The sequence below is a fragment of the Marilutibacter penaei genome, assembly GCF_014145395.1.
GTDB lineage: Bacteria > Pseudomonadota > Gammaproteobacteria > Xanthomonadales > Xanthomonadaceae > Marilutibacter > Marilutibacter penaei.
Genome location: NZ_JACHTE010000001.1, coordinates 285,324 through 340,830, shown reverse-complemented (window position 1 = coordinate 340,830; position 55,507 = coordinate 285,324). Strand labels below are relative to the sequence as shown.

The 55,507-nt window shown below is 69.5% G+C and carries 54 protein-coding genes and 1 pseudogene (2 of these 55 only partly in view); 37 read left to right on the top strand and 18 right to left on the bottom strand.

Annotation, left to right across the window (positions count from 1 at the left end):
- From H4F99_RS01500 to hslU, 11 genes are all read left to right on the top strand, one after another.
- A protein-coding gene (locus H4F99_RS01500; RefSeq protein WP_182667938.1) for a M23 family metallopeptidase crosses the window boundary here: on the top strand, window positions 1-603 show its 3' portion. Its footprint begins 9 nt before the window's first position; only the last 603 of its 612 coding nucleotides appear in the window; its start codon lies beyond the left edge, outside the window; it ends in the stop codon at window positions 601-603.
- A 539-nt stretch (window positions 604-1,142) separates the two neighbouring features.
- On the top strand, window positions 1,143-1,346 hold the full coding sequence (locus H4F99_RS01495) for a hypothetical protein (protein ID WP_182667937.1): 204 nt from the start codon (window positions 1,143-1,145) through the stop codon (window positions 1,344-1,346).
- A gap of 29 nt (window positions 1,347-1,375) precedes the next feature.
- Window positions 1,376-1,480 (top strand): type II toxin-antitoxin system RelE/ParE family toxin, encoded by a 105-nt coding sequence (locus H4F99_RS01490; RefSeq protein WP_246371180.1) that lies wholly within the window; start codon window positions 1,376-1,378, stop codon window positions 1,478-1,480.
- A gap of 94 nt (window positions 1,481-1,574) precedes the next feature.
- Window positions 1,575-3,758 carry a S9 family peptidase gene (locus H4F99_RS01485; protein ID WP_182667935.1) on the top strand — a complete coding sequence of 728 codons (2,184 nt, stop codon included), beginning with the start codon at window positions 1,575-1,577 and terminating at the stop codon, window positions 3,756-3,758.
- 68 nt (window positions 3,759-3,826) lie between these two features.
- On the top strand, window positions 3,827-4,243 hold the full coding sequence (locus H4F99_RS01480; protein ID WP_182667934.1) for a YbaN family protein: 417 nt from the start codon (window positions 3,827-3,829) through the stop codon (window positions 4,241-4,243).
- 37 nt (window positions 4,244-4,280) lie between these two features.
- Window positions 4,281-4,511, top strand: coding sequence for an LPS translocon maturation chaperone LptM (gene lptM, locus H4F99_RS14350; RefSeq protein WP_220480982.1), 231 nt, complete (start codon window positions 4,281-4,283; stop codon window positions 4,509-4,511).
- Entirely contained in the window at window positions 4,508-5,368 is an 861-nt protein-coding gene (gene dapF, locus H4F99_RS01470) for a diaminopimelate epimerase (protein ID WP_182667933.1), read from the top strand. The genes lptM and dapF overlap by 4 nt, the downstream gene beginning before the upstream one ends.
- Window positions 5,361-6,053, top strand: coding sequence for a DUF484 family protein (locus H4F99_RS01465; RefSeq protein ID WP_182667932.1), 693 nt, complete (start codon window positions 5,361-5,363; stop codon window positions 6,051-6,053). Before dapF ends, H4F99_RS01465 begins: the two co-directional genes overlap by 8 nt.
- Window positions 6,054-6,075: 22 nt before the next feature.
- On the top strand, window positions 6,076-6,951 hold the full coding sequence (gene xerC / locus H4F99_RS01460; RefSeq protein ID WP_182667931.1) for a tyrosine recombinase XerC: 876 nt from the start codon (window positions 6,076-6,078) through the stop codon (window positions 6,949-6,951).
- Window positions 6,952-7,391: 440 nt separating this feature from the next.
- Window positions 7,392-7,943 (top strand): ATP-dependent protease subunit HslV, encoded by a 552-nt coding sequence (gene hslV / locus H4F99_RS01455; RefSeq protein ID WP_182667930.1) that lies wholly within the window; start codon window positions 7,392-7,394, stop codon window positions 7,941-7,943.
- An 11-nt stretch (window positions 7,944-7,954) separates the two neighbouring features.
- Window positions 7,955-9,346, top strand: coding sequence for an ATP-dependent protease ATPase subunit HslU (gene hslU / locus H4F99_RS01450; protein WP_182667929.1), 1,392 nt, complete (start codon window positions 7,955-7,957; stop codon window positions 9,344-9,346).
- A 33-nt stretch (window positions 9,347-9,379) separates the two neighbouring features.
- On the opposite strand, the gene H4F99_RS01445 is transcribed toward hslU, so the two are convergent.
- Both H4F99_RS01445 and H4F99_RS01440 read right to left on the bottom strand, forming a co-directional pair.
- On the bottom strand, window positions 9,380-9,835 hold the full coding sequence (locus H4F99_RS01445; RefSeq protein ID WP_182667928.1) for a nucleoside deaminase: 456 nt from the start codon (window positions 9,833-9,835) through the stop codon (window positions 9,380-9,382).
- 10 nt (window positions 9,836-9,845) lie between these two features.
- Entirely contained in the window at window positions 9,846-10,337 is a 492-nt protein-coding gene (locus tag H4F99_RS01440) for a GNAT family N-acetyltransferase (protein ID WP_182667927.1), read from the bottom strand.
- A 225-nt stretch (window positions 10,338-10,562) separates the two neighbouring features.
- Here H4F99_RS01440 and ubiE point away from each other — a divergent pair, with 225 nt between their 5' ends.
- The 4 genes from ubiE to H4F99_RS01420 all read left to right on the top strand — a co-directional run bounded on the left by ubiE (window position 10,563) and on the right by H4F99_RS01420 (window position 14,888).
- Complete coding sequence (gene ubiE, locus H4F99_RS01435; protein WP_182667926.1) at window positions 10,563-11,336, top strand: bifunctional demethylmenaquinone methyltransferase/2-methoxy-6-polyprenyl-1,4-benzoquinol methylase UbiE; 774 nt, start codon at window positions 10,563-10,565, stop codon at window positions 11,334-11,336.
- A gap of 119 nt (window positions 11,337-11,455) precedes the next feature.
- Window positions 11,456-13,441: a M1 family metallopeptidase gene (locus H4F99_RS01430; protein ID WP_182667925.1), complete on the top strand. Its 1,986-nt coding sequence runs from the start codon at window positions 11,456-11,458 to the stop codon at window positions 13,439-13,441.
- A gap of 78 nt (window positions 13,442-13,519) precedes the next feature.
- Window positions 13,520-14,257, top strand: coding sequence for a hypothetical protein (locus tag H4F99_RS01425; protein WP_182667924.1), 738 nt, complete (start codon window positions 13,520-13,522; stop codon window positions 14,255-14,257).
- Window positions 14,258-14,420: 163 nt separating this feature from the next.
- The gene (locus H4F99_RS01420; protein ID WP_182667923.1) at window positions 14,421-14,888 is read left to right on the top strand and encodes an aminoacyl-tRNA deacylase; all 468 of its coding nucleotides are present in this window, start codon (window positions 14,421-14,423) and stop codon (window positions 14,886-14,888) included.
- Window positions 14,889-14,901: 13 nt separating this feature from the next.
- Here H4F99_RS01420 and H4F99_RS01415 read toward each other — a convergent pair whose 3' ends face one another.
- The gene (locus H4F99_RS01415; RefSeq protein ID WP_182667922.1) at window positions 14,902-15,834 is read right to left on the bottom strand and encodes a carbohydrate kinase family protein; all 933 of its coding nucleotides are present in this window, start codon (window positions 15,832-15,834) and stop codon (window positions 14,902-14,904) included.
- A 295-nt stretch (window positions 15,835-16,129) separates the two neighbouring features.
- On the opposite strand from H4F99_RS01415, the gene H4F99_RS01410 reads away from it, so the two are divergent.
- The 12 genes from H4F99_RS01410 (at window position 16,130) to H4F99_RS01355 (ending at window position 30,161) form a co-directional block, all read left to right on the top strand.
- Window positions 16,130-17,176, top strand: coding sequence for a rod shape-determining protein (locus tag H4F99_RS01410; protein ID WP_182667921.1), 1,047 nt, complete (start codon window positions 16,130-16,132; stop codon window positions 17,174-17,176).
- A gap of 152 nt (window positions 17,177-17,328) precedes the next feature.
- Window positions 17,329-18,327: a rod shape-determining protein MreC gene (gene mreC / locus H4F99_RS01405; protein WP_182667920.1), complete on the top strand. Its 999-nt coding sequence runs from the start codon at window positions 17,329-17,331 to the stop codon at window positions 18,325-18,327.
- Window positions 18,324-18,809, top strand: coding sequence for a rod shape-determining protein MreD (mreD, locus tag H4F99_RS01400; protein ID WP_182667919.1), 486 nt, complete (start codon window positions 18,324-18,326; stop codon window positions 18,807-18,809). The genes mreC and mreD overlap by 4 nt, the downstream gene beginning before the upstream one ends.
- The gene (gene mrdA, locus H4F99_RS01395; RefSeq protein ID WP_182667918.1) at window positions 18,809-20,752 is read left to right on the top strand and encodes a penicillin-binding protein 2; all 1,944 of its coding nucleotides are present in this window, start codon (window positions 18,809-18,811) and stop codon (window positions 20,750-20,752) included. The genes mreD and mrdA overlap by 1 nt, the downstream gene beginning before the upstream one ends.
- Window positions 20,752-21,864 (top strand): rod shape-determining protein RodA, encoded by a 1,113-nt coding sequence (rodA, locus tag H4F99_RS01390; RefSeq protein ID WP_182667917.1) that lies wholly within the window; start codon window positions 20,752-20,754, stop codon window positions 21,862-21,864. Before mrdA ends, rodA begins: the two co-directional genes overlap by 1 nt.
- Window positions 21,865-21,955: 91 nt before the next feature.
- The gene (mltB, locus tag H4F99_RS01385) at window positions 21,956-23,113 is read left to right on the top strand and encodes a lytic murein transglycosylase B (protein ID WP_182667916.1); all 1,158 of its coding nucleotides are present in this window, start codon (window positions 21,956-21,958) and stop codon (window positions 23,111-23,113) included.
- On the top strand, window positions 23,110-24,354 hold the full coding sequence (locus tag H4F99_RS01380) for a septal ring lytic transglycosylase RlpA family protein (protein ID WP_182667915.1): 1,245 nt from the start codon (window positions 23,110-23,112) through the stop codon (window positions 24,352-24,354). The genes mltB and H4F99_RS01380 overlap by 4 nt, the downstream gene beginning before the upstream one ends.
- Window positions 24,355-24,432: 78 nt before the next feature.
- Entirely contained in the window at window positions 24,433-25,662 is a 1,230-nt protein-coding gene (locus tag H4F99_RS01375) for a D-alanyl-D-alanine carboxypeptidase family protein (protein WP_182667914.1), read from the top strand.
- Window positions 25,663-25,941 (top strand): DUF493 family protein, encoded by a 279-nt coding sequence (locus tag H4F99_RS01370; RefSeq protein WP_182667913.1) that lies wholly within the window; start codon window positions 25,663-25,665, stop codon window positions 25,939-25,941.
- Complete coding sequence (gene lipB / locus H4F99_RS01365; RefSeq protein ID WP_425487980.1) at window positions 25,929-26,636, top strand: lipoyl(octanoyl) transferase LipB; 708 nt, start codon at window positions 25,929-25,931, stop codon at window positions 26,634-26,636. The genes H4F99_RS01370 and lipB overlap by 13 nt, the downstream gene beginning before the upstream one ends.
- Before the next feature lie 27 nt (window positions 26,637-26,663).
- Window positions 26,664-27,671, top strand: coding sequence for a lipoyl synthase (gene lipA / locus H4F99_RS01360; RefSeq protein WP_182667912.1), 1,008 nt, complete (start codon window positions 26,664-26,666; stop codon window positions 27,669-27,671).
- 291 nt (window positions 27,672-27,962) lie between these two features.
- The gene (locus H4F99_RS01355) at window positions 27,963-30,161 is read left to right on the top strand and encodes a carboxy terminal-processing peptidase (RefSeq protein ID WP_182667911.1); all 2,199 of its coding nucleotides are present in this window, start codon (window positions 27,963-27,965) and stop codon (window positions 30,159-30,161) included.
- A gap of 243 nt (window positions 30,162-30,404) precedes the next feature.
- Here the strand turns inward: H4F99_RS01355 and H4F99_RS01350 are convergent, their stop codons facing one another.
- From H4F99_RS01350 to H4F99_RS01325, 6 genes are all read right to left on the bottom strand, one after another.
- Window positions 30,405-31,421: an alpha/beta hydrolase family protein gene (locus tag H4F99_RS01350; RefSeq protein ID WP_182667910.1), complete on the bottom strand. Its 1,017-nt coding sequence runs from the start codon at window positions 31,419-31,421 to the stop codon at window positions 30,405-30,407.
- An 80-nt stretch (window positions 31,422-31,501) separates the two neighbouring features.
- Window positions 31,502-32,818, bottom strand: coding sequence for an ABC transporter permease (locus tag H4F99_RS01345; protein ID WP_425487979.1), 1,317 nt, complete (start codon window positions 32,816-32,818; stop codon window positions 31,502-31,504).
- 21 nt (window positions 32,819-32,839) lie between these two features.
- A complete protein-coding gene (locus tag H4F99_RS01340) occupies window positions 32,840-33,997 on the bottom strand; it encodes an ABC transporter permease (protein WP_182667908.1) in 1,158 nt (385 codons plus the stop codon).
- A 21-nt stretch (window positions 33,998-34,018) separates the two neighbouring features.
- The gene (locus tag H4F99_RS01335) at window positions 34,019-34,711 is read right to left on the bottom strand and encodes an ABC transporter ATP-binding protein (RefSeq protein WP_182667907.1); all 693 of its coding nucleotides are present in this window, start codon (window positions 34,709-34,711) and stop codon (window positions 34,019-34,021) included.
- Window positions 34,712-34,820: 109 nt separating this feature from the next.
- On the bottom strand, window positions 34,821-36,071 hold the full coding sequence (locus tag H4F99_RS01330; protein ID WP_182667906.1) for an efflux RND transporter periplasmic adaptor subunit: 1,251 nt from the start codon (window positions 36,069-36,071) through the stop codon (window positions 34,821-34,823).
- A gap of 120 nt (window positions 36,072-36,191) precedes the next feature.
- Complete coding sequence (locus H4F99_RS01325; RefSeq protein WP_182667905.1) at window positions 36,192-37,136, bottom strand: SMP-30/gluconolactonase/LRE family protein; 945 nt, start codon at window positions 37,134-37,136, stop codon at window positions 36,192-36,194.
- Between the two features lie 160 nt (window positions 37,137-37,296).
- Between H4F99_RS01325 and H4F99_RS01320 the strand changes: the two genes are divergently transcribed.
- Genes H4F99_RS01320 through H4F99_RS01305 form a run of 4 tightly spaced genes read left to right on the top strand, consistent with a single transcriptional unit; the run spans window position 37,297 to window position 40,883 of the window.
- Window positions 37,297-38,238: an ABC transporter ATP-binding protein gene (locus H4F99_RS01320; protein ID WP_182667904.1), complete on the top strand. Its 942-nt coding sequence runs from the start codon at window positions 37,297-37,299 to the stop codon at window positions 38,236-38,238.
- The gene (locus H4F99_RS01315) at window positions 38,238-39,008 is read left to right on the top strand and encodes an ABC transporter permease (RefSeq protein WP_182667903.1); all 771 of its coding nucleotides are present in this window, start codon (window positions 38,238-38,240) and stop codon (window positions 39,006-39,008) included. The genes H4F99_RS01320 and H4F99_RS01315 overlap by 1 nt, the downstream gene beginning before the upstream one ends.
- Before the next feature lie 20 nt (window positions 39,009-39,028).
- On the top strand, window positions 39,029-40,246 hold the full coding sequence (locus tag H4F99_RS01310; RefSeq protein WP_182667902.1) for a sensor histidine kinase: 1,218 nt from the start codon (window positions 39,029-39,031) through the stop codon (window positions 40,244-40,246).
- Window positions 40,247-40,280: 34 nt separating this feature from the next.
- Window positions 40,281-40,883: a response regulator transcription factor gene (locus H4F99_RS01305; RefSeq protein ID WP_182668124.1), complete on the top strand. Its 603-nt coding sequence runs from the start codon at window positions 40,281-40,283 to the stop codon at window positions 40,881-40,883.
- Between the two features lies 1 nt (window position 40,884).
- Here H4F99_RS01305 and H4F99_RS01300 read toward each other — a convergent pair whose 3' ends face one another.
- From H4F99_RS01300 to H4F99_RS01270, 7 genes and pseudogenes are all read right to left on the bottom strand, one after another.
- Entirely contained in the window at window positions 40,885-42,261 is a 1,377-nt protein-coding gene (locus H4F99_RS01300; protein WP_182667901.1) for a leucyl aminopeptidase family protein, read from the bottom strand.
- Window positions 42,258-42,974 carry an HAD family hydrolase gene (locus H4F99_RS01295; RefSeq protein ID WP_182667900.1) on the bottom strand — a complete coding sequence of 239 codons (717 nt, stop codon included), beginning with the start codon at window positions 42,972-42,974 and terminating at the stop codon, window positions 42,258-42,260. Before H4F99_RS01295 ends, H4F99_RS01300 begins: the two co-directional genes overlap by 4 nt.
- 48 nt (window positions 42,975-43,022) lie before the next feature.
- Window positions 43,023-44,123, bottom strand: coding sequence for an AI-2E family transporter (locus tag H4F99_RS01290; RefSeq protein WP_182667899.1), 1,101 nt, complete (start codon window positions 44,121-44,123; stop codon window positions 43,023-43,025).
- Window positions 44,120-44,497: a hypothetical protein gene (locus H4F99_RS01285; RefSeq protein ID WP_182667898.1), complete on the bottom strand. Its 378-nt coding sequence runs from the start codon at window positions 44,495-44,497 to the stop codon at window positions 44,120-44,122. The genes H4F99_RS01290 and H4F99_RS01285 overlap by 4 nt, the downstream gene beginning before the upstream one ends.
- A gap of 105 nt (window positions 44,498-44,602) precedes the next feature.
- Window positions 44,603-45,061 (bottom strand): annotated as a pseudogene (locus H4F99_RS01280) (phage holin family protein); the annotation flags it as partial.
- Between the two features lie 120 nt (window positions 45,062-45,181).
- On the bottom strand, window positions 45,182-45,541 hold the full coding sequence (locus H4F99_RS01275; protein ID WP_182667897.1) for a hypothetical protein: 360 nt from the start codon (window positions 45,539-45,541) through the stop codon (window positions 45,182-45,184).
- 21 nt (window positions 45,542-45,562) lie between these two features.
- Entirely contained in the window at window positions 45,563-46,999 is a 1,437-nt protein-coding gene (locus H4F99_RS01270) for a trypsin-like peptidase domain-containing protein (protein ID WP_182667896.1), read from the bottom strand.
- A 669-nt stretch (window positions 47,000-47,668) separates the two neighbouring features.
- On the opposite strand from H4F99_RS01270, the gene H4F99_RS01265 reads away from it, so the two are divergent.
- The 4 genes from H4F99_RS01265 to H4F99_RS01250 all read left to right on the top strand — a co-directional run bounded on the left by H4F99_RS01265 (window position 47,669) and on the right by H4F99_RS01250 (window position 52,520).
- The gene (locus H4F99_RS01265; RefSeq protein WP_182667895.1) at window positions 47,669-49,816 is read left to right on the top strand and encodes an adenosylcobalamin-dependent ribonucleoside-diphosphate reductase; all 2,148 of its coding nucleotides are present in this window, start codon (window positions 47,669-47,671) and stop codon (window positions 49,814-49,816) included.
- A gap of 264 nt (window positions 49,817-50,080) precedes the next feature.
- The gene (locus H4F99_RS01260) at window positions 50,081-50,755 is read left to right on the top strand and encodes a hypothetical protein (protein ID WP_182667894.1); all 675 of its coding nucleotides are present in this window, start codon (window positions 50,081-50,083) and stop codon (window positions 50,753-50,755) included.
- A gap of 89 nt (window positions 50,756-50,844) precedes the next feature.
- The gene (locus H4F99_RS01255) at window positions 50,845-51,675 is read left to right on the top strand and encodes a TSCPD domain-containing protein (protein ID WP_182667893.1); all 831 of its coding nucleotides are present in this window, start codon (window positions 50,845-50,847) and stop codon (window positions 51,673-51,675) included.
- A gap of 401 nt (window positions 51,676-52,076) precedes the next feature.
- Window positions 52,077-52,520 carry a cupin domain-containing protein gene (locus H4F99_RS01250; RefSeq protein WP_182667892.1) on the top strand — a complete coding sequence of 148 codons (444 nt, stop codon included), beginning with the start codon at window positions 52,077-52,079 and terminating at the stop codon, window positions 52,518-52,520.
- Between the two features lie 15 nt (window positions 52,521-52,535).
- Here the strand turns inward: H4F99_RS01250 and H4F99_RS01245 are convergent, their stop codons facing one another.
- Window positions 52,536-52,994 carry a hypothetical protein gene (locus tag H4F99_RS01245; protein ID WP_182667891.1) on the bottom strand — a complete coding sequence of 153 codons (459 nt, stop codon included), beginning with the start codon at window positions 52,992-52,994 and terminating at the stop codon, window positions 52,536-52,538.
- Window positions 52,995-53,137: 143 nt separating this feature from the next.
- Between H4F99_RS01245 and H4F99_RS01240 the strand changes: the two genes are divergently transcribed.
- The gene (locus H4F99_RS01240) at window positions 53,138-53,626 is read left to right on the top strand and encodes a YciI family protein (protein ID WP_220480981.1); all 489 of its coding nucleotides are present in this window, start codon (window positions 53,138-53,140) and stop codon (window positions 53,624-53,626) included.
- Between the two features lie 43 nt (window positions 53,627-53,669).
- Entirely contained in the window at window positions 53,670-54,224 is a 555-nt protein-coding gene (locus H4F99_RS01235) for a DUF1453 domain-containing protein (protein WP_182667890.1), read from the top strand.
- 41 nt (window positions 54,225-54,265) lie between these two features.
- Here H4F99_RS01235 and H4F99_RS01230 read toward each other — a convergent pair whose 3' ends face one another.
- Window positions 54,266-55,507: the 3' portion of a catalase gene (locus H4F99_RS01230; RefSeq protein WP_182667889.1), read on the bottom strand. Its footprint extends 888 nt past the window's final position; the window shows 1,242 of its 2,130 coding nt (coding positions 889-2,130); its start codon lies off the right edge, out of view — the gene reads right to left on this strand; its stop codon occupies window positions 54,266-54,268.

Here is a 55,507-nt window from a genome sequence, read left to right as displayed (position 1 = left end):
CTCTTGCTGCTCTCGCTTGCATGCGTCTTAGCGCCCGCCCGTGCCGAACGGCCGCCTCCGCCGGGGCCGGCATCGCCCGGTGCATCGGCGGCGATCGAACAGGTGCTGGCCCATCCGCTGTTCCGGGAGCGGTACATGTGCGCCGAGCACGGGGTGGGCGAGCTGCCCTATCCCGGTGACGACCTGGGCCAGGACTGCGTCATCGCCGCTTTCGACGAGGCCTCGCCCGGCGGCTTCCTCAAGCTGTACCGGACCGATGGCGCGAGCAACGAGGACTGGTACGGCTGGAACCGCCCGGTCCATTCGCCCTGTGACTGCGAGGTGGTCCAACTGCATGTGAACCCGACGACGAACGTGCCGGGCGAGCCCCTCCCAGGCCGGGCGTCCGGCATCGTGCTGAAGGCCGCGGACGGCACGATGTTCGCGGTCGCGCACCTGCAGGACTTCGTGGTGGAAGCGGGGGCGCAGGTGAAGGCGGGCGAGCGGATCGGCTTCGTCGGCAACAACGGCTACGCCCGGGCGCCGCACGTGCACATCGGTGCCTGGCGGGGCGAGCAGGCGCTGCAGGTGCGCTGGGACCTGCGCGCGATGACGGTCGAGTAGGGCGCGCGGCACGCCGGGCGAAACCGACGGCGAGCGAGCCTCGTGGCTATGTTCGTTGATCGTGCGGTCATCGTCGGCTAAAAACAGGTCCCGAACCTCGTTCGCGAGGTTCCAGACCTCATTGACGAGGTGCCAGACCTCGTTCACGAGCTTGCGAACCCCATTCACGAGGTCTGGCACCTCGTCATCGAGCCTGTGGACCCCTCGCACGAGGTCCGGGACCTCATCCCTGAGGTCCGCGACCCCGATCGCGAAGGGACGGCACTCAGCGAAGGCGTCCCCGGCCTCGCGCGCGAGCCTGCTGACGTGACGTATCAGGTTCCCGACCTTGCGTACGACCGGTTCGACGTCCCACACGAAACCCGGGCACCTGCCCCCGCAGCCGCCGCCAGTGCCCAACCTGCAGGCCCCGTCGCCTGCTTTCCGCCCGCCTCACCGCCCGGCACGAACGCCGGGAGGGCAAGACGCAGGCCCCAACAGCGCACCTCTTCGCAAGGGGGGGCGTAAGCTTGGCGGTAGACCTCACCGGATCCATGCGCATGGCAACCCCCGACCTGAGCCAACAGGTGCACGAACTGGCCGACCACCTGCCGCCCGGGGCGACCTGGGACGATGTGATCGAACAGGCTCGGTTCCGCAAGGCCGTCCAGGAGGGCATCGCGGCTGCCGATCGCGGCGAGTTCGCCAGCGACGAGGACGTGCGGCGCGTGTTCCGTAAATGGGGCGTGGATGCGGGCGCTTAGGTGGTCGGTCAAAGCCCTGCTGGACTTCGATGAAGCGCACGCCCTACCTGATCGTGTATCGCGCCGGCGATGACGCGGTCGAGATCCTGCGCGTGTGGCACGGGCGCCGCGACTGGATGGCGCCGGAAGGCTGAGCCCCCACCCCCTGCCATCGGACCTATATGGGCCCGCTCCGGGCTCGGGTATCGTCGGGCCACCGTTGCGAAACCCGACCTCGGACCCCATCCCATGAAGCCCACCCTGCTGCTGGCCGCCGTCCTGATGAGCCTTCCTTCCGCGATCCCCGCCGCCGACCTGCCGCCCGTCCCGGACGCCGAACAACGCCCGCACGTGGTCAAGGCCCCGCACGGCGCCGAGCGCGAGGACACGTACTACTGGCTGCGCGACGACGCCCGCGAAGACCCCGCGATGCTGGCCTACCTGCAGGCCGAGAACGCTTACACCGACGCGGTGATGGCGCCGCTGAAGCCGGTCGAGGACGCGCTGTACGAGGAGTTCGTCGGCCGCATCAAGCAGGACGACGCCTCGGTGCCCTACCGCAAGCACGGCTGGTGGTATTACACCCGTTACGAGACCGGCAAGGACTACCCGGTCCACGCCCGCCGCCGCGATGCCGGCGGCATCGACGCGCTGTCCATCCAGGCCGCCAACGGCCGCGGCGACTTCGCCGGCGAGCAGGTGCTGCTCGACGTCAACGCACTCGCCGAGGGCAAGGACTACTACGCGGTCAGCGACTGGGAGGTCACCCGCGACGACGCCATCCTCGCCTACGCCGAGGACCTCAACGGCCGCCGCCAGTACACCGTCCGCTTCCGCAACCTGCAGACCGGCGAGCTCTACCCCGACGAGATCAAGGGCGTGTCCGCCAACCTGGTCTGGGCCGACGACAACCGCACCCTGTTCTACGTCGAGAACGATCCCGAGACCCTGCTGACCGTGCGGGTGAAGAAGCACGTGCTCGGCACGCCGGTCGCCGACGACGTCCTGGTCTATGAGGAGAAGGACGACAGCTTCTACATGGGCATCGGCAAGACCCGCGACGAGCAGTTCATCTGCATCGGCGTCGAGAGCACGGTGTCGAGCGAGATGCGCTGCACGCCGGCCGCCGATCCGGGCGAGTTCACCGTGCTGGCGCCGCGCGAGCGCGACGTCGAGTACGACGCCGACCATTTCGACGGCCGCTGGGTGATCGTCACCAATGCCGACGGTGCGAAGAACTACAAGGTGGTGACCGCGCCGAGCGGCAGCACCTCGCGCCGCGACTGGCAGGAATGGATCCCGCACAAGGACGACGTCTTCATCGACGGCATCGAACTGTTCGACGGCTTCACCGCGATCGCCGAGCGTTCCGAGGGCCTGGAGCGCCTGCGCATCGTCCGCGGCACGCCGGGCGGGGCGGGCGGCGAGGGCGAGTACGTCAAGGCGGACGAGCCGGCCTACTCGATGGGCCTGTCCTCGAATCCGGAGCCGGACACCGCGTGGCTGCGCTATGGCTACACCTCGATGACCACGCCGGCCACCACCTACGAGCTCAACGTCGACACCGGCGAGCGTCGCCAGCTCAAGCAGGAGCCGGTGATCGGCTACGACCCATCGCAGTACGTCACTGAGCGCCTGTGGGCCACGGCACGCGACGGCACGAGGGTGCCGGTGTCGCTGGTCTACCGGAAGGGCTTCCAGCGCGACGGCAGCGCGGCGATGCTGCAGTACGCCTACGGCAGCTACGGTTCCTCGACCGACCCGGGCTTCAACAGCACCGTGGTCAGCCTGCTCGACCGCGGCATGGTCTACGCCATCGCGCACATCCGCGGCGGCCAGGAGATGGGCCGCGCCTGGTACGACGACGGCAAGCTGTTCAACAAGAAGAACACCTTCACCGACTTCATCGACGTCACCCGTTTCCTGGTCGAGCAGAAGTACGCCGCGCCGGACCGCGTGGCGGCCTACGGCGGCAGCGCCGGGGGCCTGCTGATGGGCGCGATCGCCAACATGGCACCGCAGGACTACCACGTGATCCTGTCGCAGGTGCCCTTCGTCGACGTGGTGACCACCATGCTCGACCCGAGCATCCCGCTGACCACCAACGAGTACGACGAGTGGGGCAACCCGGAGCAGGCCGACTACTACGCCTACATGCTGTCCTACTCGCCGTACGACAACCTGTCGGCGCAGGCGTACCCGGCGATGTACGTCGGCACCGGCCTGTGGGACTCGCAGGTGCAGTACTGGGAGCCGGCGAAGTACGTGGCGCGCCTGCGTGACGTCGACACCTCGGACAACACGGTGGTGTTCCGCACCAACATGGAAGCCGGGCACGGCGGCAAGTCCGGCCGCTTCCGCCGCTTCCGCGAACGTGCCGAGATGTACGCCTTCATGCTCGACCAGCTCGGCGTGCGCACCGCGGCGCCTTGAGGTCCCGCGTGGCATGGGCCGGGCCGCGTTCCGCGCGTGTCCCGGCCGCCGGCGCCTAGAATGGCGCCATGAAGCCAGAGCCCGTCCCGCCTGCCGCTCCCGCGAGCCCGCCCCGCGTGCGTTTCCGCTGGGCCTGGTGGTTGCTGGCCTATCTGGCGCTCGCGCTCGGTCTGGTCGGGATCGTGCTGCCGGGGCTGCCGACGGTGCCCTTCATCCTGCTGTCGGCGTTCGCCGCCGCGCGCGGTTCCGAGAAACTGCACCGGCGCCTGCTGGCCGACCCGCGCTTCGGTCCGATGATCCGCGACTGGCAGGCGCATGGCGCGGTCAGTCGTCGCGCCAAATGGCTGGCGACGGTGATGATGGCGGGCTGCGCGGTGGTCATGTTCCTGACCGCACCCAAGGTCTGGATGGCGGCCACCGGCACCGGCATCATGACGATCGTTGCGACGTGGCTGTGGTGCCGGCCTGAACCACCCACGCATTGAGCTTCGCAGCGTCGGAAGGCCGGGCTACACTGCCGGCATGAACGCACGCACTGCATTGCTGGTCGCCCTCGCGGCCCTCGCGCTGGCCGCCTGTGGCAACAAGGGTCCGCTGGTCCAGGCGCCGGTGGACATCCCGGTCGAGCCGCCGACGGACGACGCGCCGCTGGACCAAGGCCCGCTGGACCAGGGCCCGCTGGACGCCGCACCGGTCGACCCGCCCGTGGAGGTGCCGGTCGACCCGCCCGAGGACGACGGCGGCGACGAATGAGCGCCGAGGCACCCCGGCCGCATGGCGGACCGCTGCACTTCAGCAAGATGCACGGCGCCGGCAACGACTTCGTCATCATCGACCTGCGCGGCGGTCGCGCCGCGCCTTCGCCGGCGCTGTGCCAGGCGCTCGCCGACCGCCGCTTCGGGGTCGGCTGCGACCAGATCCTGACGATCGAGGACGCCCCCGATCCCGGCGTGGTTGCCGCGTACGGCATCTGGAATTCCGATGGCTCCAAGGCCCTGCAGTGCGGCAACGGCGCGCGCTGCGTGGCCGCGTGGCTGGTCCGCGACGGTGCCGCGACCGCGCAGCGCTTCGTGGTCGACAGCCCCGCCGGCCGGCACCCGGTCGAACGCATCGACGCCACCCGCTACCGCATCGGCATGGGCGTCCCGGAATTCGAGCCGGCCCGCATCCCGATGGCCGCCGGCATCGCGCGTGCCGACACCTACACCGCCGGCGACGCGCTGCCGGCGTTCGGCGCGGTGTCGATGGGCAACCCGCACGCGGTGATCGAGGTCGACGACGTCGATGCCGCACCGGTGGCGGCCATCGGGACCGCCCTGCAGGCCGACGGCGTGTTCCCGGATTCGGTCAACGTCGGATTCGTGCAGGTGCTGTCGCGCGACCATGTGCGCCTTCGCGTGTTCGAGCGCGGCGTCGGCGAGACCCTGGCCTGCGGCAGCGGCGCCTGCGCGGCAGCCGTGGTGCTGATGCGGCGCGGCCGGGTCGATCGCGCTGTCACCGTGTCGCTGCCCGGGGGCGACCTGCAGATCGAATGGCCGGCCGATGACGCCGAAGTAGCGATGACCGGCCCCACCGCATTCGTGTTCGAAGGAGACTGGTTCGATGCATGACCACGAGGAGAAGCTCGGCGCGCATGAAGTCGCCGCCTGGCTGCGCCGCCATCCGCGCTTCCTGCAGCAGTTCCCCGACCTTGCGCTGACGCTGGTGGTACCGCGCGACGAGGGCACCGCGGCCTCGCTGGCCAGCTACCAGCTCGAAGTCCTGCGCGACAAGAACCGCGAGCTCTCGCGTCGCCTGCAGGAGCTGTTCGCCAATGCGCAGCAGAACGAACGCCTCGCGGTCCGCACCCACCAGCTCGCCCTCGCGCTGATGCGCCAGGGCAGTGCCGGCGATACCCTGCGGGCGATGGCGGCGACGCTGTCGGAGGAGTTCGAAGGCGACCTGGTGCGCATCGTGGTGTTCCAGCCGGTTGCCGGGATGGAAGAGGCCGACTGGCTCCACGTGGTCGACGAGGGTGATCCCGCGCTCGATGCGTTCCGCGACTGCCTCGCCGACGGCGAGCCGATCTGCGGCCGCCTGCAGCCGGCCAAGAACGACCTGCTTTACGATGCGCGCGTCGAGGAAGTGCAGTCCAGCGCGCTGCTACCGCTGCCGGGCGTGGGCCTGGTGGCGGTCGGCAGCCACGACGCCAACCGCTTCTATCCCGGCATGGGCACGCTGTTCCTTCGGATGATGGGCGAGGCCCTGGTCACCGCGCTGCAGCGTTTCGAGCCGCAGGCGCCGGCGCGGGACTGAGAGCCGCGGGCGGACACCGCCGATGACCGCCATCGAGGATTTCATCGCCCACCTGCGCGTCGAACGCCAGGCGTCCGCGCATACCCTCGACGCCTACCGGCGCGACCTTGCGGCCTTGCAGGGCTGGGCGGACGCGGCAGGCCGCGACCTGCTCGAGCTGCAAACCGCCGACCTGCGTGCCTTCGTCGCCGCCGAGCACCGCCGCGGCCTGTCGCCAAAAAGCCTGCAGCGCCGTCTCTCGGCCTGTCGCAGCCTGTACACCTGGTTGCTGAAGCAGGGCCGCATCGCCGCCAGCCCCGCGGCGGGCATCCGCGCGCCCAAGGCCCCGCGCAAGCTGCCCAACGTGCTCGACCCGGACGAGGCCAAGGCGCTGGTGGAGGTGCCGACCGACGCGCCACTGGGCCTGCGCGACCGCGCGCTGCTGGAACTGTTCTATTCCTCAGGCCTGCGCCTGTCGGAGCTGTGCGGCCTTCGGTGGCACCAGCTCGATCTCGACGATGCGCTGGTGCACGTCACCGGCAAGGGCAACAAGCAGCGCAGCGTGCCGATCGGTTCGCATGCAAGACGCGCGCTGGCGGAATGGCGCGCGTCGACGGGTGCCGGCAACGACGCTCCGGTGTTCCCGGGCCGGAACGGACCGATCAGCCCTCGCGCAGTGCAGTTGCGACTGCGCAAGCTGGCGATGCAGCAGGGCCTGTTCAAGCGCGTGCATCCGCACTTGCTGCGGCATTCGTTCGCAAGCCACATCCTGGAGTCGTCGGGCGATCTGCGCGGCGTGCAGGAGTTGCTGGGGCACGCGGACATCGCAACGACGCAGATCTACACGCACCTGGACTACCAGCATCTGGCACGCGTCTACGACGACGCGCATCCTCGGGCGAAGCGGAAGGGGAAGTAGGCTCAGCGTCTGGCAGAAGCGATGCGGCCAGTGATCGGTGCGACGGGGTCGGGCAAGCCCATGCCGGACACGCCGTGAATACGTCCCTGTAGGCTTTTCCGCAACATCCATGTTGCGGAAAGTCCGGCACGGGCTTGCCCGACCCCGTCAACTCAGGTTCGTCCGGCGCCTGTTGCATACAGCGCCAGCCAGTCCCAGCCATGTATCTAGGTGCGGGTGGGCAGACCGAGACTGGACCGTACGCGGCATGGATGCCGCGTCCGAGCCTACAGGGACGTATTCACGGCGTGTCCAGGCTTGGTCTGCCCACCCGCGCCCTCGCGACGCACTGGGAGCCTCATGCCAGCTCATTGCTGACCTTCACGTTCATTCATCGGCAGGCGCTGCGCTTGAACGCGCCTCCCGCGTCCCCACCTGAAAAGGACACCCCGGAGGCCCCCATGGACCCCAGCCAGAACCCGAACGTCTTCCACGCCACCACCATCGTCTCCGTGCGCCGCGACGGCCACGTTGCCGTTGCCGGCGACGGCCAGGTGACCCTCGGCCACACCGTCATGAAGTCGAACGCCCGCAAGGTGCGTCGCCTCGGTCGCGACGGCCAGGTGCTCGCCGGATTCGCCGGTGCCGCTGCCGATGCCTTCACCCTGTTCGAACTGTTCGAAGCCAAGCTCGAGAAACACGGCCAGCTCACCCGCGCCGCCGTCGAAATGGCCAAGGACTGGCGCACCGAGCGCCGCCTCGGGAAGCTCGAGGCCCTGCTCGCCGTTGCCGACCGCGAGACATCCCTGGTGATCAGCGGCACCGGCGACGTCATCGAACCCGAGGACGGCATCATCGCCATCGGCTCCGGTGGCATGTACGCCCTGTCCGCCGCGCGCGCGCTCATCGCGCACACCCAGCTCGATGCCCGCACCATCGCCACCGAGGCGATCAACATCGCCGGCGATGTCTGCATCTACACCAACCGCAACGTCGTCGTCGAAGAGCTCTGAGGCCGGCCCGCATGAAGTTCGATACCACTTCCGCCACCATGACCCCGCGCGAGATCGTGCAGGAACTCGACCGTCACATCGTCGGACAGCACCCGGCCAAGCGCGCCGTCGCCATCGCGCTGCGCAACCGCTGGCGCCGTGCCCAGCTGGACGACGCCCTGCGCGACGAGGTCATGCCCAAGAACATCCTGATGATCGGCCCGACCGGCGTCGGCAAGACCGAGATCGCGCGCCGCCTTGCGACGCTCGCCAATGCGCCGTTCGTCAAGGTCGAGGCAACCCGGTTCACCGAGGTCGGTTACGTCGGCAAGGATGTCGAGCAGATCGTCCGCGACCTCGCCGACACCGCGGTGAAGCTCTATCGCGAGCAGGCCAAGGCGCGCGTGCGCACCCAGGCCGAAGAGCGTGCCGAGGACCGCATCCTCGATGCGATGCTGCCGCGCCGCACCAGCAATGCGACTTCGTTCGGCTTCAATGTCGCCGATGCCACCCGTGACGAACCCTCGGCGCAGGCCAATGCACCCGAAGAGGGCACCCGCGCGAAGCTGCGCAAGCAGCTGCGCGCCGGCGAGCTCGAAGAGCGCGAGATCGAGATCGAAGCCGCGGTCAACGTCGGCGTCGACATCATGGCGCCGCCCGGCATGGAAGAAATGGGCCAGCAGCTGCGGCAGATGTTCTCGCAGGTGGCCGGCGGCAAGACCCACAGGAAGAGCCTGCCGATCAAGGCCGCGCGCAAGCAGCTGGTCGAGGACGAGGCCGCGCGCCTGGTCAACGAGGACGAGGTGCGCGAAGCGGCGATCGAGGCCTGCGAGCAGCACGGCATCGTCTTCATCGACGAGATCGACAAGGTCGCCAAGCGCAGCGGGAACATGAGCGGGGGCGACGTCAGCCGCGAAGGCGTGCAGCGCGACCTGCTGCCGCTGGTCGAGGGCTCGACGGTCAGTACCAAGTACGGCCCGGTCAAGACCGACCACATCCTGTTCATTGCGTCCGGTGCATTCCATCTCGCCAAGCCCAGCGACCTGATCCCGGAGCTGCAGGGCCGTTTCCCGATCCGCGTCGAGCTGGGCGCGCTGGACAAGGGCGACTTCGTCCGCATCCTGACCGAGCCGAAGGCGGCGCTGACTACGCAGTACATCGAGCTGATGAAGACCGAGGGCGTGTCCCTGCGCTTCACTGAAGACGCCGTCGACCGCCTGGCCGAGATCGCCGCGATCGTCAACGAGCGCCAGGAAAACATCGGTGCCCGGCGGCTTCATACGGTGCTCGAGCGCCTGCTCGACGTGCTCAGCTACGAGGCGCCGGACCGCGACGGCCAGTCGGTCGCCATCGACCGCGCCTATGTCGACCAGCACCTCGGCGAGCTCGTGCAGGACCCGGACCTGAGCCGCTACATTCTCTGAGGTGGCCTTCCAGGCGAAGGTGCGACGAGGCGCTCAGTCCTCACCGATATCCTCGTTCCACACATCCGGATGGGCGGCGATCCAGTCGCCCAGCATCGTGATGCAGCGCTCATCCGCCATGTCGACGACGCGGACCCCAGCCTCGCGCAGCCAGTCGATGCCGCCCCGGAAATTCACCGACTCGCCGACCACGACCGTTCCGATGTTGAACTGGCGCACGAGCCCGCTGCAGTACCAGCACGGGGCGAGGGTGGTGACCATGATCGTGTCGCGGTAGCCACGCTGCCGGCCGGCCTTGCGGAACGCATCGGTTTCGCCATGCACCGACGGGTCGCCCTCCTGGACACGTCGGTTGTGGCCGCAGCCGAGCAGGGTGCCGTCGTCGCGGTAGAGCGCGGCTCCGATCGGGATGCCACCTTCCGCGAGCCCGGCGCGGGCCTCGGCGATGGCGGTGTCGAGCAGGGCGCGGTAGTCGGGTGTCTCGATCATGGCGCTGTCCTCACGGCCGGCCGGGGCGCAGCATCTCGACGTGCGGGATGCCGTCCTCCAGGTATTCATCGGACGCCACGGTGAATCCGTGGCGGGCATAGAAGTGCTGCAGGTGCGCCTGTGCCCCGAGCCGGAGAGGCGCGCCCGGCAGGACACGCTTCGCGAGGGCCAGGCCTTCCCGCATCAGCGGATCGCCGAGACCCCGCCCGCGCCACGCCGGCGAGGTGACGACACGGCCGATGCTCGCCTCGGCAAAATCTTCGATGCCATGCCCCAGTCCCGCCGGCAGCAGCCGCAGGTACGCCGCCAGTTGACCGTCCGCGGCTTCACCGAGCAGGTGCCAGGTGTCCGCATGCCGGTCCTTGCCGTCGATGTCGAGATAGGCGCACGCCTGTTCGACGACGAACACTTCGCTGCGCAGGCGCAGCAGGTCGTGGAGCTGGCCGACGGTGAGCGCGTCGAAGGGGCTGGCGTGCCAGGAGAGGGCGGGTTGCGCGTTCATCGCTGCATGATGCCAGTGCAGTTGATCGACACAAGGCGCGATGTGGTGCCGGGCGAATGGGCCGGCTTGCGTCGAGGGACCGTGCGCGGCATGGATGCCGCGCCCGAGCCTACAAGGATGTATTCACGGCGTGTCCCGCGGCGCAAGCCTGCCCAGTCGCTAGCCAGGGTAAGCCCAGCGCAGCGGATGTCGGCTTTTCACCCCGGATCGGCGACAATCCCCACCATGAACGACCAGCCCAGCCCGCCGCAGGACTCCTCGACCACCACCCACTTCGGCTTCCGCGACGTCCCCGTCGGCGACAAGCAGAAACTCGTGGGCGAAGTCTTCTCGTCGGTCGCCGGCAAGTACGACCTCATGAACGACCTCATGAGCCTCGGCATCCACCGGGTCTGGAAACGCTACTTCGTCGCCACCTCGCAGGTCCGGCGTGGCGACCGCGTGCTCGACCTTGCCGGCGGCACCGGCGACATCGCCCTGCTGCTGCGCGACCGCGTCGGCGAGACCGGCAGCATCGTGCTCGGCGACATCAACGGCGAGATGCTGCGCGTCGGCCGCGACCGCATGACCGACCAGGGCAAGGTCTCGGGTTTCGAGTACGTGCAGGTGAACGCCGAGAAGCTCCCGTTCCCGGACGCCAGCTTTGACCTGGTCACGATCGCCTTCGGGCTGCGCAATGTCACCGACAAGGACGCCGCCCTGCGCGAGATGAACCGCGTGCTCAAGGTCGGCGGCCAGGCCCGCGTACTCGAGTTCTCCGAAGTCACCGCGGACTGGTTCAAGCCCGTCTACGACTTCCACTCCTTCAAGGTGCTGCCCGTGCTCGGCCGCCTGTTCGCCAACGACGCCGACAGCTACCAGTACCTGGCCGAGAGCATCCGCAAGCATCCCCCGCAGGCCGAACTGAAAGGGATGATGGAGGCCGCCGGCTTCGCCCGTTGCCGCTACCGCAACCTGTCGGCGGGCATCTGCGCGATCCACACCGGCTACCGGGTCTGACGCCCCGGCCGGGCCCGGCGGAGCGGGCCCTCCCCTCCACCAGGGGGACCGATCGGGCCATGCGGGGGGGCGTGGCAAGGCGTTAGACTCGGCGGTCCGACCGTACCCGTGGAGCCAGAATGCGCGCCTCCCTGCTCACCCTCTGCCTTGCCGCCGCCCTCGCCGCAGGCTGTTCATCCGAACAGGCCCCCCCGACGGGCGACACGGCCACCGCCGCGCCGGAGCCGGGCACCGACCTGTCCGCCCGGGACGACGCCGAGGCGGGCTCCGAGGCGACCGCCCGCGCCGACGTGTTCTCCTACGCCGAGCCGGAGATGGTGCGCATCAAGGACCTGGCCCTGGCGCTCAACCTCGACTTCGACGCGAAGACCCTGGCCGGCAGTGCGACGTATGAACTGGACTGGGTGGATCCCGAAGCGGGGCGCCTGACCCTCGATACCCGCGAGCTGGAGATCGAGAAAGTCGTGGGCGAGCGCGAGGACGGCAGCTGGATCGACCTGACCTTCGTGGTCGACGATGCCGACGAGCGCCTGGGCAGCAAGCTGACCATCGCCGCGCCCGATCGCAATCCGCGCATTCGCGTCAGCTACAAGACCTCCCCCGAGGCCTCCGGCCTCCAATGGCTGACGCCGGCGATGACCGAGGGCGGCGCGTCGCCCTTCATGTTCAGCCAGTCCCAGCAGATCCACGCGCGCTCGTGGGTGCCGCTGCAGGACACGCCGCAGGTGCGCTTCACCTACACCGCGCACGTCACCGCTCCGAAGGATGCGATGGTGCTGATGAGCGCCGACAACGATCCCGGGGCCGAGCGCGACGGCGACTACAGCTTCACGATGCCGCAGCCGATCCCGTCCTACCTGCTGGCGATCGCGGCGGGCGACCTGGTGTTCAAGCCGGTGGGCGAGCGCAGCGGCGTCTGGGCCGAGCCGGCGGCGATCGACAAGTCGGTCAAGGAGTTCGCCGATACCGAGAAGATGATCGAGGTCACCGAGAAGCTGTACGGGCCGTACCGCTGGGGCCGCTACGACATGCTGGTCCTGCCGCCGTCGTTCCCCTACGGCGGCATGGAGAACCCGCGCCTGTCCTTCATCACCCCGACCGTCATCGTCGGCGACAAGTCGCTGGTATCGCTGATCGCGCATGAACTGGCGCACAGCTGGTCAGGCAACCTGGTCACCTTCGCCACGCCCAAGGACCAGTGGCTCAACGAGGGCATGACCAGCTACGTCGAGAACCGCATCGTCGAGGAGCTGTACGGCAAGGACCTCGCCGACATGGAATACCTGCTCGCGCGCAACGAACTGCGCAAGACCATCGGCGACATGCCGCCGCAGGGCCAGGCGCTGGCGATCCGCCCCGACGTCGAGGTGACGGCGAAGGATCCGCTGACCGAGGTCGCCTACGACAAGGGTGCCTGGTTCCTGGCGTTCCTGGAATCGCGCTTCGGCCGCGAGGACTTCGACACCTTCCTGCGCGGCTACTTCGACCACTTCGCCTTCCAGTCGATCCCCACCACCACCTTCATCGACTACGCGCGCGAGAACCTGCTCGACAGGCATCCGGGCAAGGTCAGCGAAGCCGAGCTCGACGAGTGGATCTACGGCACCGGCATCCCGGCGTCCGCGCCGGAGGTGAAGTCGCCGCTGCTGGAGAAGGTCGACGCCGCACGCACCGCCTGGCTCGCCGACGGCACCCTGCCGGCCAAGGCGGTCACCGACGCCTGGAGCACCCAGGAATGGCTGCACTTCCTCGACGGCATGCCGGAGACCCTGGAGACCGCGCAGCTGGTTGCGCTGGACGAGGCCTATGCCTTCACCGGCACCGCCAATGGCGAAGTCGCCATGCGCTGGTACCCGCTGGCCGTGCGCAGCGGCTACACGCAGGCCAATGATGCCGCCGCCGCGTTCCTGGAGACGATCGGCCGCCGCAAGCTGATCATGCCGACCTATGCCGAACTGGTGAAGACGCCCGAGGGCCTGGCGCTGGCCGAGGCGACCTTCGCCAGGGCGCGACCGGGCTACCACCCGATCACCACCGCCAGCGTCGAGCACCTGATCGAGGAGGCCAAGTCGCCGGGCGCCGCCAAGGGTGGGCCGGTCGACTGACCTGCCGGACCCGCCGCGGACACGGTCGGCGGCGGGTCCATCCGGTGTCGCGACGCCATGTTCCCCAGGAGATCGACCATGACCCCCGCCCCTGTCCCGTTCCCGCGACGCCTTGCGCTGGGGCTCGCCGTCGCCCTGTTGGCTGCGTGCCAGCCCGGCCCGGACCCGCAACAGCAGCAGGCGGCCCAGGCCGATGCACGCGAACAGGCGGCGGAGGCGATGGCGGTTGAGTTCGACACGGCGTATGCGGCCGGCAACTGGGGCCTGGCGCGCGCCCATGGGGACATCCTGAATGCCGAGTACCCGGGGAGCGCGGCCGCGGCACGCATCGCCGGCGATTACGCGGAGGCCCGGACCCGGGCGACCGAGGCGCGCGAGACGCTGCGGCTTGCCGCGTTGTGGACCTACCAGACGCAGCCCTTCAAGGACGGCCAGCAGCGTTCCGCGTCGATCTTCTCGCGTGAACGCGTCGACACCGACGGCAGCGGCGACAAGCCCGTGCAGCTGATTTTCCGCGACAACCCGGATTGGGGTCGCAGCAGCTACCTGGTGCTGCAGGCCGGCGACTTCGACTGCTATGGCGGCTGCAAGGTCATGCTGAAGGTGGACGACGCCGAGCCCCGGCCCGTCGATGCCAGCCGGCCGGATACCGACGAAGCCATCGCCATGTTCATCGAGGATGAAAAGATGCTCTGGCGCACGGTGAAGGACGCCGGCGTGATCGGGATCGAGTTTCCGGTGAAGGCGGGCGGCACCCGCAGCGCGGCCTTCGAGGTCGGCGGGCTGGAGCCGGGGCAGCTGCCCGGCTGGAACTGAGGTTTTTCCGACGGGCGTTGACGCCGCCTCTGCACGACCGGAGTAGGCTGGACCCGCGGGATGCCGTGCCGGCATTCCCGGCGACGACGGACAGGATGTCCGCGTCCGGCCATCCAGCGGCGGCGCCGCGAGGAACGTGGCGCCTGTCGATGCGGAGGCAGTCATGCTCGCGCCCCGGCTCCACAACCTGCTCGATGCGCGCCACGCGCACTACACCACACACCCGCACGAACGCACGCTTACCGCGCACGAGACGGCGGAAGCCACCCATGTCAGCCGCTCGCTGTTCGCCAAGACCGTGATGCTGAAGGTGGACGGACGGCTGGCAATGATGGTGATGCCCGCGTCCTACCGCGTCGACCTGCTGCGACTGTCGCGTGCGCTCGGCGAGGCTGAAGTGGAGCTGGCCGAAGAGGCCGAGTTCCGCAATGCGTTCCCGGATTGCGAGGTCGGGGCGATGCCGCCGTTCGGCCACCTGTACGGCATGCCGGTGTACGTCGATTCCCGCCTTGCGCGCCAGGCGGACATCGCGTTCAACGCCGGCACCCATACCGAAGCCGTGTCGATGCCCTACGACGAGTTCGAGAAGCTGGCCGAGCCGGAGATGCTCTGGCTCGCCCACGTGATGTGAGCGGGCCGCCGGGTCAGAGCGCGTAGCCGAACTGCTGGCGGAACTGCTCGGCGAACCCGTCGTAGTCGAAACGCTGGTTCTGCGTGCCCGGGTGTTCGACCTTCAGTGCGCCCATCAGGTTGCCGATCCGGCCGATGGTCATCCAGTCGCACCCCTTCTCGATGCCGAAGATCAGGCCGGCGCGGAAGGCGTCGCCGCAGCCGGTCGGATCGGTGACGCGGCGTTCGTGGGCCGGGGGGACGTCGAAAGTCTGCTGCGGCGTGTGGATCAGCGCGCCCTTCGGCCCCTGGGTGACGATGTAGGCCTTCACGCGCTCCACGATCGCCTTCTCGTCCCAGCCGGTGCGCTCCTGCAGCAGGTTGGACTCGTAGTCGTTCACGGTGACGTAGTCCGCCTGCTCGATGAAGGCGCGCAGCTCGTCTCCCTTGAACAGCGGCATGGCCTGGCCCGGATCGAAGATGAAGGGGATGCCCCCCTCGGCGAATTCGCGCGCGTTCTGCAGCATGCCTTCGCGGCCATCCGGGCTGACGATGCCGAAGCTCACGCCCGGCACGTCCTTCACGTGGTTCTCGTAACTGCGCATCATCGCGCCCGGATGGAACGCGGTGATCTGGTTGTTGTCGTGGTCGGTGGTGATGAAGGCCTGCGGCGTGAACAGCTCGTCGATCACCTTCACCTGGTCGAGCGGGATCTCATGCTCCTCGAACCACTCGCGGTAGGGCCCGAAGTCCTGGCCGACGGTCGCCATCGGGATCGGATCGCCGCCCAGCAGCTTCAGGTTGTAGGCGATGTTGCCGGCGCAGCCGCCGAACTCGCGACGCATCCGCGGGACCAGGAACGACACGTTCAGGATGTGCACCTTGTCCGGGAGGATGTGGTTCTTGAACTGGTCGGGAAAGACCATGATGGTGTCGTACGCGAGCGAGCCACAGATCAGAGCGGACATGGAGGTACCTGGAGGTCTGTCGGGCGCACGGCGCGCCGGTTCCGGAGGGCGGGCAGGGGCTTCCGCGCCCGCAGCGCCGCCTGCAAACCGGGGAAGCCTACCGGCTGGGCCTGCCGGGGGCCAGCGTCGGGGGCGCTGGCGGTGGACGCCCTGGCCGGGCGGCGGGGCGCGACCGGGTCGGCAAAAACCGCGGCAAACCCCGATTTCAAGCGGTTTTCTCCTTGCCCGGCCCCCGGGGGGGCGGGTAGTCTAGCCGGTCTGTTCCGACCCCCTCCCGTAGACGGCCCGTTCCCCGATGTTCAAGAAGTTTCGCGGCATGTTTTCCAATGACCTGTCCATCGACCTGGGCACGGCCAACACCCTGATCTATGTCCGCGGACAGGGCATCGTCCTGAACGAGCCCTCGGTGGTCGCGGTGCGCCAGGACCGGATGATCGGCGGCAGCCGCTCGGTGGCGGCGGTGGGTGCGGAGGCGAAGCAGATGCTGGGCCGCACGCCGGGCAACATCACCACCATCCGGCCGATGAAGGACGGCGTCATCGCCGACTTCACCTATACCGAGGAAATGCTGAAGTACTTCATCCGCAAGGTGCACAAGTCGCGCTTCCTGCGGCCGAGCCCGCGGGTGCTGGTCTGCGTGCCCTGCGGCTCGACCAACGTCGAGCGCCGCGCGATCAAGGAATCGGCCGAGGAGGCCGGCGCGCGCGACGTCTACCTGATCGAGGAGCCGATGGCGGCCGCGATCGGCGCTGGCATGCCGGTGACCGAGGCCCGCGGCTCGATGGTCGTCGACATCGGCGGCGGTACCTCCGAGGTCGCGGTGATCTCGCTCAACGGCATCGTCTACTCGGCGTCGGCCCGCATCGGCGGCGACCGTTTCGACGAGGCGATCATCAACTACGTACGCCGCACCTACGGCACCCTGATCGGCGAGGCGACGGCGGAGCGGATCAAGCTGGAGATCGGCTGCGCGTGTCCCCAGGAAGACGCCCGCACCATGGAGGTCTCCGGCCGCAACCTGGCCGAGGGCGTGCCGAAGATGGTGACCCTCAATGCCAACGAGGTGCTCGAGGCCCTGCGCGAGCCGCTGTCGGGCATCGTCGCGGCGATCCGCCTGGCCCTGGAACAGACGCCGCCGGAGCTGTGCGCCGACGTCGCCGAGCGCGGCATCGTGCTGACCGGCGGCGGCGCGCTGCTGCGCGACCTCGACAAGCTGATCAGCGAGGAAACCGGCCTGCACGTGCAGGTCGCCGACGATCCGTTGACCTGCGTCGCCCGTGGCGGTGGCCGCGCGCTGGAGCTGGTCGACATGCACGGCAACGAGTTCTTCACGCCCGAATAAGGCATCCGGCTCCGGGCGGGCGCGCCGGGTTCGCGCAGGGGGCGTGAGCCCGGGCGGAAAGCCGGCTAGTCTGTGAGCCAGGTCCTGCCACGCTGCCTGCCGCCGGCTGCGCTGCCGGCCGTTCCCACGTCCCTCCCCACGCCCTCCCCACAGTGCCTTCATACGCCGGTCCCACCGCCCCCAGCCGCTCCGGAGACGTCGCCGGGACGCTGCGGCTGCTGGCGTACCTGGTGGTCGCGCTGGTGTTGATCGCGCTGGACCACCGCGGCGGCTGGCTGGACAAGGCGCGCGCCCAGGCCTCGCTGCTGGTGCAGCCGCTGTGGATGGTGGCCGGCTGGCCGGGCCAGGTGGTCGAGAAGGTGCAGGACGATGCAGGCACGCTCGCGCACCTCACCGAGGAAAACACCCGGCTGCGCAACGAAGCGCTGGTGAACAATGCGCGTCTGGCACGGCTGCAGGCCGTGTCGGCCGAGAACGCCCGCCTGCGCGAGTTGATGGGCGCGGCCGAGCAGGGGCGGCTGGACGTGCAGCTCGCTTCGATCCTGGACATCGACCTCGACCCCACCCGCCAGCGCCTGGTCATCAATGCCGGACGCGGGGATGGCGTGCATGTCGGCCAGAGCGTGATCGATGCCGGCGGCTTGATGGGCCAGGTGATCGAGGCCACGCCGATGCACTCGACCGTATTGCTGCTGACCGATGCGTCCCACGCGCTGCCGGTCACCGTGGCCCGGACCGGCGTACGCGTGGTCGCCTACGGCACCGGCGAACGGAACCGGCTGGCCCTGCAGAACGTGCCGATGTCCAGCGACATCAAGGTTGGCGATACGGTGGTGAGCTCCGGGCTGGGCGGCCGGTTCCCTGCCGGATTCGTGGTCGGCACCATCGAAACCTTGCGCCCGGACGACAGCCGCGCCTTCCTGATCGGCGATGTGCGCCCCGCCGCCCGCCTCGACCGCGGCCGCAACGTGCTCCTGGTGCGCGAAGTCCCACCCGAAATGCGTGCGCCTGCCGCCCCGCCCACCGCCCCGGATGGCGAGGACGGCGGCGCGCCCGACGCGAACGGCCTCGCGGAGCCCGCGGAGCCGCCAAGCGGGCCCCCGGGGGAGGCGCCCGAGCCGTCCGGCGACGCCGCAGGGGAGGCGCCATGACGCGGCAGCGACGCCCCTGGGTGATGCCGGTCAGCATCCTGCTCGCGCTGGTGCTGGGCCTGGTGCCGCTGGCGCCCGTGCTGCAACCCTACCGTCCCTATTGGCTGGCGCTGGTGGTGGCCTATTGGGTGATCGACGACGCCGATCGTTATGGGCTTGGTTTCGCGTTCGTGGTCGGCCTGCTGGCTGACCTGGCGTTTGGCGGCCTGCTCGGCGAGCACGCGCTGCGCCTGGTGGTGATGGCCTACATCCTGCAGCGTTTCCGCGCGCGCCTTCGTTTCTTTCCGATGTCGCAGCAGGCGCTTGCCATCGGCGGCCTGCTGTTGAACGACCGGATCCTGGTCACCGTGCTGCACGGAGCCCTGCAACTGCCGCCTGCCCCGGCCGAAGCTTGGTTCACCCCGCTGATCGGCATGGTGCTGTGGCCGCTGCTGCACCTGGCGCTGGACGGTGTCCGCCAGGGCGGGTGGCGGAGGCCCTGATGCCGCTGCGTCGCCGGGTCATCAAGAATCCCGCCGCGGAGGCCGACCAGTTCCGGCGGCGGGCCTTCGTCGCCTTCGTCGGGGTGCTGGTGGCACTGGGGGTGCTCGCCGGCTGGTACTTCCGCCTGCAGGTGGTGCAGCACGACGAATACGCCACCCGCTCCGAGGCCAACCGGATCAAGCTGCGGCCGGTGGTCCCGGCGCGCGGGGTGATCTACGACCGCAAGGGCCGGATCCTCGCAGACAACGTGCCCGCGTTCCGCGTCGAGGTGACGCCCGAGGAGGCCGGCGACCCCGGGACCTGGCTGCCGGAGCTGGCGGAGATCTTCCACCTCACGAAGGAGGAGATCGACGGGTTCGAGGCGACCCGCCGGGTGACCCGGGGCTTCCGCCCGGTCATCCTGAAGATGCGGGTCAGCGAGGAGGAAGCCGCGCGTTTCGCGGTCGATCGCTGGCGCTATCCGGGCGTCGAGCTGGTCTCCTACCTCAACCGTCGCTATACCCACGGCGAACTGCTCTCGCACATCATCGGGTACGTGGGCCGGGTCGACGAGGACGACCTCGCGGGCCTGGACGAGGCCAGTCGCGCGCTGACCCACATCGGCAAGACCGGCATCGAACGTGCGTACGAAGAGGCGCTGCGGGGCAAGGTGGGCTACGAACAGGTGGAGACGGACGTCGCCGGACGGCCGATGGGCGTGGTCGGGCGCGTGCCGGCCGTGCCCGGCACCGACCTGCGCCTGAGCGTGGACATCGACCTGCAGCAGGCCATGGTCGATGCCTTCGGCGAGTACGAGGGTTCGGCGGTCGCGATGGATCCGCGCACGGGCGAGATCCTGGCCATGATCAGCCTGCCGGGCTACGACACCAACCTGTTCGTGAACGGCATTTCCCACGCGGACTACCGCGCGCTGACGACGAACCCGTCCCGGCCCCTGTTCAACCGGCTCGTCCTGGGGGGCGTCGCCCCCGGTTCCACCCTCAAGCCGCTCATCGCGCTGGCCGGCCTGGACAGTGGCGTGCGCCGGCCGGAGGACCGTGTCATGTCCACCGGCATGTTCTACCTCCCCGGCGTCAGCCGCGGCTGGGGCGATTCGCACCGGGGCGGCCACGGCTGGACCGACCTGCGCAAGTCGATCGCGCAGTCCGTGAACACCTATTACTACCAGCTGGCGCTGGACATGGGCATCGAGCGCTTCGACGATTACATGGCGCGCTACGGGTTCGGTCGCCCGACCGGCGTGGACCTGGTCGGCGAGATCGACGGCATCCTCCCGTCGCCCGCGTACAAGATGGAAACGCGGCGCGAGCGCTGGTATCCCGGCGATACCGTCAACATCAGCATCGGGCAGGGCGACTGGAAAGTGACGCCCCTGCAGCTGGTCCGTTCGATCGCGGGCATCGCCGATGGCGAGTTGCGCCGACCGCACCTGGTGAAGGAGGAGCGGGTCGGATTCGATGCGCCGTGGGCACCGCTGCCGCAGCCGCCGGGCACCCCCATCAGCCCCAGTCCGGAAAACCTGCAGGTGGTGCGGGAAGGGATGGTGCAGACCATGCAGCCGGGCGGCACCGCCTGGCGCATCGCCAGTGACGCGCCGTACACGATGGCCGGCAAGACCGGCACCGCGCAGGTCGCCAGCCGGCGCGACAACGCCGCGGTCAACCCGCGCAGCCTGCCCCTGCACCTCCGCCACCGGTCGCTGTTCGTCGGCTTCGCGCCGGCCGACCGGCCCACCATCGCGGTGGCGGTGGCGGTGGAAGGGGGCGGGTACGGGGGCAGCACCGCCGCGCCGATCGCCCGCCAGGTACTGGATGCATGGCTGCTGGGCCGCATGCCCGGCGCCGGTCAGGACGGCACGGCGGAAGAGGGCGGGGCGGTCGAGGCCGCGACGCCACCGCCGGCGCCCGGCGAGGCCTCGCCGGCCGCGGCGGACGTGCACTGATGGGCGAGATCCTGCGGTGGCTGTTCGACCTCGTCCTGCGGGTTGTGCGCACCCTGGACTGGCCGCTGCTCGGGGCGCTGCTGGCGCTGATGGGCATCGGGCTGGCGGTGCTGTACAGCGCCGGGGGGCAATCGATGCACCTGGTGATGGCGCAGGGCAGCCGCTTCGCCGTGGGGCTGGCGGCACTGTGGGCGCTCTCGCGGGTATCGCCCTCGCAATTGCGCAACTGGACACCGCTGGTGTTCGGCGCTTCGCTGGTGCCGCTGCTGCTGGTGCTGGTGATCGGCACCGGCCGTCACGGCTCGCACTGGATCAACCTCGGCGTGTTCTATTTCCAGCCGGCCGAGGTGCTCAAGCTGAGCCTGCCGATGATGGTGGCGTGGTACCTCAACCGTCGACCGCTCCCGCCGCGCGTGGGCAGCGTGCTGGTCGCGGCCACGATCGTCGCGGTGCCCACCGGCCTGATCCTGCTGCAACCGGATTTCGGCACCGCCATGCTGGTGGCGACCAGTGGCGCGTTCGCCCTCTACCTCGCCGGCCTGCCCTGGTGGTGGTTCGGGATGGCGTTCGCGGGCGTGGCCGCAGCCGCCCCGGTGGCCTGGTTCTGGCTGCTGCGCCCGTACCAGAAGGACCGCATCCTGACCTTCCTGAACCCGGAGTCCGACCCGCTCGGCGCGGGCTGGAACATCATCCAGTCGAAGATCGCGATCGGCGCCGGCGGACTCCATGGCAAGGGCTGGGGGGAAGGCAGCCAGTCGCACCTCAACTACATCCCCGAGCACACCACGGATTTCATCTTCGCCGTGCTGAGCGAGGAGTTCGGCTGGATCGGCGTGGCGGTCGTGCTGGGTCTGTACCTGTTCGTCGTCGGCCGGTGCCTGTGGATCGCCTCGCAGGCCCGCGACGGCTATTCGCGCCTCCTGGCCGGTGCGCTCGGGCTGGCGTTCTTCGTGTACGTGATCGTCAACGGCGGCATGATCGCCGGCCTGCTGCCGGTCGTCGGCGTACCGATGCCGCTGCTGAGCTACGGCGGCACCTCGGCGGTGTCCCTGCTCGCCGGCATGGGCGTGGTGATGGCCGTGCGCGTGCACCGTCCCGTGCACGCACGTTGACGTCCATGAACGACAACGTGACCTGACTCGCGGCGGCGGTGCCGTCGAATGCGCGCACAGGCGCGGGGACACGCGTGTTAACCTCGCCGCAATGGCTACCCGAACCGTCCACGCCGCCCTCGCCTGCGCGATCGCCGCGCTGGCTGCGGCCGCCGCACCGCCGGCCCTCGCACAGGCGACCGAGGTCGCTCCCGCCACCCCGAAACCCGCCACCAGCGTGGCGCCGACCCCGGGCACGCCGGCCTTGCCGGACGCGCACGAACGGCTGCCGCTGGACCAGGCCCGGGCGAAGTTCATCCGCGACACCGCGGCGGAATACGGCGTCGACAGCGCCCATATCGCCTCGGTGCTGGCGCAGGCCGAGAAGCGCGACAGCATCATCAACGCGATGTCGCGCCCCGCCGAAGCCAAGCCGTGGAGCGAGTACCGGCCGATCTTCATCAGCCAGGCCCGCATCGACGGTGGCCAGGCGTTCCTCGCGCAGCATCGCGACGCGCTGGCGAAGGTCGAGGCGCAGTACGGCGTGCCCGCCGAGGTCATCGTCTCGATCATTGGCGTGGAGACCAGCTACGGGCGCAATACCGGCAGCTATCCCGTGCTGGATGCCCTGTACACGCTGGCGTTCTTCTATCCACGCACCGGTGACCCGGCCAAGGCCGAGCGCGAGGACCGCCGCGAGACGTTCTTCCGCGGCGAGCTCGCCCAGTTGTTCGCGCTGGAGAAGGAGACCGGCCTCGACATCACGCAGCTGAAGGGCAGCTATGCCGGCGCGATGGGCTGGGGCCAGTTCATGCCGTCCAGCTATCGCGAATACGCGGTGGACGGCAATGGCGACGGCAAACGCGACCTGTTCAACAGCACCGCCGACGTGTTCGCCTCGATCGCCAACTATTTCGTCGAGAAGGGCGGATGGGTGCGCGGCGGTCCGGTCACGGTGCGTGCGACACGCGATCCGGGCACGCCCGATTTCGAACCCGAGGGCCTTGAGCCGGTCTACAGCCAGGCCGACCTGGCGGGACACGGTTACCGGCCGGCCACGCCGGTCGATCCGGCCGAGCACGCGGTGCCGCTGAATCTCGATGGCGTTGGCGGCAAGGAGTACTGGCTGGGCTTCCGCAACTTCTACGCGATCACCCGTTACAACATCTCCAAGCACTACGCGATGGCCGTCTACCAGCTGTCCGAAGCGATCGCCGGTCGGGAGAACCCGCTGGCATCGCGCGGAGCGGTGGAGACGCCCGGGGCATGAGGCAGGCGCTGGCGGCCGCGATGGTGCTCGGCCTGGCCGCCTGTGCCGGCGCGCCGACCCGCCCCGAGCCGCAGTCGACCGGGACCGCCGCTGCGCCGCCGCCGCGCGCCACCAGTGGCCGCCGGGTCTCCCCCTACGCACCCGCGCAGGAAGACCCGAACACCCGGGGCCACTACACCGCGGGTGGCCTGTACCGGCCCGGGGTGGCGGACAGCACGCCCGACTACGTGCCGGACGTCGATGCGATACCCGAACCCGAAGTGGTCGACCTGCCGCGCTCGGCCGTGGGCAACCGTCCCACCTACACGGTGCTGGGAAAGCAGTACCAGGTGCTCGACGACCACGACGGATTCGTCGAACAGGGCCTGGCCTCCTACTACGGGCAGAAGTTCCACGGCCGGCGGACCTCCAACATGGAGGTCTACGACATGTATGCCTTCACCGCCGCGCACAAGAACCTGCCACTGCCCAGCTTCGCGCGGGTGACCAACCTCGAGAACGGCAGGTCGGTGGTGGTGCGGGTCAACGACCGCGGCCCGTTCCACGAGGGCAGGGTGATCGACCTGAGCTACGCTGCCGCGGTGAAGCTGGATGTCGTCCGCCGCGGGACCGCACGGGTCGAAGTGCGCGCGCTGAGGCCCGGTGAGGAGGACGATGCGCCGGTGCTGGCGCAGGCCGCGTCACCGCCGCCCGCCGCTGCACCGAGTGCGATGGACCGGCTGGTGGCCAGCATCCCCGCCGACACCGTGGCCTCGCCCGCCGCCTCCGTTGCCGCGACGGGCGCACCGTCGGTCCAGCGCTTCGAGATGCGCGCGGGGCAACAGACCATGAGTGCCGATGAGTTCGACGCGTGGATGAAGGCACGCGACCTGCGGGTCGCGACGGGCCGGCCAGCGACGACGACCGCTTCGGCCACCACGATCGCCACCACAACCCCGCCTGCGGTGACCCCGCCCGCGGTGACGGCAGCAGCGCTACCGACGGCCGCCCCCAGGGTCGCCGGCACGCCCGCCGGTGTCACCCTGCAGGTCGCCAGTTTTTCCGCCCGCGACAATGCCGACCGTGCGCTGGGCCTCCTCCGCCAGGCCGGCATCGATGGCGCGCAGGTGCTCGATGGCCAGTCCAACGGCCGTCCGGTCTGGCGCCTGAGGGTGGGGCCCCTGGCCGAGGCCGCGGTGTCGGAACTCTCGGCCCGCCTGGTCGGTCTCGGCTTCGGACCGCCGCAGACCGTGCGCGAGTAAGCGCGCCGACGCAATCCACCTTTCCTTCCATTGACTGACAGAGGCCGTTTCCCGGCCCGCCCGGAGCACGCTGTACCGATGAAGATTCCCGCCACCGCCAAGGCCGTCGCGCTCGCCACCCTCACCACCGTCGCCATCGGCCTGGCCTTCGCTCAGACCCCGCAGCCGCAGCCCGCGCAGCCGGCCCCCGCCCCGGCGCAGGCCCCTGCCAGCGACGCCATGCCGGTGCCGCCCGCGCCGGAGATCACCGGCACGGCCTGGGTGCTGATGGATGCGGCGAGCGGCAACGTCCTGGCCGGCCACAACATCGACCAGCCGGTCGAGCCGGCCAGCATCACCAAGGTAATGACCAGCTATGTCATCGCCGCGGAGATGGCGGGTGGCAAGGTCGCCGAGACCGACCAGGTGATGATGACCGAGAACGCCTGGCGCAAGGGCGGCGCCGGCACCGACGGCAGCTATTCGGGCTTCGAGGTCAACCAGACGGCACCGTTGCTCGAGATGGAAAAGGGCATGGTCGTGCAGTCGGGCAACGACGCCGCGATCGCCCTGGCCGAACATGTCGCCGGCACCGAGGCGGCGTTCGCCACGCTGATGAACACCTATGCGCAGCGCATCGGCATGAAGAACTCGAACTTCATGAATGCGACCGGCCTGCCGGACGAGGGCCACGTCACCACCGCCCGCGACCTGGCGCTGCTCGGCCGCGCCCTGATCCACGACCATCCCAAGGCCTACTCCTACAACTCGATCAAGGAGTACACCGTCGGTCCGATCACCCAGCCCAACCGCAACCTGCTGCTGTGGCGCGACGACAGCGTCGATGGCATCAAGACCGGGCACACGTCGGCGGCGGGCTATTGCCTGATGGCCTCGGCGATGCGCGGCGACCAGCGCCTGATCTCGGTGGTCATGGGTTCGACTTCGGAGGCCAAGCGCGCCAGCGACAGCCAGGCGCTGCTGAACTGGGGCTTCCGTTTCTACGAAACCCACAAGCTCTATGACGTCGGCCAGGTCGTGGCCAGCCAGCGCACCTGGAAGGGCAAGGCCGAGGAGGTCCAGCTGGGCGTCGCCGAGCCCTTGCTGGTCACCGTGCCGCGCGGCCGCTACGAGCAGCTCAAGCCGATGATGGACGTGCCCAGCAGCCTCGTCGCCCCGATCGAGAAGGGCCAGGCCATCGGCACGGTCAAGGTGATGCTGGACGACAAGGTCATCGCCCAGCGCCCGCTGGTGGCGGTGGAGGCGGTCGAGCAGGCCGGCTTCTTCAAGCGCCTGTGGGACGAGTTCTGGATGTGGTGGGGTGAGTAGATGGAGATCAAGTCCGACAACCCCGATCACGGCTTCCAGTTCCCGGGCCATTTCGAGCTCAGCGCGATGGGTGCGGCGACCGCCGGCCTGGAACGCGAATTGCCGCGGCTGCTGATGGACGCGGGGATCGACGTCGAGAGCGAGTCGGTCCAGTGGAAGCATTCCTCGAACGGCAAGTACGTGTCGGTGCGGATCCGCTTCCGGGCGGAGAGCCGCGAGCAGTACGACCGGGCGCACCAGGTGCTGCGCGACCACCCCGAGGTGAAGTGGACGCTGTGACCTGCCGGACGGCGCAGCCGGTCGACGGGAGCGCCCCCTCGACGGTGCCGCCCGCGCGCCTGCGCGACCTCGGCCGCCAGCCCTACGAACCGGTGTGGCGGGCCATGCAGGCCTTCACCGACGCCCGCGACGAAACGACGTCCGACGAGCTGTGGCTGGTCGAGCACGATCCCGTCTTCACCCTCGGCCAGGCCGGCAAGCCCGAGCACGTCCTGATGCCGGGCGACATCCCGGTGATCAACGTCGACCGCGGCGGCCAGGTGACCTACCACGGCCCCGGCCAGATCGTGCTGTATCCGCTGCTGGACCTGCGCCGGCTGAAGATCGGCGTGAAGGACTACGTCTGCCGGGTCGAGCAGGCCATGATCGACACCCTGGCCGACTGGAACATCGGCGCCGCACGTCGCGAGGGCGCCCCGGGCGTCTATGTCGGCGATGCCAAGATCGGCGCGCTGGGCATCCGGGTTCGCCATGGCTGCACCTTCCACGGCCTGGCCTTCAACATCGCGATGGACCTCGCGCCGTTCCAGCGCATCAATCCCTGCGGCTACGCGGGGTTGCAGGTGACCTCGATGGTAGACTTGGGCGGCCCATCCGGACCGGATGCGGTCAAGCCGGTGCTTATCGGGCACTTGGCCCGCCTGTTCGGACTGACCGTCGTAGCCGCTCCCGCGCCGGCCCTGCCGGCCGCCTGACCCGCCCCTCGCTCCGCACGCCCCGCCATGACCGATTCCAAGACCATCCCGCTCGCGGTCGTGAGCGGCGACAGCCCCGCCCCGGCCACGCTCGAAGTCGGCCGGAAGCAGGTCGCGGGCGACAAGATCGCGCGTTCCCCGGTGCAGTTCGCCGACGTGCCGGTGCTGCGCAAGCCCTCCTGGATCCGCGTGCGCATCCCGTCCGGTAACGCCGTGCAGAAGCTCAAGGAGAAGCTGCGCGAAAACCGCCTGGTGACGGTGTGCGAGGAAGCCAGCTGCCCAAACATCCACGAATGCTTCGGCCATGGCACCGCCACCTTCATGATCCTGGGCGAGGTCTGCACGCGGCGCTGTTCATTCTGCGACGTCGCGCATGGCCGGCCGAAGCCGCCGGATGCCGGCGAGCCGGCGAAGCTCGCCGGGACCGTCGCCGACATGGGCCTGCGCTACGTGGTGGTGACCAGCGTCGACCGCGACGACCTGCGCGACGGCGGTGCGCAGCACTTCGTCGACTGCATCGCCGCGATCCGCGAGAAGACCCCGTCGACGAAGATCGAAGTGCTGACGCCCGATTTCCGTGGCCGCGGCCGCATGGAGCGCGCGCTGGAGATTCTCGCGACGAACCCGCCCGACGTGTTCAACCACAACATCGAGACGGTACCGGACCTGTACCGCAACGTCCGCCCGGGCGCCGATTACCAGTGGTCGCTGACCCTGCTGCAGAAGTTCAAGGCGCAGCACCCGGAGGTGACCACCAAGTCCGGGATCATGCTCGGGCTGGGCGAGACGATGGAGCAGGTGCAGGCGACCCTGCGCGACCTGCGCGCCCACGACGTCGACATGGTCACCATCGGCCAGTACCTGCAGCCCAGCCCGCACCACCACCCGGTGATGCGCTACTGGACGCCGGAGGAGTTCAAGGCGCTGGAGGAATTCGGCCTGGCCCTGGGCTTCAGCCATGTCGCCTCCGGCCCGCTGGTGCGCTCGTCCTACCACGCCGACCGTTCCGCGATGGAGGCGGGTGTCGCGGCCTGAACGGGCCTTGGTCCGCCACGTCGAGGCCTTCACCTGGCTGTCCGTGGCGGGTGGGATGATGCCTGGGAGTTGACCCCGAGCCGGCCTGCGTTCCGTTTGCCTTCCTGCCCTTGCCTTGCTGCCATTGGCCCATCCGTCAGCTGAACCGGACGTCGGTGCAATGCACCGTTCCGGCGCTACACGGATGACAGCCGATGCAACTTTAGGCACTGTGAAACGGTCGCAGCCCGTATCAGGCTGATCCCTGCCCCCACGAAGATCAGGCCGGCAACGGCCGCCGAAGTGTCCGCGATGACTGCCAAGAACACCCTGCTGATTGCCCTGCTCCTCAGTGCCCCGCTGGCCGGCTCGGCCTGGGCGGATGACGCCACCGCGGTCGCGCCCACCGGCGACGCCGTGCCGGGCAGCGCCACCCGCGACCAGGTCACCGCGGCGCGGCACGTCTCCACCCTGCTGTCGGACAGCCGTTATGCCTATCGTCCGAAAGCGTTGGACGATGCGCTGTCCGCCGACATGTACGACCGTTACCTCGAGGCGCTCGACGGCGGCAAGCAGTTCTTCACCGCCGAGGACATCGCGCGTTTCGATGCCTGGAAACTCCGCCTGGACGATGCCCTGAAGAGCGGCGAGCTGGATCCCGCGTACGCGATCTTCGCCACCTACCGCAAGCGGGTGAACGAGCGCGTGGCCTTTGCCCGCGCGCTGCTTGGCAAGGACGTGTTCGACTTCACCGGCGACGACCGGTACGAATACGACCGCGAGGACGCGCCCTGGGCGGCCAGCAGCGCCGAGCTCGACCGCCTGTGGACCCAGTCCGTCCGCAACGACTGGCTGCGCCTGAGGATGGCCGGCAAGGAGGCCGACGACATCCGCGATACGCTGGACAAGCGCTACGAGAACCTGTCCCAGGGCATCGCCGAGCTGAAGGGCGAGGACGTCTTCCAGACCTTCCTCAACAGCTACACCAATGCGATCGACCCGCATACCGACTATCTGACCCCGCGCTCGGCCGACAACTTCAACCTGTCGATGTCCCTGTCGCTGGAAGGCATCGGCGCGGTCCTGCAGAAGCAGGACGACGTGGTCGCGATCCGCGAGATCGTGGCGGGCGGCCCGGCCGGCAAGTCGGGCGTACTCGAACCCGGCGACCGCATCGTCGGCGTCGGCCAGGGCGAGAGTGGCGCCATGGAGGACGTGGTCGGTTGGCGCATCGACGACGTGGTCTCCAAGATCCGCGGCAAGAAGGGCAGCAAGGTGCGCCTGGACGTGATCCCGGTCGAGATGGGCCTGGACACCGCGCCGCGCCGCGTGGTGCTGGTACGCGACCGCGTGCGCCTCGAGGACCAGGCCGCGAAGTCGAAGGTCATCCAGATTCCCGCGCTGGAGGGCGCGCCGGCGCAGCGCATCGGCGTGATCGAACTGCCGGGCTTCTACCAGGACTTCGAGGGCCGCCGCCGCAATGCCGACGACTATGCCTCGGCGACGCGCGACGTGGCGCGGCTGCTGACGGAACTGCGCGGCGACGGCGTCGACGGCGTGGTGCTGGACCTGCGCAACAACGGCGGAGGTTCGCTCAACGAAGCGATCGAACTGACCGGCCTGTTCATCGACCGCGGTCCGGTCGTGCAGGTCCGGGAGTCCGGCGGCCGCGTGACGGTCAACGGCGACGAGGACAGCGGCATCGCCTGGGAGGGCCCGCTGGCGGTCCTGATCAACCGGGGCTCGGCGTCGGCGTCGGAGATCTTCGCAGGTGCGATCCAGGATTACGGCCGTGGCCTGGTGATCGGCGAGACCACCTTCGGCAAGGGCACCGTGCAGAACCTGTTCGACCTCGACCGGTGGCCGGCCAACGAGGAGCCCCGCTTCGGGCAGGTCAAGCTGACCATTGCGCAGTTCTTCCGGGTCAGCGGCAGTTCGACCCAGAACAGGGGCGTGGTGCCCGACATCGCGTTCCCGGCCTCCGTCGATGCCAGCGAGTTCGGTGAAAGCACCTACGACAACGCGTTGCCGTGGACCAAGATCGCCGCGGTGCCGCACGTGCGCTACGGCAACTTCCAGCCGCTGCTGCCCAAGCTCGAGACGCTGCACGAGGCCCGTATCGCCACCGACCGGGAGTTCCAGTGGTGGTCCGAGGACGTGGCCCAGTACCGGGCCGAGAGCGAGAAGACTTCGGTGTCCTTGAACGAGGCCGAGCGGCGCGCCGAGCGCGACCGTGACGTCGCCAAGCGCAAGGCCCGGCAGGAGGAGCGCAAGGCGCTGGGCCTCGACCTCGATCCGCTGGCCGACGTGACCGATGACGGCCTGTCCGCGAACGAACGTGACATCGTGGTCGACACCGAACGTGAGAAGCTGGCCGAAGACCGTCCCGATCCGCTGCTGCGCGAGTCCGCGGCGATCCTGGCCGACGCGATCCGCCTGCTCGGCGATGACAAGCAGCTGTCCGCGCAGGTACTGCCGACGGCCAACCAGCCGGGGCACTGGGCGGACTGAGCCTGGCCCTGCCGGGCCCGTTCGGGGGCGGCGAACATCGACGCGACATGAAAAAGGGGACGGTATGGCCGTCCCCTTTTTCATGTCGCGCATGCTGGCTTCCAGGTGGACTTCCGTGGCGGTCGCCATGCGTGACACGCCGTGAATACGTGCATGTAGGCTTTTACGAAACATCCATGTTTCGGAAAGTCACGCATGGCGACCGCCACGGGCGTCCGGATACGGCCTCGGCCTAGTGGATGGTCAGGCTTCGCCGGCTGCCCCCGGCTGGCTCGCGGGATCCGGCGGAAGCGTGATCCCTGGGCATGTCCCGGAAGCGGCCACGTCGTCGAACCATTGTCCGATGGGCTGCGCCAGCCAGTCGAAGCGCATGGCGACCGTCATGTGGTTCTCCAGTGGAAGCGCCAGAAGCTGGGCGTTCGGTGCCGCGTCTGCGATCCGGGCTGAACTGCCGGGGGGAACGGTTTCGTCCAGTTCGCCATGGATCAGCAACAGACAGCGGTCAGTCGTGCCCGCGGCGGCAGCGGTGTCGATGGACGCCAGTTCCACACCAAGCCGCTGTCCGGCTTCGTCGATCGCGCGCTGGATATCCGCCTCGCCGTAGCGTGCGCGCATGAACCAGGGTGTGGAACGGGCGGTCAGTGCGCGCGAAGTGAAGCGCTCGACCGCGGTGGCGGCATTGTCGAAAGGCGCGATGGCCACCACCGCGACCGGCGCATCGGAATCAGGACCGCCCGCCTGCGCGGCGGTGAAGATCGCGGTTGCTGCGCCATAGGAAATGCCGAAGAGGTAAAGCGGCCCTTCCACCAGCCCGGCTTCACGCCACTCGGGGAGCAGTTGGAGGAGGTCCTGGGCCTCCTTGGGTCCGAACCCGGGCGGCGCGTCGTCGGAGCCGCCATGGTGGCGAAGGTCCGGGAGGAGGCCCCGATAGCCCTGGCGGGCGAGCGCCATGGCCCAGGGAAGCACCATCGACGCATCCCCGCCCCAACCGTGCAGGTAGAGGACGGTGCCCCGTGTCGGCGGACTCGATCCGTCGGGCGGCATTCGGACGTTCCAGCGCAGGCCGTATCGTTCCGGGCTTCGGCGGAATTCCGCTTGGGTGTCGTATTCGAAGGGGGGAAGCGCGAGGTAGTGGATGCGGACGCCGTCGGGCGTCGTCGTCACCCCCTCGCTGACACCCACTGCCGCCAACGTATGTTCCCCAGTGAATCGGAGCGTGGTTTGACGAGGCGGTGTGACCATCCGCTCGGCCAGCGACATGCAGCCGCTGGCCGATAGAACGATGGCACACGCCAGCCCCAGGGTATGTGAGGCGGCCCGCCAACGAACGTTGTGCGCTGTCACGCCGAGCGCAATGCCTCGGTCACCGGCAGCCGGGCGGCGCGGAGGGACGGGAACAGGCCGCCGACGAGGCCGATGCCCAGCGCCCACTTCAGGCCGTTCCACAGCAGCTCCGGCGATACCGAGAACTTGAACATGACCTGGCTGAAGTTGCTGCCCAGCGTCGACACGCTGTAGTTGTTGAACAGCAGCCAGGCGACGAGGCCACCAAGCAGGCCGCCGAGCAGGGCGAGCAGCATCGTCTCCAGCATCACCGCCACCACCACCGGCAGGCCGCGGAAGCCGATTGCACGCATCGTGGCGATCTCGCGCGCGCGACCCGCGACCGCGGCATACATGGTATTGAGCGCGCCGAACACTGCGCCGAAGGCCATGATCCCGCCGATCACCTTGCCCAGTACGTCGATCAGCGTGGTCAGGCCCTCGGACTGCTTGCTGTAATAGTCCTTCGTACTGAGCACATCGAGCTTGAGTTGCGGATCGGCGGCGATGCCGGCCTTGAAGGTCGCCAGTGCGTCGGCACCGGTCAGGCGCACGGTGACGGACTGGTAGCTGCCGCGCTGGTAGGTGGTCGCCACGGTCTCCGCATCGGCCCACAGTTCGGAATCATGCGAGTCGCCAGAGGCGAACACGCCGACCACGGTCCAGTCCTGGTTGGCCAGTTCGATCGTGTTGCCGACGTCGAGGCCCACGTACTGCGACCGTGCGCCCTGGCCCACCACCAGCTCGCGCTTGCCGCTCTCGAAGCGGCGTCCCTCGACCAGTTCCACCTGCGGACGCACCGCCCAGCCCGCCTCGCCGACACCACGCATCTGCGCGTTCGCATCGGTGCCGTCGCCGCGCGTCACCAGGCTCACCACCTGCGACAGTTCCGGCGACACCAGCGGCCGGCCTTCGCGATCGCGGGCGATGCCGTCGAGGTTGGCGATCAGCGGCACCTGTTCGCGGCTGATGTTCGAGTTGGTCTCGGCCTGCGAGCCGCCGCGCAGCACGATGGCGGCATCGTCCCGGCCGGTCTGGTTCAGCGTCTTCTGGAAGCCGGCGCCCATCGCCAGCATCGCCACCAATACGCCGACGACCCCCGCGATGCCGATCACGATCACCGACGAGGCCCCCCAGCGTTGCGGCAGGCTGGCGATGCCGATCTTCGTCGCCTCGCGCGCCAGCCGGCCGCTGCGGGTGAAGGCCAGCCAGAGGCCGATCAGTACCGCCAGCGCCAGCACACCCCACCAGGGCAGCACGATCCACACGGCGAGGCCGGCGAGCAGCGCCAGCACCACGCCGATGTTGCCCAGCCATTTCTTGATCCGGTTCATGGTCATGTCCTCGTAGTGGGGTCAGCGGCCGGCCAGCGCGTCGACGATGTTCAGGCGCTTCGCGCGCAGGGCCGGCAGCAGGCCGACCAGCACGCCGATCAGCACCATCAGGCCGAGGCCGGTGAGCCAGGTGGAGGTCTGCAGGGTCGGCAGCTGCACGATGCCGCCGCTGGCCGCGCTGATGCCCGGCATCAGGAGCGCCGATACCAGCAGGCCGAGCCCACCGCCGATGAACAACAGCAACAGCGCCTCGCACAGCACCAGCCACAGCACGCTGCGGTCGCTGAAGCCGATGGTCTTCAGCACGGCCAGCTCCGGGATGCGCTCGCGCACCGCCTGCGCCATCGTGTTGCCGGTCAACAACAGCAGGGTGAAGAAGACGGCGCCCATGATCGCGCTGACGATCAGGCCGATGTCGGCGAACTGCTTGATGAAGGCCTGGTTGAAGGCCTGCTCGGTCTGGGTCTTGGTCTCGTGGTCCGAGTTCTCGCTGAGTGCGTCGATGGCCTGCGCGACCTGGTCGGACTTCGACGGGTCGTCCAGCTGGACCATCCACCAGCCGACGCGGTCCTTGACGTAGTCGTTGGCTTCGTTGAAGTAGTCCCAGCGGAAGTACAGTGCGTTCTCCTCGCCCTTGCGCTTGACCTCCTTCAGGCGATAGGTACCCACCAGCTTGAACTGCCAGTCGTTGCTGCCCTGCGTGGGGAAGATCGTCGCCTGCAGCGGGATCATGTCGCCGACCTTCCAACCATGGCGCTCGGCCAGCGACTCGCCGACCACCGCGCCGTTGCGGGTGCTTTCGAAGGCCTTGAGGTGCGCGGGACTGATCTCGTACTCCGGGTACATCTCGAAGAAGCCGTCGCCGACCGACATGTTCGGGAAGAAGTTGCGCTGGTCCTGGTAGATGCCGCCGAACCATGCGCCGCGAACGGCCAGGTTGACGCCGGGCACGCCTTCGATCTGAGACTCCAGCCGCGCCGGCAACATCTGGGTGATCGACAGCCTCGAGGCGACGACCATGCGGTCGTAACCGGCCACCGCGCCACCGGCGTTGAAGGCCACGCGCACGGAATCGAGCATGCCGAACAGCAGGAACGCGACCGCGATCGACAGCAGGGTCAGGACGGTGCGCAGCTTGCTGCGGAACAGCGCCGCCCAGATCAGGTGGAGATACTTCATGGCAGTCCTCCTCGGGATCCGTCAGGCGACGTTCCGGACCTGCTCGACCAGGGTGCCCTTGTCGAGGTGCAGGCTGTGGGTGGCGTATTCGGCGGCCTTCGGGTCGTGGGTGACCATCACGATGGTCTTGCCGTGCTCGCGATTGAGCAGCTGCAACAGGCCGAGGATCTCCTCGGCGGACTGCCGGTCGAGGTCGCCGGTCGGTTCATCGCAGATCAGCAGGCGCGGGTCGGAGACGATCGCCCGTGCGATCGCCACGCGCTGCTGCTGGCCGCCCGACAGCTCGTTGGGCTTGTGCTTGCCCCGGTCCGCCAGGCCGACCAGCTGCAACGCGATCTCGGCGCGGCGCTTGCGGTCGGCGGCACTGAGCCGGGTGAGCAGCAGTGGCAGCTCGACGTTCTTCTGCGCGGTCAGCGTCGGCATCAGGTTGTAGAACTGGAACACGTAGCCGACGTTCTGGCTGCGCCAGTTCGACAGCTGGCCGCCGCTCATGCGGTCGATGCGCTCGCCCTCGACCTCGATCTCGCCGCCGCTGGGCGAGTCCAGCCCGCCGATCAGGTTGAGCAGGGTGGTCTTGCCCGAGCCGGACGGCCCCATCAGCGACACGAAGTCGCCGTCCGGGATCTCCAGGTCGATGCCATGCAGCACCTCGACCTTCTCCGGGCCGCGCTGGTACGTCTTGGTCAGGTTGCGGATCGAAACCAGTGCCGTCATTGCCCTTGCCTCGCTTGCATGGGGCCTTGGCCCCGGTGGATGGTGGCGGGCCCCGACCGGGGCACCGCCTGCTGGCGACGAACGCGCGGGTGCGCTTTCGACGCCGGCCTCAGTTGTCCGTGTCTTCGACGACATTCACCTTCGCGCCGTCGGCCAGCGTGTCGGGCGGCGAGAGCACCACCCGGTCGCCGGCGGACAGGCCACCGGTGACCTCCAGGTCGTCGCCGAGCGTGCGGCCGACCTGCACCGCGCGCTGGCGGGCGGTGTCGTCGCTGACCACGAAGGCGACCTGCAGGCCCTCGCGCTCGACCACGCTGTCGCCGGGCACCAGCACGCCGATCGGCGCTGCGTCGGCCTGCTCCGGTTGAACCTGCTCGAGGAAGCTCACGCGCGCGCCCATGTCCGGGACGATGCGCGGATCCTTCTCCTTGAAGCCGATGCGCACCTTGACCGTCGCCTTGCCGCGGTCGGCGGCCGGGATGATCGCGATGACGTCGGCGGGGATTTTCCAGTCCGGGTAGGCATTGAGGGTGACCTCGACCGGCATGCCCGGCTGCACGCGGCCGATGAAGGCTTCGTTGACGTCGACTTCAACCTCGAGCGAGTCCATGTCGACGATGGTGCCGATGCCGGTGCGGGTGTAACCGCCGCCGGCCGACAGCGGCGAGATGATCTCGCCGGGTTGCGCGGCCTTGGCGATCACCACGCCGCCGAACGGCGCGCGGACGATGGTGTTGTCCACGCCGATGTCGGCGATGTCCACCTGCTCGGATGCCACGGTCGCGTTGCGTCGCGCGGTCAACAGTTGCGCCCTGAGCGCATCGCGCTGCGCGATGGCCTGGTCGTGCTGCGCCTTCGACACGAGCTGCTGGCCGGCCAGCGCGGTGAGGCGCTGCGCGTTCGACTCGGCTTCGGTCAGCTGCGCCTGGATGCTGCTGATCTGGCTGCGTGCCGCCTCCAGCTGCGAGCGGGCCAGGGCCTGCTGCGCGTCGGCGTCGACCGGGTCCAGGCGGGCCATGACATCGCCCGCCTCGACGCGCTGGCCTTCCTCGATCAGCACTTCGCGCACGCGGCCGGTCACCTTGGCCGACACCGTGGCGATGCGACGGGCCACGACGTAGCCGCTCGCATCCAGTACCGAGGTCGCGCGGCTGCCACCCGCGCCGCCGATGGCGACCGCCGGCGTCGTACGCACTTCGGTCGCGGCCTCGCGTCCGAACAGCCACCAGCCGGCGATCGCGGCGACCAGCACCACGGCGATGACGGCGAGGGTGACCCACAGGCCGCGCCGCGATTCCGGAGGTGGCGGCGACGTGCGGTCGATGCGGAGTTCCTTGAGGAGGTCGGCGGATGCGTTCATGGATTCCTGGGACGTAAAAGACGAGGGGATGTGACCGGCCCCGCCGCGATGGCAGGCAGGATCGCGCGGTGGACGGGAGGGCGCCAAGTGACAGCTGTCATGCGATCGCCGTGGCGATGCTCAGCCGCCTGCTTCGCGCCCGGGTATCTCGGCACGGAAGGCCTCGATCGCGCCGCGGTCCTGCAGCGTCACGAAGACGGTCCTGCCGTCTTCACCGCCGAACGCGACGTTCGTGGGCTTCTCGCCCTTCAGCGCCACTTCGTGCAGGACCTCGCCGCTGGGCGACACGATCGCGACCACCCCTGCGCCGTAGCGCGCGATGTACAGGTTGCCGTCGACGTCGCAGCGCATCCCGTCGAGGCCGTGGTCGTCGAAGCGGACCAGTTCGCGCTTGTTGCCGACGTCGCCGTTCGTATCGATGTCGTACACCCACACGCGGCGCTGCACGCTCTCGTTGACATACAGCCGGCGCCCGTCGGGGCTGACTTCGATGCCGTTGGTGGTGCCCATGCCGGACTCGAGCAGTTGCTCGCTGCCGTCGGGCATGACCCGCCAGAGCTGGCCGCTGTCCGTCGACCAGTCTGGGTCGCTGGCGTAGAAGATGCCATTCGGCGCGCGCGCGAGATCGTTCGGCTGGTGCGCGCCGGGCATCGCCGCGAAGGGGATCACGTCGCGCGTGGCGGGATCCACCCGCAGCAGGTGGTGGCCGGCATAGTCGGCGACGAACATGAAGCCGTGGTCGTCGAAGCGGATGCCGTTGCCGGTACTGCCTGCGGGTAGTTCGACGAACAGGGCCGGGGTGCCGCGCCCATCCGGGCCGATCTCGACCCGGCCGATGGTGCCCTCGCGCTCGAAGTTGACCGCGTACAGCGCGCCATCCGGACCCACCGCGGGGCCTTCGATACCGCTCGTGAAGCGGCCGTCTCCGACCACGTCCCAGGCGGTGAATGCAGCAGGTATCGGCGCGGGGGGCGTGCCTGCACAGGCACTGGCGGCCACCAGGACCGCGGTGGCCAGTGCGGCCGGGCGGCACGAGACGAAGCATCCTGCAGGGCGAAACGACATGGCCGATCCTGTGCGTGCGATGTTCTGATTGTGACCTCGGTCGCGGGCCGGGCCAAGTCGGGGCGGGATGACAGCTGTCATGCGCGACGCCTGTCAGCCGCCACTGCCGGCGGCCACGCGCGTTCCGCAGGCTGGATGCATGTCCACGGGAAGCACTGTGATGAACGCGAATCCCCACGCCGCCTGCCTGTCGGGCGTGCACATGCGATACGGCAACACCGTGGCCCTGCGGGGTGTCGACCTGACGCTGGCACGTGGCGGCGTCACCGCCCTGCTGGGTCCGAACGGGGCCGGCAAGAGCACCGCGGTCGGGCTGTTGCTCGGCCTGCAGGCGGCGGATGCCGGCCGGGTCGAGGTGCTCGGCGGTTCGCCGCGCGCGCTGGCGGTCCGCCGCCGTGTCGGCGTGATGCTGCAGTCGGCGGGGGTGCAGGAAGCGCTGAAGGTCCGCGAACTCCTGGCGCTCACCCGCAGCTACTACCCGGCCCCCCGCAGCGTGGCCGACTGCGTGGCGCTGGCGGGGCTGGACGGCCTGATGGACCGGCGCTACGGGCAACTCAGCGGCGGCCAGCAGCGCCGCGTGCAGTTTGCGCTGGCGATCTGCGGCGACCCCGCGCTGCTGTTCCTCGACGAGCCCACCACCGGTCTCGACATCGAGGCCCGCCAACGCCTGTGGAAGGCGGTGCGCGCGCTGGTCGCCGACGGTTGCGCCGTGTTGCTGACCACCCATTACCTGGAAGAGGCCGAAGCCCTCGCGGACCGCGTGGTGGTGATCGACCGCGGGCGCGTGCTGGCCGAGGGCAGCGTCCCGGAGGTGCGTGCGCGCATCGGGCAGCGGCGCATCCGCTGCCTGTCCGCGCTGGCCGAGGGGGCGGTGCAGGCCTGGCCCGGCGTCGTGTCGGTGCAGCGCGACGGCGCGTGGCTCGAGATCCTGGCCGAACCCGCGGAGCCGGTCGTCCAGCGCCTGCTCGCTGAGGATGCGGCGCTGTCGGAGCTTGAAGTCCAGCGCGCCGGCCTGGCCGACGCGTTCCTGGCGCTGACCGGGGAGGAGGCCCGCGACGCCGCCCGTGCATCCATCGATGAAACCGACAGGAGGGCCGCCTGATGAATGCCTTGGAATCCGCCCATTACAGTCCTGCCCGTGCGTGGTGGCTGGAAGCCCGCTGCGAGGTCCTGCGCGTGTGGCGCACGCCCTCGTTCGCCCTGCCCACCCTGCTGTTCCCGCCATTGTTCTACCTGCTCTTCGGCGTGGTCCTCGCCTCCAGGGACGGGGCCCGCGCCGACGTGGCGGCCTACCTGCTGGCGACCTACGGCGTGTTCGGCGTCATGGGCGTCGGGCTGTTCGGGTTCGGCGTCAACGTCGCGATTGACCGCCAGCGCGGCCTGCTCACCCTCAAGCGCGCATTGCCGATGCCGCCGGGTGCCTACCTCGGGGCCAAGATGGCCTCGGCCATGCTGTTCGCGGCGATCTGCTCGGTCACGCTCGCGGTGCTGGGCGCGACCGTCGGCGGGGTGGACCTGTCGGCAGGGCAATGGCTGGCCCTGTTCGTGATCGACGTGCTCGGCGTGCTGCCGTTCTGCGCGATCGGCCTGTGGATCGGCAGTCGCGTCGGCGGTGACGGCGCACCGGCGGTGGTCAACCTCGTCTACCTGCCGATGGCGTTCCTGTCCGGGCTGTGGATGCCGCTGTCGATCCTGCCCGACGCCGTCGCGCGCCTGGCCCCGGCATGGCCGTCGTATCATCTGGCGCAGGTCGCGCTGGGCGTGGTCGGACGCGATGCCGGTGGTCCCGCGTGGCCGCACGTCGCGGTGCTGGTGGTGTTCACCGCGGTGTTCGCGGGCCTGGCCCTGCGCCGACTGGCACGCCGCGGGTGACCGCCATGGGAGGAGGGCTGATGTCGGGAACGTGGTGGCAATCGACGGTGCGCCAGGCGCTGCGCGTGCGCCGCCGGCTGGTGCCGGAGCACCTGGGCCACGGGTGGATGCCGTTCTACGGCCTCGCCTACCTGCTGTTCCTGTTCCTCCCGCTGGTGTTCGGCTTCCGCGCCGGGGCGTTGCGCGCGAACGCCGGGGGCGGGGTGCTGGTGGCCACGGTCGCCAGCGTGATCGTGTTCCTGCCGCTGTACTTCCAGGCCTATCGCACGCACGGCCTGCGCCAGGTCGCCTCCACCCTGGCGATCGCGGGCCTCGGGTACGCGCTGCAGCCGGCCAACAGCTTCTCCAACACGTACCTCATCTATGCCTGCGCTTTCCTGCCGGCGTGGCAGGCGCCGGTCTGGGTCCGGCTCGGGACGATGGTCGTCCTGTTGGCGGCGTACGCGGTCGAGCTGCACCTGCTCCGCTATCCGATGTTCATTCTCGGCCTGACGGTCCTGATCGCCGGCTCGGTGTTCTTCGGCAACCACTTCTACTACCGCGACCGGCAGAAGCAGGCGGCGCTGCGCCTGAGCCACGATGAGGTCAAGCGCCTGGCCGCCACCGCGGAGCGCGAGCGGATCGGCCGCGACCTGCACGACCTGCTGGGCCATACCCTGTCCCTGGTGGCCTTGAAGTCCGACCTCGCGGCACGGCTGGTGGAGCGCGATCCACGGGGCGCGCAACGCGAGATCGAGGATGTCAGCCGGGTCGCGCGCGAGGCGCTGTCACAGGTACGGCGCGCGGTGACCGGCATCCGCGCGGCCGGGATCGCCGCGCAGCTGGCGTCCTCGCGGCTGCTGCTCGAGACCGACGGGATCGCGTTCGACTACCGCGTCGACCTGCCGCCGTTGCCGGATGCCCACGAGACCGCGCTCGCACTCGCCCTGCGCGAATCCGTCACCAACGTGCAGCGCCATGCGCGCGCGCGGCGTGTCGAGGTGCGCCTGTGGCACGAGGCCGGCACGGTCCACCTCGGCGTGCAGGACGATGGACGCGGCAGCGACATCGAGCCCGGTACCGGACTCGCGGGGATGCGCGAGCGCATCGAGGCGGTCGGCGGGCACCTGTCGATCAGCTCCCGGCGGGGGCAGGGCACGCGCGTCGACGTGGTGCTGCCGCTGCCGGCGCCGCAGACGGGAGCCGATGCGGGCGATCGGGCCGAGGCGGCCATGGGCCACGTCGGGCGCATCTGGTAGCGTCCCTGGCATGAGCGAGGGCGATGGGGTGCCGATGATCCGCGTGGTGCTGGCCGAGGACCAGGCGATGGTGCGGGGCGCCCTGTCGGCGCTGATCGGCCTGGAGGACGACATCGAAGTCGTCGATGCAGTCGCCGACGGCGAGGCGGCCTGGCGTGCGGTCCAGGCGCACGCGCCCGACCTGCTGGTCACCGATATCGAGATGCCGGGCCTCACCGGCCTCGAACTGGCGCAGCGCATCCAGCGCCATGGCCTGGCGACGCGGGTGGTGATCGTCACCACGTTCGCCCGCGCCGGCTACCTGCGGCGCGCGCTGGAGGCGGGCGTCACCGGTTACCTGCTGAAGGATGCCCCGGCGGAGCAGCTGGCCGATGCGCTGCGCCGCGTGCACGGGGGCGGCCGGGCGATCGACCCGGAGCTGGCGCTGGAGGCCTGGGGCGATGTCGACCCGCTCAATGAGCGCGAGCGGCAGGTGTTGCGGCTGGCGGGCGATGGCCTGTCGGCCGGCGACATCGCGGCACGCCTGAACCTGTCGCAGGGCACGGTGCGCAATTACCTGTCGGAGGCGATCGGCAAGCTGGGCGTCAGCAACCGCATCGAGGCCTACCGGCTCGCCCGGCAGAAAGGCCTGCTGTAACTCAACCGCCGAACCGCCCCTTCAGCATCTCGAACGCCGAGCGCAGGCCCAGCGCCTCGCCGCCGGCCGGACGGCCCGGGCGGGCGTTGTCGCTCCATGCGTAGACATCGAGGTGCGCCCATGGACGGTTGTCCGGGACGAAGCGCTCCAGGAACAGCGCGGCGGTGACCGAGCCGGCCATCTTCGAGCCGGCATTGGCCATGTCCGCGATGTTGCTGGTCAGGTAGCGCAGGTACGGGCGCCACAGCGGCATGCGCCACAGCGGGTCGCGCAGGCGCTCGCCGGCAGACAGCCAATCGTTCGCCAGCGCCTCGTCGTTGCAGAACAGGGCCGGCAGGTCCGGCCCCAAGGCAATGCGGGCGGCCCCGGTCAGCGTCGCGAAATCCAGGATCAGGTCCGGTGCCTGCTCGCCGGCATAGGTCAGCGCGTCGGACAGGATCACCCGGCCCTCGGCGTCGGTGTTGTCGATCTCCACGTTGATGCCGCGGCGGGTCGCCACCACTTCGCCCGGGCGGAACGACTCCGGCCCGATGCTGTTCTCCACCGCCGGGACGATCAGGCTCAGCCGCACCGGCAGTTTCCGGGCCATCACCAGTTCGGCCAGGGCGATCGCGTGCGCGGCGCCGCCCATGTCCTTCTTCATGTTGCGCATGCCGTCGGCGGGCTTGATGTCGAGCCCGCCGCTGTCGAAGCACACGCCCTTGCCGACGATCGCCACGCGCGGCAGCGACTCATCGTCGCCCCAGTGCAGGCCGATCAGCCGCGGGGCGCGATGGCTGGCACGGCCGACCGCGTGGATCGCCGGGAAGTTTCGCGTCAGCAGGTCGTCGCCGCTGATGACTTCCAGCGTCGCACCGTGAGCCTGGGCGATCTCGCGCGCGATCTCCTCCAGCTGCAGGGGCCCCATGTGTTCGGTGGGCGTATTGACCATGTCGCGCACGCGGACGACCGCAGCCAGCACGTCGCGGGACTCGTCGCCGGTTTCGTCCACCACCAGCTGGGCGGCGGGGCGGGGCGCGTCCTTGTAGCGGGTGAAGCGGTAGCTGCCCAGGCCCCAGCCCAGCTCCAGTGCGGCCCGCGCGGGCGCATCCAGCTCGCTGGCCAGCTGCCAGCGGCGCGCGGGCAGGGCGAACGGGGCATGCCCGTACGCATACGGGTCCAGCGTGTCCTCGACGGCGATCAGGCCGGATGCGATCGCACCGTCCGCGCGCGGCAGCGTGCAGGCCGTGCCGGGCGAGCCGTCGAAGCCCTGCGCATCCAGCCAGGCGCGCACCGGCGCGGGCTGGCGGGCCCGCCACTCCACGAAACTCAGGCGGGTGACGACATGCAGCGGCAGGGCGTCGCGGGCGGTGGTGGTGAATCCGTCGGGCAGGTTCATGCGGCTTCGGTTTCCGTGGCGGAGTGTGCGTCCAGCCAGTCGGCCAGTGCGGCCAGGGAGCTGAACTCGAGGTCGGGTCGGAGGTCGGTGCGATCCCACGCGGCGTCCGTCCGGTTCAACCAGGCACTGCGCATCCCGGCCCGGTGGGCACCGGCGACGTCCATCTCGGGGTGGTCCCCGACATGCAGGACGTCGCCCGGCGCGCATCCCAGGCGCTCGCACGCGGCGTGGAAGATGCCCGGGTGGGGCTTGGCAGCCCCGTGTTCGCGCGCGCCGAGCTGGAACGCGAACAGCCGGTCGATGCCGATGGTCGCGAGATCGGCATTGCCGTTGCTCAAGGCGGCCAGTGGCCGGCGGGCGGCCAGGCGCACGAGTGCGGCCTCGGTGTCCGGGTAGAACTCGACCCGGTTGCGTTCGGCATGGAACACCTCGAAGGCGGCATCCGCGTGGGCGATGTCGTCGCCCGACGCCTGCATCGCCCGGACCAGGCTCAGGCGGCGCAGCTGGCTGAAGTCGTGGGCAAGGTCGGGGTGTTCGGCGAACACCTGCTCGCGCAGCGCGCGCATCGCCGGGATCGGAAACCGGTCCGCGGTCCGCGGGCAATGCCGCCGCAGCCAGTCGTCCAGGGTCCGTTCGACCCGCGCGCCGATCGGCGCGAAGGGCCACAGCGTGTCGTCGAGGTCGAGGGTGATCGCGCGGACGCGGAAGCTCATGCCCCATTCTAACCCGCCGCCGGGGCGAGCCCTCGGACGGCGCAGCCGCTACTCCAGCAGGCGGGCCCAGCCGTCGAGCCCTTCGATGCGCTCCAGCACCAGCTTGACGCAGACCACGATCGGTACCGCCAGCAGCAGGCCGACGATGCCCCACATCCAGCCCGCGACCATCAGGGCGAGCACCAGCACGAGCGGGGACAGGCGCATCCGCTGGCCGAGCACCACCGGCGTGATCACCTGGCCCTCGATGGTGTGGATCGCGAGGTACAGCCCGGCCGGCAGCAGCGACTGCCAGAGTGCGTCGAACGCGACGAAGCCCATCAGCAGCATCACCAGCATGCCGATCAGCGGGCCGACGTAGGGCGCGAAATTGAGGATCGCCGCCATCGTGCCCCACAGCAGGGCTTCGGAGAGCGGCACGCCGATGGCATACAACACGCCTGCCAGCACCAGCCCCATGGCGGTGTTGATGAGGGTGATCGTCAACACGTAGCGGGACATGGCCCGCTCGATCGAGTGCAGAATCTCCACCGTGACCTTCTTCTGCTGCCGGCCGGGCAGCAGCGCGAGCGCGCCGCGCACCAGGTGGTCCCCGTAGATCATGAAGAACAGCGTGAGCAGGATCACCGCGAGCACCTGCGCGGCCATCTTCGGGGTGGCGGTCAGGGAGCGGTAAGGGTCGTTGACCTCGGTGCGGACCACCTGCGGCGCGCGTCCTGTGTCGCCGCCCGCGGCCCGGGCGATGTCCGCCGCCACTTCGTTGGCATCCTGGACCGGCTTGGCCAGCTCGCGCAGCTTCGGCGCGAGGTCGCGCATCTCGCGCGGCACCTGGCGCATCCACTCCGAGGCGGGCTCCGCCAACTGCAGGGCCAGCAGGCCGGTGGCCCCCAGCCCGCCGATGACGATCAGCAAGGCGCCCAGGAAGCGCGGGATCCACAGCTTCTGCAGGCCACGCAGGATCGGGTTGCCGACCAGCGCGAAGAACATGCCCAGCAGGATCGGCAGGATCAGGCCCTGCGCCGCCCAGGCGGTGAAGGCGACGGCCAGCGTCGCCAGCACGATCATCGCGCTGGACGAGCGCGGCCGCGCGGGAGGCGGCGTGACGTCGGCAGGGGGGGCGGACGGCGGCGCCGGCGGCGTGTCGCTCATGGGACGGGCGGGTCACCGGCCGCCGCGGTGGCGGCGGTTGCCGTGGCCGCGTCGCTCGCCCGGGCGGCATGCGCGGCCATGTCGGCGGCGTCTTCGGCATCGTCCGCGGCCTGGCGTGCGCCGGTGCCGGCGAACAGGGTGGAGGCGACCGACACCAGGCGCAGCAGTCCACCACTGCGGGCGGCCACGCTCAGCGGCTGGGCCTTGCCGACCGCGAACCCGCTGACCAGGCCCGCCACGATGAGGCGGCCCGGGGTCCACATCGCCCGCCAGGATCGCTTCATCTGCCGCATGTCGGCGCTGAACGCGCGCTCATGCGCTTCCACCGCGTCCTCGGCCTGGTGCACTTTCTTGATCAGCTGGTCGAAACTCATCGCGGCTCCGTGTTGGCCGGCTCAGGGCGGCGTCACTTCCACGCCGCGCTCGTCCTTCGGCGGCTGGCCGTTGGCGTCGCGGGGCGGGTGGCGGGCGGTCTGCCGGGCGGACTCGGCCGAGTCCGCGGTGGGCATGAAGTCGGCGAGTTCACCGATGCCCAGCCGGGCCAGCTGGCGTCGCGTGGCCTGCATGCGGGTGTGCTCGAAGTAGCGCATCGCCTGCCAGCCGGCGAACCAGGTGACCAGGCAACTGGCGAGCGCGGTGGTGAGCACGGCCGCGGTCAGGCCCATGCCGAACTGGCGGTTGAGCACCGAGATCACCACCGCCATCAGCAGCAGCCAGGATGAGGCACCGAAGGCGATCGCCACGCCGGTGAAGGCGAGCGTCCGTCCAAGCGCGCTGCGGGCCAGGGAGAAGTCGGCGGACAGCAGCGAACGGAACGCACGGGTCGCGTCCAGCGCCGCCACCAGGCCCGCCCGCCCGGTCGCCCCCAGCTGTTGCAGGGCTTCGAGCAGGTCGGGCGGTACGGCGTCCTCGTCCGGTTGGGCGGCCTGTTCGCGCAGGCGTTCGGACTGCCGGGCCTCGCGTTCGCGCACCCGGGCCTTGAGTGCCTCGCGCTCCGCCTCGGACAGCCCCTTGTCGACCGACGGGGTCGCTTTCGGGGGAACCGGCTGCATCAAGGCTTACTTGCTGCCACGGGCCAGCTTGGCGATCACGAAGCCCGCCGCGAAGGCGACCGCGAACGAGGCCAGCGGGCGCTCGCGCACCAGCTCGGCGGCGCTGTCGACCAGGTCGCGGCTCTTGTCCATCAGCGCGTCCATCTGTTCCTTCGCCGCGCCGCTCAGGTCCTCCGCGGCGGCCAGCCCGGCCAGCGCGCCATCGGCGAGGTCGGCCTTCACGTTGGCCTTGCCCAGGCGCAGCTCGTCGGCGGCGGCGCCGGTCGCGCCCCGCATGGCCTCGGCCGTGTGGCTGGCGGCGGCCTTGGCATGGGTGCCGGCTTCGCCGAGGTGAGACTTCATCGATTCAGTGGAGGTCGGGCTCATGGAAATTCCTCTTGGGTGGGGTCAGCGCATCAATGCGTTGTACGGGCGTCCACCGCGCACGATGCGGAGCACCAACTGTGCCGGAGCCTGTGTGAAGCCCGTGCGGAAGCCGGCCAGGTCGTCGAAGCGGCCGCTGTTGGCGGCCACCACCACGTCGCCGGCCCGCAGGCCGCTGCCGGCCGCGCGGCTGCCCTCCTCCACGGACTCGACCAGGACGCCGTTGGCGCCGCTCTGGCGCAGGCGGGCCGGCAGTTCCGCGAAGGTGGCCCCGTCGAGGCGATCGTCGAGGTCGCCGCCCGCAATGGCGCGCGGCTGCGCCTGCAGGGGAACGGTGAGCTGCAGGCTGCGCGCCTTGCGGCGCACGTCCAGGGTCACCTGTTCGCCCACTGGCTGGAGGCCCTCGAAATTGCGCAGGGCGTCCGGGTCGTCGATGCGCTCGCCGTTGGCGGACACGATCACGTCGCCCACCTGCAGGCCGGCCTGCGCGGCGCCGGAGTCGCGGAACACCCGCGTCACCACCGCGCCCCGGGCCTCATCGATGCCCAGGCCGTCGGCCAGTTGCGGCGTCAGCGCCTGCGTCTCCACCCCCAGGGCCCCACGGATCACCACGCCGTCGTTCGCGATCAGCTGGTCCATGATGTTGCGGGCCAGGCCGATCGGGATGGCGAAACTCAGGCCGATGTTGCCGGCCATGCTTCCGCGCGGGTTGAAACTGGCGGTATTGATGCCGACCAGTTCGCCATCCAGGTTGACCAGTGCGCCGCCGGAGTTGCCGGGATTGATCGACGCGTCGGTCTGGATGAAGTTCTGGTAGCCGAGGCCGCGCAGGCCTGATCGGCCCACCGCCGAGACGATGCCCGAGGTGACGGTCTGGCCGATCCCGAACGGGTTGCCGACCGCGACCACGAAGTCGCCCACCTGCAGCCGGTCCATCGAGGCCAGCCGCAACGCCTGCAGGCCGTCCGCGCTCACCTGCATCAGCGCGACGTCGGTGTCGGGGTCCGATCCGACGAAACTCGCCGGGACCGTGCGGCCGTCGGACAGCGTCACCGCGACCTCGTCCGCGCCTTCGATCACGTGGTGGTTGGTCAGGATGTAGCCCTGCCGGGCATCGACGATCACGCCGGACCCCAGCGACTCGTTGATGCGCTCCTGGCTCAGCTCCGGGAACATGCGACGGAAGATCGGATCGTTGCCGAACGGGCTGGTGCGCACGCGCTGCTTGGTATGGACGCTGACCACCGCCGGGGTCACCCGGGACAGCATCGGCGCGAGCGAGGGCAGTGGCTGGCCGTCGACCACGGCAGGCAGGGCGCCGGTCGTGGCCGGCGCGACCGGCGATGCGGCCGGGGCGGCCTGGGCCGGCGGTTGCAGGCCATCGCGCAGGGCGGTGGCGGCAAATCCGCCGAAGGCAGCGGCCAGGGTCAGGGCGAGCAGGGTCTTGGCGGCGTTGGACATGGCAACCGGGCGTGGCGGACCGCGCGACGGCATACGCCGTGGGTGCGGCATGGGAAGGGTGGGCCCTACACGCGTTCCCCGGGCCCTCGTTCAGGTCCAGTCTCGCCCAGTCGCTATAAATGCGCCATGAAGTCCCGGCCGGGCCTGGAGTGACGACGTCGAAGCGCCTACCGTGCATGTGTCACGTTCCTGGCGTTCGAATGGGCCGGGGCCACCCCTGTCGGGGGACGGGGCATGCGCGGCGTGCATCCGGGAAAAAGGCGTTGACACCCCATCCCCCGGCGCGTAGTTTGGACCCCCGCGGCGACACAACATCTTGTGGTTGTGAAGGCCGCGGGAGCCCAAGCCTAGGGTTTTACAGTCCAGGGTTCTGCCCGGGTGCCGCCCGGGTGCCGCCCGACACCGAGGCCTGGGTTGGCTCGACGCCCGCATGGGGGTGTGGCGCGTGAAAGCATTGACCCGGTTCCAGCCGGTCGCACAACAGGATCGTCCGTGGCGCGGTTTCCGCAGCTGCGGGCATGCGCGTCGGTTCCCGACGACGTTGCCGCCGGGGGCCTCGGCCCCGGAATTCCCGACCGCAGGCGGCGCCGGGAACCACTCCGAAATGATTTGACACAAGAACCCTGGAGGCACGGCATGGCCGGGCCCGAGCGAGGAGACAGGAACAGCATGAGTACGGTGCGCCTCGAGGCAGTCAAGCCGGCGGCAAGGGACATCCAGTTGCAGCCTGCGTCCCTGGACATCTGGGACAAGAAGTACCGGCTGAAGACCAAGACGGGCGAGGCGGTGGACGCGGACATCGATGCGACCTACCAGCGGGTGGCGCGCGCGCTGGCCGATGCCGAGCCGGACACCGAGAAGCAGAAGTACTGGTACGAGCGTTTCGTGTGGGCGCTGCGCCGCGGGGCGATCCCCGCCGGCCGCATCACGTCCAACGCCGGTGCGCTGGAGCACAAGCCGGCCACCAGCACGATCAACTGCACCGTGTCCGGGACCATCCAGGACTCGATGGACGGGATCCTCGACAAGGTCCACGAGGCCGGCCTGACCCTGAAGGCGGGCTGCGGCATCGGCTACGAGTTCAGCACGTTGCGCCCGAAGGGTGCCTTCGTGGCCGGCGCCGGCGCGTATACCTCCGGCCCGATGTCCTTCATGGATATCTACGACAAGATGTGCTTCACCGTGTCCTCGGCCGGTGGCCGCCGCGGCGCGCAGATGGGCACCTTCGACGTGTCCCACCCGGACGTGAAGGACTTCATCCGCGCCAAGCGCGAGGACGGCCGCCTGCGCCAGTTCAACCTGTCGCTGCTGATCACCGACGGCTTCATGGAGGCCGTCGACCAGGATGCCGACTGGCCGCTGGTGTTCCCGCTCAGCAAGAAGGAAAAGACCGAGCTCGACCTCGACGACGCGTCGCAGGTGGTCTGGCGCGACTGGCCGACCCACCGCAACTACATCGTCCGCGACGACGGTCTGGTCGCCTGCAAGGTCTACGGGCACATCCGCGCGCGGCACCTGTGGGACATGATCATGGTCTCGACGTACGACTACGCCGAGCCGGGCTTCATCCTGATCGACCGCGTCAACGAGATGAACAACAACTGGTGGTGCGAGACCATCCGCGCGACCAACCCCTGCGGCGAGCAGCCGCTGCCGCCCTACGGCGCCTGCCTGCTGGGCTCGGTCAACCTGACCAAGTTCGTCCGCAACGCGTTCACCGACAAGGCCGAGTTCGACTGGGAGGAATACAAGGAGGTCGTCCGCGTCTTCACCCGGATGCTCGACAACGTCGTCGAGATCAACGGCCTGCCCTTGCAGCAGCAGCGCGACGAGATCATGCGCAAGCGCCGCCATGGCATGGGCTTCCTCGGCCTGGGCAGCACCCTGACCATGCTGCGCATGAAGTACGGCGAGGCCGACTCCTGCGAGTTCACCGAGCGCATCGCGAAGGAAATGGCGGTCGCCGGCTGGGAGATGGGCCTGGAGCTGGCGCGCGAGAAGGGACCGGCGCCGATCATGGTCGAGAACTTCGAAGTCACCGCCGAGATGCTGCGCAAGCGCCCGGAGATGGTGAAGGACGGCTGGAAGGTCGGGAAGCAGATCCCGGGCCGGGTGCTGCACGCGCGCTACAGCCGCTACATGCAGCGCGTCGCCGAGGCCGCGCCGAAGCTGGTCGACGAGCTGGCCGAGGTCGGCTGCCGCTTCACCCACCACAGCTCGATCGCGCCGACCGGCACGATCTCGCTGTCGCTGGCCAACAACGCCTCCAACGGCATCGAGCCCTCGTTCGCGCACCACTACAGCCGCAACGTGATCCGCGAGGGCAAGAAGTCGAAGGAGAAGGTCGACGTCTTCTCGTTCGAGCTGCTCGCCTACCGTGAGCTGGTCAACCCGAAGGCGATGCCGTTCAGCGAGGACGCCGAAGCGAAGCTCCCCGACTACTTCATCGCCGCCGACGACATCACCCCGAAGGCGCACGTGGACGTGCAGGCCGCGGCGCAGAAGTGGGTCGACAGCTCGATCTCCAAGACCGCGAACGTCCCGACGGACTACCCGTACGAGGACTTCAAGGACATCTACACCTACGCCCACAAGCAGGGCCTCAAGGGGTGCACCACCTTCCGTTTCAACCCGGCGGCCTTCCAGGGCGTGCTGGTGAAGGAGGCCGACCTCGAGAACACCCTCTATCGCTTCGAGCTGGACGATGGGCAGGTGGTGGAGGTCAAGGGCAACGAACAGATCGAGTACGACGGCGAGATGCACACCGCCGCCAACCTGTTCGACGCCCTCAAGGAGGGCTATTACGGCAAGTTCTGAGCCCCGTCGCGAACCGCAGCTGCTGCGGTTCGCCCGGTGCCCGAAGGCGGGGGCGGCCGTTACGCCCCGGGGTGGCGGCCACAGGGCGTCCGCCACCTGCCTCCACCGCCCGTCCGCGCGCAGCTTGATTGCATCCACGGCAGGTATAGCATCGCCCTCGGAACCCGGCCCCGGCCCGCGCCGCGACCCGGTGCTCCACGCAGTATCGACGCAGTTGTTTGACGTGTTTCCAGGCACCAGACGAAACGCCCGTGAGGAGGGCACATGAGCAACGGCAATGGAGTAACCGCAACCCTGTCGCAGATGGCGGAGGCCGCGTCGAGCGCCGGCAGCACCGTCTCGCACAAGGCCGAAGACGTCGTGAAGTCGGTCCGCAAGGCCGCCGCCCGCGCCCGCAAGAAAGCCCAGCAGAGCGCCGCGTCCGCGGGCAAGGCGGCGGGCGACGGCGCAGCGAAGGCACGCAAGGCCACCAAGTCGGCGGTCAAGAAGGCGAAGACGAAGCTGGCCGGCGCCAGCGCGAGCGCCAAGAAGGAGGCTGCGGCCCTGAAGGCACAGGGCGTCGGCAAGAAAGCCACCGCGAAGAAGAAGCCGGCAAAGAAGGCCGTGAAGAAGGCCGCGGCCAGGAAGACGGCGAAAAAGACCGCGAAGAAGGCGGCTGCGAAGAAGGCCGTCAAGAAGGCGACGGCGAAGAAGGCCGTGAAGAAGTCCGCCGCGAAGAAAGCCGTGAAGAAAGCCGTGAAGAAAGCCACGGCGAAGAAGGCCGCGAAGAAGACGGCCCGCAAGTCCGCGGCAAAGAAGGCCGTCAAGAAAGCCGCACCGAAGAAGACGGCCGGCAAGGCCGTGAAGAAGGCGCCCGCCAGGAAGGCCGCCGCGAAGAAGGCCGTCGCGAAGAAGGCGCCGGCAAAGAAGGCCGCGAAGAAGGCCGCGAAAAAGAAGTAAGCAATGCCCCGAGCCGTACCCCTCCCCCGCAGGTGGGGGAGGGGGTTCCGGAACATAGAGCAGCACGCACCACCGCAGGAGTTGGACCGATGACGGTCAAGATCGACAAGAAAATCAAGGGCTACAGCGTCGTCACCCCGGAGGACAAGGCCAGGCAGGCGGAAGCAGCCAAGGCCGAGGCCGTGCGCCGGGAGACCGCCGAAGCGGAAGCCCAGTCCGACAACGTCATCCAGATGCACGAGCGCATCGAGCGCCCCGAGACCCTGGTCGGTTCCACCTACAAGCTCAAGACGCCGCTGTTCGAGCACGCGCTGTACGTCACGATCAACGACATCGTGCTCAACGCCGGCAGCGAACACGAACACCGCCGTCCCTTCGAGATCTTCATAAACTCGAAGAACATGGACCACTTCCAGTGGATCGTCGCGCTGACCCGCATCATGTCCGCGGTGTTCCGCAAGGGCGGCGACGTGACGTTCCTGGTCGAGGAGATGAAGGCCGTGTTCGACCCGCGCGGCGGCTACTTCAAGGCCGGTGGCGTGTACATGCCCTCGCTGGTCGCCGAACTGGGCAGCATCGTCGAGGACCACCTGAAGTCCATCGGCATGATCAAGGACCCCGAGCTGAGCGAGGCCCAGCGCAGCCTGATCGCCGAGAAGCGCGCCGCCTACGCCGCCCTCGACTCAAAAAAAAACTCTGACGTAAGCGAACTGCCCCCGCGCGACGACCGCAGCGGCGAGCTGTTCCCAGAGCCGCGCGTGCGCGCCGAGCGCCGCGAAGAGGACGTCGAAGTCACCGGCGACGGCGGTGTGTCCTTCCCGCCCTCGGCCACGATGTGCCACAAATGCAGCACGAAGGCGCTGGTGATCATGGACGGTTGTGCGACCTGCCTGAACTGCGGCTACAGCAAGTGCGGTTGAGGGCCCTCGCGGCTGCACGTTGAAAAGCCAGGCATTGCCTGGCTTTTTTCATGGTCGACCGTCGTCTCGAATGAGGGCACCTCGAGGTGCGTCGGGCTTGCCCTTGGACGTGCCCCGCTGCCGCATCGGGCGATGTCCCGCCGGGCAACCGTATCTTGTGGCAGCTCGGTGTCGGCGTATCGGCGGCATGGGTATTGGCCGCATCCGGTAGGGCTGCACGTTTCGCCAGTATCGTCGGCGTGTCTCGCCCGGCCATCGAGGAGCAGCACATGCGCGTGTCCCTGTGTTCTGGCATCTCAGTTGTCGCGCTCATTGCGTTCACGGCGGCCTGGGCCGCGGAGCCGGCATCCGTGCCAGCGACGGCACCCCTGCCCCTCGCGATTACTCCGGCTGACGCGCCGATGCAGGCCTACGACGCCGGCGAGCTGCGCGTGCTCGTACCCGGATCACGGACGGGCGGTGACTTCTCGGTGGTCGAACTGAAGGAGATGCCGGGCTATCGCACGCCACCGCATATGCACCCTTCCATGGACGAAAGTTTCTACGTCCTCGAAGGCACGCTGGAGATCAACCTGGCCGGTACCGTCCACCGCATGCCGCCGGGTTCGTTCGTCCACGTGCCGCGAGGCACGCCACATGCCCAGGGCGCGGCCGATGGCCAGCCGGTGCGGATGCTCGCATGGCTGTCACCGGGCGGGTTCGAGGCCTTCTTCACCGACCGCGTGGAGTTGGCGCGCACCGTGCAGCGTGGCGATGCCGGTTTCCAGCCGCGCATGATTGAAATCGTCGATCGCTACGGCGACTGGCTGCAGCCAGCGGAACTGCCCGCCGGCCCGCAGCCCTGACGCAACGCCGGCCGCTCAGCCGCCGGGAACGAGGCGGGCCGAACTGCCGCTGCCGAGCACCTTGACGCGTCCGCCGACCGCGAGGCCGCTGGCGTCGTCGGTCTGGATCGCGGACTCGCTGCCGTCCTCGAAGCGGATCATCACCATGTAGGCCGTTCCCGGCGCGGGCGTGGCGGCGGCCTGCGCGGCATTGTCGGTGGCATCGCGGGTGGCGCTGCTCGCCACGTCGTAGGCGTCGTACGAATAGTCGCCGGCAACGCGTGCCGCTGTCCGGCCGGCCACCCGGCCCAGGGCCCGGCCCAGCGCACTGCTGGTCGCGGAGTTGCTGCTGGAACGGGGTGCCGGTTGTCCTTCCGCCTCGATCGGGACGATGGCGGTGACTTCGCCGGAACGGATGGCCATCTCCTGCGCCGGTGCGACGGACACCGCGAGGGACAGGCAGGCGACGGGAACGAGGAAGGGGGACTTCGTCATGGGGCTCTCCTTGCGCGTATCGGGGGCGGGCGGGGGCCCGCTGCGCCATGCTAGCCCAAACCGCCCGTTCGACCGGGATCCGCGCGTGATCTGCGTCTCGCGCCGGGTAGGATGGGACCGTGATCCGAGCGGAGCCTGCGACGATGAAACGATGGTGGAGCATGGGGGTGGCGGCCGGCCTGGCCTGCGCCGCGAGCGGTGCCTGGGCGCAGGCGCCGGATGCGTCAGTCGATGCTGCGCCGCCGCCCGGCTATGACGCCGCATTGGCGGAAAAGCTGGGTGCCGATGAGTACGGCATGCGCTCCTACGTACTCGTGATCCTGAAGAGCAGTGGGACGCCCGTGCCGGAAGGCGGGAAGCGCGACGCGATGTTCCGTGGCCACTTCGCCAACATGCAGCGGCTGGCCGAGGCGGGCACCCTGGTGCTGGCCGGCCCGCTGGACGGTGTCGACGGCTGGCGGGGCCTGTTCGTCCTGGCGGTGGACGGCATCGAGGCCGCGAAGGCCGCGGTCGCCACCGACCCGGTGATCATCGAAGGCGAAATGGTGGCCGAGTACCACACGTACTACGGTTCCGCGGCGCTGATGACGGTCAACGAGCTGCACGGCAAGCTCGCACGCAAGGGCATCTGATGCGCCCGCGCAGCCAGTGGCGCGTCCGGCGCCGGGAGACCGCATGCCGCTGCTGTTGATCCCGCTGCTGGTGCTGCTGTTTGCGGTGCTGTTCCTGCTGTTGCTGCCCCTGTCCCTGTGGCAGCGCTATCGCGCGGGACGTGCGCGGCGACGGACGATGGGCTGGCTGGTGGCGCTCAATGCGTGGGCGCTGCTGGGCTCGGTGCCGCTCTTCCTGCTGGCGGCGTGGCTGGGCACGTTCTGGAGCGCGGAGGCGCTGCGTGATGCCGGCATCGGGCTGGTCGCGGGGGTCGGCGTGGGGATCATCGGGCTGTGGCTGGCCCGGTTCGAACGCGGTGACCGGCACCTGTACTACACGCCGAACCGATGGCTGGTGCTCGCCTTGACCGCCCTCGTGGTGCTGCGTATCGCGCTCGGCATGTGGTGGGCCTGGCAGCGCGCGTCGGGCACGGCCGTGGAGGCGGGGGGCTGGCAACTGTTCGTGCAGGGCGGTGGGCTGTGGGCGGTCGGTGGCCTGCTGCTGGGCTACGCGACCGCCTTTGCCTGGGGCCTGTGGGGGCGGCACCGGCGCTTCCATGCGCGGCGACCGCTCCCTTAGTTCCAGTTCCGCTAGGTCCGCTCAGCGCGCCGGCGTCGCGCTCAACGCGGCTTGGCGCCGCGCTTCCAGAACCGGCCCTTCGCGCCTTCGACGAAGGCGCCGACATTCTCTGGTTCGAACACGCCGGCATCGGCCTTGATCCGCGCCGCGGCGAACAGGTGCTTGCGGGTGCCACCGCACGCGGCGATGGCCTTGAAGTGATGGAAGGCGTCGCGGAACCAGTCGACCGCGCCGGGGTCCCTGGCCAGCTTCGCGGCTTCGTCCGGGTCGAGCACGCTGGCGACGGCATCGAACATCACCGACGGCGTGCCGGCCAGCTGCGCATCGGCATCCAGCGGCTTGCCGTCGGCCAGGCGGATGCGCAGCTTCGGCGCGACGACGGTGACGTGCGCGCCGGCCTTCTCCACGCCGCGCTTCAACGCCTTGAGCTGCGTGCCGTCGCTGCCCTCGGCGACGAGGATCGCCACCGAGCGACCCTTCAGCGTGTCCTTCATGCGCTCGATGATGCGCAGCGCGGGGGAGGGGGCCAGGTCGAGCACCGGCGCGGCCGGCGCCGGCGCCATGGGCAGTGCGTCCAGCCCCAGCCCGTCGGCGACCTGCTGTGCGAGGTCCTCGTCCACGTGCCGCAGGTGGCCGACCACCGCTTCGCGCACGTGCGGCGTGCCCACCTTCGACAGTTCGAAGGTCAGCGCATCGGCGATGTGCTGCTGCTCGATCGCACTCTGGCTGCGGTAGAACATCCGCGCCTGGCTGTAGTGGTCGGCGAAACTGCCGGCGCGCACGCGGCCCTTGCGGCCATCGTCCTCCACGCGTTCGGCGAAGGAACGGAATCCGCGCGCCGCGCTGGCACGCGGTCCCTCGGGGTCGAGTGTCTGCGGTTCGTACGCCACGCGTCCCTTCGGCACCTCCATCTGCATGTGGCCGTCGCGCTGGTGGTGGGCGAACGGACACTTGGGTGCATTCACCGGGATCTGGTGGAAGTTGGGCCCGCCCAGGCGCTTGAGCTGGGTATCCAGGTAGGAGAACAGCCGGCCCTGCAGTAGCGGGTCGTTCGAGAAGTCGATGCCGGGCACGATGTTGGCCGGGCAGTAGGCGACCTGCTCGGTCTCGGCGAACACGTTGTCGGGGTTGCGGTCGAGCACCATGCGGCCGATCACCGTCAGCGGCACGAGTTCCTCGGGGATCAGCTTGGTCGGGTCGAGGTGGTCGAAGGGGAAGCGCTCGGCGTCCTCTTCGGTGAACAGCTGCACCGCCAGCTCCCACTCCGGGAAATCGCCGCGGTC

Excerpts from the sequence above, each read along its gene's own strand:
- H4F99_RS01370 (WP_182667913.1), top strand. The coding sequence starts at position 25,663 with ATGGAGATCAAGTCCGACAACCCCGATCACGGCTTCCAGTTCCCGGGC.
- mltB (WP_182667916.1), top strand. The coding sequence starts at position 21,956 with ATGGCTACCCGAACCGTCCACGCCGCCCTCGCCTGCGCGATCGCCGCG.
- H4F99_RS01350 (WP_182667910.1), bottom strand. The coding sequence starts at position 31,421 with ATGTCGCTGGCCGAGCGGATGGTCACACCGCCTCGTCAAACCACGCTC.
- H4F99_RS01250 (WP_182667892.1), top strand. The coding sequence starts at position 52,077 with ATGCAGGCCTACGACGCCGGCGAGCTGCGCGTGCTCGTACCCGGATCA.
- H4F99_RS01320 (WP_182667904.1), top strand. The coding sequence starts at position 37,297 with ATGAACGCGAATCCCCACGCCGCCTGCCTGTCGGGCGTGCACATGCGA.
- H4F99_RS01485 (WP_182667935.1), top strand. The coding sequence starts at position 1,575 with ATGAAGCCCACCCTGCTGCTGGCCGCCGTCCTGATGAGCCTTCCTTCC.
- H4F99_RS01375 (WP_182667914.1), top strand. The coding sequence starts at position 24,433 with ATGAAGATTCCCGCCACCGCCAAGGCCGTCGCGCTCGCCACCCTCACC.
- H4F99_RS01305 (WP_182668124.1), top strand. The coding sequence starts at position 40,281 with ATGATCCGCGTGGTGCTGGCCGAGGACCAGGCGATGGTGCGGGGCGCC.
- H4F99_RS01490 (WP_246371180.1), top strand. The coding sequence starts at position 1,376 with ATGAAGCGCACGCCCTACCTGATCGTGTATCGCGCCGGCGATGACGCG.
- H4F99_RS01285 (WP_182667898.1), bottom strand. The coding sequence starts at position 44,497 with ATGAGTTTCGACCAGCTGATCAAGAAAGTGCACCAGGCCGAGGACGCG.
- H4F99_RS01335 (WP_182667907.1), bottom strand. The coding sequence starts at position 34,711 with ATGACGGCACTGGTTTCGATCCGCAACCTGACCAAGACGTACCAGCGC.
- rodA (WP_182667917.1), top strand. The coding sequence starts at position 20,752 with ATGGGCGAGATCCTGCGGTGGCTGTTCGACCTCGTCCTGCGGGTTGTG.
- H4F99_RS01325 (WP_182667905.1), bottom strand. The coding sequence starts at position 37,136 with ATGTCGTTTCGCCCTGCAGGATGCTTCGTCTCGTGCCGCCCGGCCGCA.
- H4F99_RS01380 (WP_182667915.1), top strand. The coding sequence starts at position 23,110 with ATGAGGCAGGCGCTGGCGGCCGCGATGGTGCTCGGCCTGGCCGCCTGT.
- H4F99_RS01465 (WP_182667932.1), top strand. The coding sequence starts at position 5,361 with ATGCATGACCACGAGGAGAAGCTCGGCGCGCATGAAGTCGCCGCCTGG.
- H4F99_RS01340 (WP_182667908.1), bottom strand. The coding sequence starts at position 33,997 with ATGAAGTATCTCCACCTGATCTGGGCGGCGCTGTTCCGCAGCAAGCTG.
- xerC (WP_182667931.1), top strand. The coding sequence starts at position 6,076 with ATGACCGCCATCGAGGATTTCATCGCCCACCTGCGCGTCGAACGCCAG.
- H4F99_RS01290 (WP_182667899.1), bottom strand. The coding sequence starts at position 44,123 with ATGAGCGACACGCCGCCGGCGCCGCCGTCCGCCCCCCCTGCCGACGTC.
- H4F99_RS01260 (WP_182667894.1), top strand. The coding sequence starts at position 50,081 with ATGAGCAACGGCAATGGAGTAACCGCAACCCTGTCGCAGATGGCGGAG.
- H4F99_RS01240 (WP_220480981.1), top strand. The coding sequence starts at position 53,138 with ATGAAACGATGGTGGAGCATGGGGGTGGCGGCCGGCCTGGCCTGCGCC.
- H4F99_RS01415 (WP_182667922.1), bottom strand. The coding sequence starts at position 15,834 with ATGTCCGCTCTGATCTGTGGCTCGCTCGCGTACGACACCATCATGGTC.
- H4F99_RS01330 (WP_182667906.1), bottom strand. The coding sequence starts at position 36,071 with ATGAACGCATCCGCCGACCTCCTCAAGGAACTCCGCATCGACCGCACG.
- H4F99_RS01420 (WP_182667923.1), top strand. The coding sequence starts at position 14,421 with ATGCTCGCGCCCCGGCTCCACAACCTGCTCGATGCGCGCCACGCGCAC.
- H4F99_RS01295 (WP_182667900.1), bottom strand. The coding sequence starts at position 42,974 with ATGAGCTTCCGCGTCCGCGCGATCACCCTCGACCTCGACGACACGCTG.
- H4F99_RS01235 (WP_182667890.1), top strand. The coding sequence starts at position 53,670 with ATGCCGCTGCTGTTGATCCCGCTGCTGGTGCTGCTGTTTGCGGTGCTG.
- H4F99_RS01480 (WP_182667934.1), top strand. The coding sequence starts at position 3,827 with ATGAAGCCAGAGCCCGTCCCGCCTGCCGCTCCCGCGAGCCCGCCCCGC.
- H4F99_RS01355 (WP_182667911.1), top strand. The coding sequence starts at position 27,963 with ATGACTGCCAAGAACACCCTGCTGATTGCCCTGCTCCTCAGTGCCCCG.
- H4F99_RS01310 (WP_182667902.1), top strand. The coding sequence starts at position 39,029 with ATGTCGGGAACGTGGTGGCAATCGACGGTGCGCCAGGCGCTGCGCGTG.
- H4F99_RS01275 (WP_182667897.1), bottom strand. The coding sequence starts at position 45,541 with ATGAGCCCGACCTCCACTGAATCGATGAAGTCTCACCTCGGCGAAGCC.
- lipA (WP_182667912.1), top strand. The coding sequence starts at position 26,664 with ATGACCGATTCCAAGACCATCCCGCTCGCGGTCGTGAGCGGCGACAGC.
- H4F99_RS01265 (WP_182667895.1), top strand. The coding sequence starts at position 47,669 with ATGAGTACGGTGCGCCTCGAGGCAGTCAAGCCGGCGGCAAGGGACATC.
- dapF (WP_182667933.1), top strand. The coding sequence starts at position 4,508 with ATGAGCGCCGAGGCACCCCGGCCGCATGGCGGACCGCTGCACTTCAGC.
- H4F99_RS01495 (WP_182667937.1), top strand. The coding sequence starts at position 1,143 with ATGGCAACCCCCGACCTGAGCCAACAGGTGCACGAACTGGCCGACCAC.
- hslU (WP_182667929.1), top strand. The coding sequence starts at position 7,955 with ATGAAGTTCGATACCACTTCCGCCACCATGACCCCGCGCGAGATCGTG.
- H4F99_RS01300 (WP_182667901.1), bottom strand. The coding sequence starts at position 42,261 with ATGAACCTGCCCGACGGATTCACCACCACCGCCCGCGACGCCCTGCCG.
- mrdA (WP_182667918.1), top strand. The coding sequence starts at position 18,809 with ATGCCGCTGCGTCGCCGGGTCATCAAGAATCCCGCCGCGGAGGCCGAC.
- ubiE (WP_182667926.1), top strand. The coding sequence starts at position 10,563 with ATGAACGACCAGCCCAGCCCGCCGCAGGACTCCTCGACCACCACCCAC.
- hslV (WP_182667930.1), top strand. The coding sequence starts at position 7,392 with ATGGACCCCAGCCAGAACCCGAACGTCTTCCACGCCACCACCATCGTC.
- mreD (WP_182667919.1), top strand. The coding sequence starts at position 18,324 with ATGACGCGGCAGCGACGCCCCTGGGTGATGCCGGTCAGCATCCTGCTC.
- H4F99_RS01440 (WP_182667927.1), bottom strand. The coding sequence starts at position 10,337 with ATGAACGCGCAACCCGCCCTCTCCTGGCACGCCAGCCCCTTCGACGCG.
- H4F99_RS01270 (WP_182667896.1), bottom strand. The coding sequence starts at position 46,999 with ATGTCCAACGCCGCCAAGACCCTGCTCGCCCTGACCCTGGCCGCTGCC.
- H4F99_RS01445 (WP_182667928.1), bottom strand. The coding sequence starts at position 9,835 with ATGATCGAGACACCCGACTACCGCGCCCTGCTCGACACCGCCATCGCC.
- H4F99_RS01345 (WP_425487979.1), bottom strand. The coding sequence starts at position 32,818 with ATGAACCGGATCAAGAAATGGCTGGGCAACATCGGCGTGGTGCTGGCG.
- H4F99_RS01255 (WP_182667893.1), top strand. The coding sequence starts at position 50,845 with ATGACGGTCAAGATCGACAAGAAAATCAAGGGCTACAGCGTCGTCACC.
- H4F99_RS01315 (WP_182667903.1), top strand. The coding sequence starts at position 38,238 with ATGAATGCCTTGGAATCCGCCCATTACAGTCCTGCCCGTGCGTGGTGG.
- lptM (WP_220480982.1), top strand. The coding sequence starts at position 4,281 with ATGAACGCACGCACTGCATTGCTGGTCGCCCTCGCGGCCCTCGCGCTG.
- H4F99_RS01430 (WP_182667925.1), top strand. The coding sequence starts at position 11,456 with ATGCGCGCCTCCCTGCTCACCCTCTGCCTTGCCGCCGCCCTCGCCGCA.
- H4F99_RS01410 (WP_182667921.1), top strand. The coding sequence starts at position 16,130 with ATGTTCAAGAAGTTTCGCGGCATGTTTTCCAATGACCTGTCCATCGAC.
- H4F99_RS01425 (WP_182667924.1), top strand. The coding sequence starts at position 13,520 with ATGACCCCCGCCCCTGTCCCGTTCCCGCGACGCCTTGCGCTGGGGCTC.
- H4F99_RS01245 (WP_182667891.1), bottom strand. The coding sequence starts at position 52,994 with ATGACGAAGTCCCCCTTCCTCGTTCCCGTCGCCTGCCTGTCCCTCGCG.